We start from the raw sequence: 57,671 nt of genomic DNA on the forward strand, positions 1-57,671 counted from the left end.
AACGAGCCGGGCCTTTCAATCGAAGTGACGGTTTTTTGGTTTCTCCGGCCTGCGCAAGCCCCTTGGAGCATTTTCCGATAATGTTGAATCGCTACGCGATTCCATCATCTTGAAAATACTCTAAGTTTCTTTCGTGAAGCGTTTCCGGATAGATCCGAAACGTTCTAGCCTCTTTCCGATGGCAAGGGGAAAGATCGCCTGTGCATGATGGGGATGGCATCATGCACAGGAAGCGGGGAAAATGCCGCGCCGCAACGGGGACTCTCGATGAATTCCCTCCATCGAGAGTCTTGATCAATTGTCGAGAAAGCTGCGCAGCTTGCGGGAGCGGGAAGGATGTTTGAGCTTGCGCAGCGCCTTGGCCTCGATCTGGCGGATACGTTCGCGCGTGACCGAGAATTGCTGACCGACTTCCTCGAGCGTGTGATCGGTATTCATGCCGATGCCGAAACGCATGCGCAGCACGCGTTCCTCGCGCGGCGTGAGCGAGGCCAGCACGCGCGTCGTCGTTTCGCGCAGATTGCTCTGGATCGCCGCGTCGATCGGCAGGATCGCATTCTTGTCCTCGATGAAATCGCCGAGATGTGAATCCTCCTCGTCGCCGATTGGGGTTTCGAGGGAAATCGGCTCCTTGGCGATTTTCAGCACCTTGCGCACTTTTTCGAGCGGCATGGCGAGCTTTTCCGCGAGTTCCTCGGGCGTCGGCTCGCGGCCGATCTCATGCAGCATCTGGCGCGAGGTGCGCACGATCTTGTTGATCGTCTCGATCATATGCACCGGAATACGGATGGTGCGGGCCTGATCGGCGATGGAACGTGTGATCGCTTGCCTGATCCACCAGGTGGCGTAGGTCGAGAATTTATAGCCGCGCCGGTATTCGAATTTATCGACCGCCTTCATCAGGCCGATATTGCCTTCCTGGATGAGATCGAGGAACTGCAGGCCGCGATTGGTATATTTCTTGGCGATCGAGATCACGAGACGCAAATTGGCCTCGACCATTTCCTTCTTGGCCTGACGCGCCTCGCGCTCGCCCTTCTGGACCATATGGACGATCTTGCGGAATTCCTGGATTTCGAGACCGGTCTCGGTCGCGAGCCCATGAATGTCGCCGAGCAGATCCTTGATCTGATCCTTGGCCTGAGCGACGAAATCCTTCCACCCGCGCGAGCCGAGTTTGGACACGCGCAGCAGCCATTTCGGATCGAGCTCGGAATTCTGATAATTCCTCAGAAAATCCTCGCGCGCCACGCCATAGCCTTCGGCAAGGCGCAAAAGCCGTGTTTCCTGGCCGATCAGACGCTTATTGATGTCGTAGAGCTGTTCGACCAGAGCCTCGATGCGGTTCTGGTTGAGCGACAGGCTTTTCACATCGGCGACGATTTCTTTCTTGAGCGTCTTGTATTTACGCTCCTGCGCCGGTGTCAGCGTCTCGTTCTTCAGCTTGTTCTCGACATTCTGGTCCTGCAGCCGCCGCAATTTCTTATAGGCATCGGCCACCCGGTCGAAGGTTTCGAGTACCTTGGGTTTCAGTTCGGTTTCCATCGCCGAGAGCGACACGGAATTTTCCATGTCGTCTTCTTCGTCGAACATTTCCTCCATCGGAGGCGCGTCCATATCTCCATCGCCGCGTGCGGGCCGCAGGCGCCCCGGCGGGTTGAGTGGCGCCGTCGAGGGCGCCTCGGCTTCAGGCTCTTCCGTATCGGGTGCATCTTCGTCGGTCAGCCGTTCACCGCTGAGGCCTTCCTCGCCCATGGCTTCATCGGCCATATCTCCGAGGTCGAGCTTGGAACCGCCGCGGCCTTCCGGCCCGGCATAGGTAGCTTCAAGGTCGATGATCTCGCGCAGAAGAACCTTGCTGTCGTTGAGTTCGTCCCGCCAGATAATGATCGCCTGGAAGGTGAGCGGGCTTTCGCAAAGACCGGCGATCATCGCCTCGCGGCCGGCCTCGATCCGCTTGGCGATGGCGATTTCGCCCTCACGCGAGAGCAGTTCGACGGAGCCCATTTCGCGCAGATACATGCGCACCGGATCATCCGTCCGGTCGGACGGCTCGGAGGAACGCACAGCCACGGCCTTGCTCTGGGAGGCCTCGACGAGATCACCGCCTTCGCTCTCCTCCTCCTCGCCGGCGTCCTCGCTTTCCTCGCCTTCCTGCTCCTCGCTCTCGATGACATTGATGCCCATTTCGTTGAGCATCGCCAGAATATCCTCGATCTGCTCGGAATTGACTTCTTCCGAGGGCAGAACGGCATTGAGCTCGCTATAGGTCACAAAGCCACGCTTTTTGGCGAGCTTGATCATCCTTTTGACGGAGGCATCGGAAAGGTCGAGCAAGGGGCTGTCGGCGACCTCGCTGCCATTCCCTTCACCATCGGTCTTTTCATTATCCTTTTTCGCCATCAAGGCCTCCGAAGATGAATGACCATCGTCATACCAGACCCAAACAAACGCTCCTTCTCAACGCGGAACCACGTTGAGAAGGAGCGCTACGAAAGTTCTCGCGGCGGATGAGCCGGGACGCTCATCCGAAAGAGAGTGCGAAAGGGTTTGAAGGAATGTCTTCATTCGCCCCCAGAATTTCGCCACTGGAACAGTTCGCGGTGCGGAACTGCCCGATTTCGTCAGCCTGTCCGGAAATCTCCGAACCGCCGACCTCAAAAACTGGCGCATTTCCATTTGGAATGCGGTCGATCCGGTACGGATCGACAATGCGCCAAGTGGACCACCTCAGCTCTGTTTCTTCTCGCAAAGTCCCGGCAGCATGAATCTGCTCTGGAAAAGCAAAATCAAACGTGGCTTTGGCCACACAAAAGCAATAGAGCGGAGCCACAATTGTTCCGTCCACAATCGTAAAACCGCAAACCGTTTGGAACGGGTGACCGCCACCTGTTCTCAATCTTTGCCTCAGTCTTTGGCCTTCGATTCTTCCATGCCGTCCTTGCTCATAGACCTATGGAACTCATGGACCTATGGAAATTGGACGCATGGAAATTCGCAGACCCCGAAAAGATCATAATAAGTTCAAGATAAGTTTAACGATTGGTCCGGCAAACCGGGAATGGACAGACGACGCTTGCCGCAAGGCGAGAGGGCATCCTTTGATCTTTCTCATGCTTATTTAAGGCGGCCGACGAGCAGGATCAAATTAGGCTCCGAAAGTCTCGATAATGGCTTCACTTCGTTCCATTGTCGGTGGGGAGAACTGGCCGGGCGTGCCGGATTTCATCAGAAGATGAAATTCTATAGGACGAATGCGGAATCCCGCTCCGTCGGTATCGGGCGCCGTACCAAGCGAAACTTCCATCCATGCTGTCTATTTGGCAGGTTTGGTAATGAAAACCAAGGGGGAAAAGCCAAAAGAACCGTCCTGTGCAAGCATATCCGGCTGCGGAGAATGATTTCTGCGGCTGCCATGCTCCCGAGTTCTGTGGAATCCTAGAAAAAACGCGGCCATTTCTTGACAGTGCATTTCAAACTTTCGATTCGAAGGTTGTCGGGAAACGGACAGGAAAGTGGATGCATAGACGACGAAACATTCTATATGCGTATTGAAACATAAGGAAACAATAGGCCGGCCCTCTCGATGGCAGTTTCCGTTTCTCAAAGGGAGTGATGCGTCGTTATTGCCACTGCAATAAGCACGGGTCGTGCCGGGAAGGGTCCTTTATAAGGTCCCGGCGGTATGGCCGGATGCCGTTCCAAAGCCGTCGATTACTGCTTCCGTTCCGTCAATCGTTTGAAGATCCGACTGAATTTCCGCAAGGCGATTGAAATTGACGTCGCTCGGATCGGCCGCTACGGCGGCCTCCGCGGCGCGCAATTCGTGACGCAGCGCGCCGGCGCGCTGGTGCAGCGTGATGGTCTGGCGCAACAGCGCTTCGGCATCACTATCGGCGGCTCCCGGTTTCAAATACCAATGGCTGGCGGCGGGTGTCGCCTTTTCAAGGCGCGTGAGCAAGGCAGCATGGCCCTGAGCGACGAGCCTTTGCTGCAAGAGATCTGATGACGGCGGCGAATTGACTTCCGTGCCAGCTTCGGCCTGGCTCCAGATCGATTCGATCAAAACGGACCGCAAGCTGGCAGCTTCGCTATTGATGAAATCGAGGGCCGCCAATTCTTCGAGATGACGGTCGATCAGAATGGGATGGCGTAAAAGCAGAAGCAGGATCTGCGCTTCGCGCGGGGGCAGGGCTTTTTCGCGCGGCTGAAACAGGGCGGAGCGGGAAAGGCTCTCGCTGATTCGCAGTGGGGCCCGGTAATCCATGACCGCCGGGCCGCGCCCCGCGCGGCGGCTGCCATTGCCGCTCCTTGGGCCGCCCCTTGGACTGTCGGGATTGAGGCCGGGCGCGAAATCGCGCCTCTGCCGGCTTGCGCCATGTCTCGCGTCGCCGCTCATGCCCTGGCCGAAATCAGGCGCTGTAAAGGCGCCAAAACGATTTGCGAGACGTGTGACGAATTCGCCGCGATAATAGCGCTGCAGCGTCTGATCAGGGATTTGCCGGGCGAGCGCATCGAGCCGATTTTCAAGCGCCGCGCGCCGTTCCGGCGTCGTGAAACTTTCACCCTCGGTCTCGCGCTGCCACAAGAGATCGACGAGTGGCAGTGCGGCCTCCAGCACCGCGCGGATCGCCGGAGCGCCGCCGGACCTCGCAAGGTCATCGGGATCCTGGCCTTCCGGCAGCAGCGCGAAACGCAGGCTGTGACCATTGCCCAGCAGAGGCAAGGCGACATCGGCCGCGCGATAGGCTGCTTTGCGGCCCGCCCTGTCGCCGTCGAAACAAAGGATTGGCTCCTCCGCCATCCGCCACAACAGGGCGCATTGCTCTTGCGTCAGTGCGGTGCCAAGCGGCGCAACGGTTTGTGGAAAGCCTGTCGCATGCATGGCGATTACATCGACATAGCCTTCGACGGCGATGATTGTGCCGGAATCATGCGCCGCCTTGCGGGCGCGGTGCAGATTGTAGAGACCGGAGCCTTTGTGGAACAAGGGAGTTTCCGGTGAATTGAGGTATTTCGCCGGAACATCGGATGAAAGCGCCCGGCCGCCGAAGGCGATCACCCGGCCGGACCGGTCGGCGATGGGGAAGATCACGCGATCGCGAAACCGGTCATAGGGGACGGCGATATCCTCGCCATGCACCAGAAGGCCCGCATCGATCATTGCCTCGCGCGTTGCACCCTTGGCTGCGAGATGATCGCGCAGCGCAAATTTGTCGGACGTCGCATAGCCGATCCGGAAAGTGGCGATGAGATCGGCGCTAAGCCCGCGCCTCGCGAGATAATCGCGTGCCCCGGCTCCCTCCTGCGATTGAAGCCTATGTTCGAAATAGGCCGTGGCCCATTCGAGAATTTCATGCAGCGAGGCGCGCTTGCGCTCCTGCTCTTCGGTTTCGGCGGAGACGCGCGGCAGGGCGAGGCCCGCGTCAGTGGCGAGACGTTCGACGGCTTCGGGGAAGGAGAGGCCTTCGGTCAGCATCAGAAAATCGAAAATATTGCCGTGCTGGCCGGAAGAGAAGCAATGAAAGAACCCCTTCTGGTCGTTGACCGTGAAAGAGGGCGTGCGCTCCTGATTGAAGGGGGAAAGCCCCTTCCATTCGCGCCCGGCCTTTTGCAGCTTGACGCGCCGCCGCACCACTTCCGAGATCGGTAGCCGGTGTTTGATCTCTTCGAGAAAGGCAGGGGGAAAGCGCATGACTTTCTATCGAGATTCCGGTAGCGACGGTAAAGAGTGAAAGAATGATTTAGGGCTTCACCCCCGAGATTCACAGGCTTTATGCCGGTTGAGGCTTCGCTCTTCTCTTTCGTCGAAACGTCCGTGATCTTCCGTTTGATCCGGCTTTGCCCTGGCTCCGGTCAGATCTTGACGGGTACTGCGTCGCGCTGCTTGCCGCCGATGGCGCCGGCGACGCAGGCGATGAAGGCGCCGATGGCCATCGAAAAGAATGTGTAGAGAAGGAAGCCCGATGTGGCCTTGCGGGCCGCTTCCGCTGTTTCCTTGACCTTTTCCCTGGCGTCATTCAAGCGCGCGAGGACATCGTCGACACGGCGTTCCGCCTCGGCCCGTCCAAGACCCGTATTCGCGGTCACGATTTCGACCAGATAGGAGCGATCGTCGTGGCTGATAGCGCCGAAGGCGCTCATGGCGAGAATACGCCCGGCTTCGACCTTTGCCGTGCCGTCATGCGTTTGCATCGATGGTTGTGCCGGGCGCATCAAAACATCGGAAAAATAGGTGATGGCCTGTGAAGGGTCGAATTCTTGTGCCACAGGTTGCAGGACACCTTGTGCTGCCGAGCTCGTAAGTTCGGTGGCTGCCCGGCTCACATGGCTGATGAGGGAGAGCCCTCCGATAGCAATGATGCTTACGAGGAAGAGAGATGTGAGCGCCCAAGTCACGAAACCGGAAGCGGTATCGCGAAACCCGATTTCCCTCGCATCCATTCCGGTTATGCTCGGGCGCAATCTTCCCGCGAGATAGCCGCCGACGAAAGCCGAGACCCACTGAGTGACAATCAGCCAGATAGCGGTCATGACGGTGAATGTCATCGGCGATGGATTGTCCATCGAGAAAGGTGAAACCGCCATCAAACCAAGCCCGGAGCCGAGTACCGTCAGCATGGTCGCCACAGCCGTCGCGACGATTGTGCCGGCAATGACTGCGGCCCAGCTGATACCCGACCGCGTTGACAATTTGAAACTGCGGCGTGGGTCGATATCCGTCGATGGAAGGACTGTGTAGGGCATAGTGTCATTCCGGGTCGATATCAGTGCCAGAAGAACAGAAACGGAATAATGATCGGGATCGGAGCACCGGGAAGCCAGAGAAGAATGGGCATAGGCGGTGTCTTCGCGGGCAGTGCCTTCGCTATTGGAACAATGGCTACGCATACGATGGGTGCCGCGCGACGAAACGCATTGTTCCAGATGCGGGAGATGAGGCTGCTTTCGTCGCCGGCATATGCCTGGAGCATTCTGCAATGACGTTGAATCGCTTTACGATTCCATTGTTTTGAAATGCCCTGATGTTTTGAGTAGAGCGTTTCCGGATGGAATCGGAACGTTCATGAGGGCTGATACAAGTCCCGCGCTTATGAAACATGCGACCGTTTAACCAGAAGGAGCGGAATTGGTTCCCGCAAGCGTTGCGGCTGCATCGCTTTGGAATGTTACCGCAACGTTCCCTTAAAAAATGAGGGCGTTTTCAATAATTGCAGATCGCGCGGAGAATCCGCGCGGCAGAATATGCACAATGAACGTGATGTCATGATGCGGGTGTGATTGTGGCTGTCGAGCTCAATCGAAGCGGAAAGCGGAGAGAGCCGTATTCAGGACGATTTCCGAATAGACTTTCTTCCCCGGCTCCTGAGAGGCTCCGGCGGCGACCATTAACGGCAACAGATGTTCCTCGCGCGGATGGGAGAGGCGGGCGGCCGGGGCTTCGGCCCAACTCTTGAGCTGTTGCGCGCGTTCGGGGGCTGTCGCCGTGACGGCTTGCGTCAACCATTCATCGAACAGCTGCGAAGGTTCCGTGAAACGCGGGTCGCCATAGCCCTGCATATTGTGAAAACTCATGCCGGAGCCCAGAATCAGCACGCCTTCATCACGCAGGGGGGCAAGCGCTGCTCCCGCCGAAAGATGCTGCGCGGGATCGAACCGCCGTTCGATGGAAAGTTCCACTACTGGTATATCGGCTTCGGGAAAGGCGACCTTGAGCGGAATGAAGACGCCGTGATCGAGATCACGCGTTGCATCCGTCGCGCCGTGGAGTCCGCTGGCGTTGAGAAGCGCAGCCGCTTTTTCGGCAAGCGCCGGATCGCCCGGTGCGGGATAGGTCAGTTCATAAGTATGCGGCGGAAAGTTGTAATAATCATAAAGAAGGCCTGGCTTCGCCTTGTCCGAGGCGGCAAAGCCCACCGTTTCCCAATGGCCGGAGACGATGAGAATCGCGCGCGGTTTTTCGGGCAGGCTGTCGGGCAGAGCGCGTAGGAAATCGGCCATTTTGGTCCAGATGCCTCTGGGATCGTCCATGAAAAAACAGGGACCTCCGCCGTGCGGAATGAAGAAGCTCGGCTGACGAAGGTATCGGCTCATGGCGGTGGTTCCAGTTTCGTGAAGGGCCGTTCTGCGATTGCAGCGGAAACAATTCCGCTGTCACTCAAAAGTCATTCGCAGCGCCGATAGTCTATAGGACTCTGGTTGCCTTGACGGGTGGATCTCAGGAATTTGAAAATGATACGGGTTCAGTGCATGGCGTCATCGCTATATGCTGCCGCATAGAGCCGGGTCTCGACGATTATGCAAGAGCATTTTCCTTTCCGACTATATCGCTTGGCGATGTGAAAGTATTGAAAATGCTGTATCTTTTGTTGATGGTGCGGTTCGGGAACGGCCGAACACGCACTGAAGGGCATCATGCGACCCCGCGCATCCCCTCTTTACCCATTGCCTAGTCCCGAGGAAATCAGCGGTAACCTCTCCGCTTCCGTTGTGGCGCTGAAATGTTTTCCTCTTTATCAGAACATTGTTTCAATATTCGTCAATTCACAAGCCCGCGAATTATCCGGTCCGAAAGGAGAGTCAGTGCATGACCCAAGCGCTTTTTGTCGTCAATGCGGGCAGTTCCAGTATCAAATTCAAGATCTACGGCGTCGCGGCCCAGGATCATGAACATGAGGATCTGGATCTGATCATGGGCGGCCAAGTCGACGGGATTGGCAGCGAACCGCGCCTTAAGGTCAAGGATCAGGCGGGAGCGGTCCTTGTCGATGACAAATTTCCGGTCGAACAATTGTCCACGCTCTCACAGGCGCAAACCGTGATCGCCGATTGGGTGACGCCGCGCATCAAGGGATTCGTCATCATCGGCATTGGCCATCGCGTCGTTCATGGCGGATCGGTCTATTCCAAGCCGGTCCTCGTCGATGACGAGGTCATGCATACATTGGAGTCCTTCATTCCTCTGGCGCCGCTGCATCAACTCGGCAATCTCGATCCGATCCGTATTCTGCGTGAACGGCGTCCCGATCTGCCGCAGGTTGCCTGTTTCGATACTGCTTTTCATCACGGTCATCCGGAACTGTCGGATCGCTTCGCCTTGCCGCGTGAGCTATACGAAGAAGGCGTGCGGCGTTACGGTTTCCATGGCCTCTCTTATGAATATGTGCATGGAAAAATGGAGCAGATTGATCCCGGTGTGGCACAGGGACGGCTCATCATCGCGCATCTTGGCTCCGGTGCCTCGATCTGCTGCCTGTTCGGCGGCCGCAGTATCGAGACGACGATGGGGTTTACAGCGCTCGATGGCCTACCGATGGGCACGCGTTCAGGGACGCTCGATCCGGGTGTCGTTCTGCATCTGATCGAGCAGAAGGGCATGAAACCGGAGGAAGTCGGCAATATGCTTTATAAACAGAGCGGTCTGCTCGGGCTTTCGGGTATCAGCAATGATGTGCGTGAATTGCTGGCGAGCGACCGGCAGGAAGCGAATATGGCGATCGACTTCTTCTGCCAGCGGGTCGCGCAGTCGATGGCGAGTCTGGCCGTGACGATCAATGGGCTCGACGGTCTCGTGTTTACCGCCGGTATCGGCGAGAATGCGCCGGAGGTCCGCCGCCGTGTGATCAAACACCTGAACTGGTCTGGCCTGTTCATCGACGATATGGCGAATGAGGCCAGGCTTCCTGGTCCGCAAGGCATGCGGATCGAAGGCGCGCATAGCCGTGTGCCGATCTATGTCATTCCCACCGACGAAGAGAAGATGATCGGCCTGCATACATTGCGGCTGCTGCGCCTCTTGAAGAAACATTAGGGCGTTTCGGAGAGATCCGAAACGCCCTACTCAACAATCCGGCTATTTGGCGAGTTTCTGGCGCCGTGCCATGGCGACGAGTACGGCGACAGCACAGGAAGCGAGGCGCGCACGCACATTATCGGCGCGGCTCGTCAGGATGATCGGCACGCGGGCGCCGAGGACGATGCCGGCGGCATCGGCATTGGCGAGAAAGGTCAATTGTTTGGCCAGCATATTGCCGGCTTCGAGATCGGGCACCAGCAGGATGTCGGCATCGCCGGCGACCGGCGAGATGATGCCTTTGGTTGCCGCCGCCTCCTTGCTGATGGCATTGTCGAGCGCCAGCGGGCCATCGAGCACGCCGCCGGTGATCTGACCGCGATCGGCCATCTTGCACAGGGCGGCGGCGTCGATTGTCGTCGGGATTTTCGGATTGATCGTCTCGACGGCGGAGAGGATGGCGACTTTCGGCTTTTCCACGCCGAGGATTTGCGCGAGTTCGATCGCGTTCTGACAGATGTCGCGCTTGGTTTCGAGATCGGGCACGATATTGATTGCGGCGTCGGTCACGAACAGGGCCTTCGGATAGGTCGGCACATCCATGATGAAGACATGGCTGATACGCCGTTCTGTCCTGAGGCCGGTGTCGCGTTTGACGACCTCACCCATCAATTCGTCCGTATGCAGGCTGCCTTTCATGAGTAGTTCGCAGGAGCCTTCACGCACCAGTTGCACGGAGCGTGCGGCGGCCGCATGGCTGTGCGGCACGTCGACGATTTCCCATTTGCCGAGATCGATCGAGGCCTTTGCGGCGACTTCATGGATCTTGGCGGTCGGGCCGACGAGGACCGGCTTGATGAGTCCTTCCTCGGCGGCTTCTATCGCACCTTCAAGGGCCGTCGTCTCGCATGGATGCGCGACAGCCGTACTGATGGGCTCGATCGCCTTGCAGCTGGCGATCAGCGCCTCGTATTTCTTGTGCGAATTATGGAGGGTTTCCTCGTTGCTGCTTTGTGTCATCGTTTACCCCACGCCAAGAATATTGAGACCGCCATCGACATACAATGTTTCGCCGGTAATGAGCCGCGCCGCATCGGTTGCGAGCGCAGCCGTTGCGAGGCCGACGTCCTCGATCGTCACGAGCCGTCCCGCCGGCGCGCGTTCGGTTGCCTCATCGATCAGCTTGTCGAAATGGGCGATGCCCGATGCCGCGCGGGTCTTGACCGGTCCGGGCGAGACCGCATGAACGCGAATGTTTTTTGGACCGAGTTCGACGGCGAGATAGCGCGTCACCGCTTCCAGCGCCGCCTTGACCGGCCCCATAATATTGTAATTCTCGATGACCTTGTTGGCGCCGTAATAGGTCATGGTGAAAAGAGTGCCGCCATCCTTCATCAGAGGTTCGGCGAGATGCGCCATACGAATGAACGAATGGCAGGAAATATCCATGGCCATGAGAAAGCCATCGCGCGAGCAATCGGTGACGCGGCCGTGCAGATCCGCCAGCGGCGCATAGGCCATGGCATGGAGCACGAAATCGAGCTTGCCGAATTGTTTCTCCACCGCCTCGAAGACCGCTTCGAGCTGCCCTTCGGTGCTGACATCGAGCGGCAGGAAAAGCGCCGCGTCGAGTTCCTTCGCCAGCGGTTCGACATAGGGTTTGGCCTTGTCGTTCAGATAAGTGATGGCGAGCTCCGCGCCGAGAAACCGGAACGCCTGGGCGCAGCCATAGGCGATCGAATGTTCATTCGCTATGCCCGTCACGAGCCCTTTCTTGCCATCGAGCCGGGTGATTGCGGGATTGAACATTTTGCCTCCAATCGTGATGGGAACGGTGTAACCGGGTTTGGAAAGGGTCAGTGGGCAAGATCGCCATGGGCAAGATCGCGACGGGAACGCGGGGAGGTCCCCGCGTTTCGTCAGAGTCCGGAGGCCCTACAGTGGATCAATGCAATGATCCAGGAGGATCGGGCTGGCCCCGTAAGCAGGGCTGTAGGGACTTGCCGGATGAAGGCCTTCGGCCGCATCGCACTTCGTCCACACTCGGGGAGGGCGGAACGCAAGGGTCGCGAGGCGGCCGTTGTTATAACATTCTGGAATCTTGCCTCCTGAATCAGGCGCTGGCCTGATCTTGCTGTTTTTGATCGTTTTGGTTCAGGTTCAGGTTCGTGCGTTGCGGTGCATTCGCCGACTCAGGCATGTTGCCGATGATTGTTTTGATCTCGAACAGGCGCTTTTGCGCTTCTTCCGGGATGTCGCCACCCATAAGCGCGAAGTGATGGATGGCGTCGAACAAATCAGCGCGCTCCTCGCGGCTACCGGGAAGCAGTTTGGGCAGCGCGGCGATTGCGCGCGTCTCGTTGAGGCCGAGAATGCCATATTGATTGCGCACGATTTCCTTGAAGTCCGGGAAGGTCAGCGGCGTTTTCGGCAGGAGTTTGCGCACTTCCTTGAGAGCGGTGAGTGCCCTTTCATCGACGCTGCGGATTGGCTGCCGAATATAGAGTGCGGCGCGCACGAAGGCTTCGATTTCGCCGCCTTCATCGAATTGCGCCTCGAGCGTGGCCCGTTTAGCGCTGGCGATGGCTTCGCGCGTGATCGAACGGCCGAGCTGCCGCGGCGAAGTTTGCCGATCGGCGCCAAGCCCGACGAGAGTCTGCAGGATCGGCGAACCGTAAAGATTGAGAAAAACATTCTCCTGGGCGATTTCGCGCCAGCGGCCATAGGTTTCGAGTGTGCTGACGACGCCTTCGGAGACTTCTTTCTCCAGTATGACGAAAGGATTGTTTGCGGAGACCGGCCGCCTGTCTTTGCGGACCTGTTTGGCGAGACTTTCGACCGGCCGCAACAGGACGTTGTTGTCGGAAAACAAACGGAAACGCAGACGGTTCGGATGCATCTGGCGCAGCCATTCCGCGCTTTCCTGCGTCGCGAGGGCACGCACGATCGGGGAAAGGAAAGTGCGGTAAAGACCCTGGTTGATATCCGATATGCGGCTCGCCGTCGCGAAGCGCCGCTCGTCCTGCAGGTCGTTGCAACCGAGCGCACTGATATCGTCGAGCGTGCGCGGCTGCAGGGTCAGGAGATAGCGGCCTTCGACCAGTTCCGGATTGGCAGTATCGGCGCCGACATCGGTGATGATCGCTTCATAAAGGCCGGGCGGCAGCAGATCGATGAGATCCATCGCATTGGTGAATTCGCCATGCTCCTTCGTCGCCACCTTGCCGGAGACGAAAATGCCGAGATGGCCGATATCCTTGTGCAGGGAGTAGACGATGGTCTGACCGCTTTCCGCGATCGCCTCCGTCTCGCTGTAGAGGTCGAGAATCCAGTCGAGCGCCTGCTGCGGCGGGGTAATATCGTCGCCGAAGGAGCAGAAGACGATGATCGGCGATCTGATATTGCGCAGATCAACGCGGATGCCGTCGGAGGTTAGAAGCTCGCCGCAGCTCAGCCGGTTGCCGACGAAGAGCTGATCGGCGATGAACTGCATTTCCTGCGCATTGAGGGTGATGGGATTACCCCACCAGGACTCGAAATCGAGAAAACGCGGGGCTTCCGTATCCACCCTGGAATAGACGTTATAGGCCTTTTTCCAATAGGTATTGGCGGGATTCATGCTTTCGAAATTGGCGACGAGGGCAGCGCCGTCAAAAATGCCTTTGCCGAGATCGCCCGAGAGTGCCGTCATCCAGGTGCCACCGAGAAGACCGCCGAGGTAACGCAGCGGATTGCGCCCATGTACGCCCGCCCAATAGGAGAGCGGGGCACCGGCAAGCAGCAGCGGGCCGGGGAGATCGGGATTGAGCGCTGACATCATGGCCACTTGCCAGCCGGCCTGGCAATTGCCGATCAGGGTCGGCTTGCGGTCGGCCTGCGGATGCAGCTCGATGACTTTCTTGACGAAGATCGCCTCGGCGCGGCAGACATCCTCGATGGTCTGTCCCGGCACGGCTTCCGGCAGGAAGCCGACGAAATAGCAGGGGTGCCCGGCTTTCAGGATTTCGCCGATTTCACTGTCCTGCTTCATGCCGCCGATGCCCGGTCCATGACCAGCGCGTGGGTCGAAGACGATGAATGGCCGCTTGGCCGGATCGATCGTAACGCTCTTTGGCGGGAGAATGCGGACGAGACCGTAATTGACGGGCCGCTCGAAGGTCCGGCCATCGAGAATCACTTCAGCGTCGAAGGTCAGGACATGCGGGACCGGGTTCTTGCAGCGTTCGAGATATTGATTGCCGCGCTGGCGCAGAATGTCGAGGAAGAGGATCGAGCGCTGGCAGGTATCGACCCAATAATCCCGCAGGAAGTTCAGGCCGGAGACATTGAACCAGGCATCGCGCAGAGCGGAAGAATCAGTGGGAAAGACCGAAGGCGCAGAATGAAAAAGGGAAATCGGCTGGCTGACCGGAGTTCGCGGCTCATTCGATCGAGGATTTGCGAAAAGGCTGGCAAAAGGATTGAAAAGATTTAATTTTCGGGTTTCCCCTTGTGTCTCGTTCGTCATGGGTTGCTCCTTGGCAGGCAGATCGATCGGAACGGGAAGCAGATTGGCAGTTGAAACAGCGGCGTCTCTGATTGCTGGGGAATTGCAAGGCTTGAATGGATGGGTTCTGTGAAGGGGTTATGTCAACTTCACGAAAATCCTTCGCGGGCTGCCCTCGTACCGTCTCATTGATGGCACCCTGCTAAAGATCTCAACCCCTCGGATTTCACACCATTTTGTAATTCATATCGGTGTGAAAACGGCAGCACAGTCGTTGCGCGGATCAAATCCCCTGGAGCGTTTTGGAGAGATCCAGAAACGCTCCATTAAAAACAAAGCATTTCCAAACCTATAGAATCGCAAAGCGATTCAACATTGGCGGAAAATGTTCCAGAGAACCATTCCCTTCGCCGGGGCTCATCTGGATTATCCAAGCCATTGTAATAAAAGGCAAACACGCATTTATCCATGTCTGTGCTTGCCTCTTGCCCACCGGCTTTTCCGTTCGTCCTTTCCCTCATGAAGGGAGGCAAGCAAATCGGTAAAATGGCTCTTCGGGAGGGATATTCGTATCCAGACTGCTCCAGAGCGACGGTGGCTCGTTGCAGGTCCGGCAGGCATGAGAGTGCGTTTGTACGTCTCGCGTGGAAGGAAAGTCAGGGAAATCAAGCGTTCTGGTCGATCGGGCCAGAGCGTTCCAATTGAAAAGACGAAGGTGATTATCTTGCCTTAAATGGCAAATTTATAATGTCTTGTATGACAAAATCCGATCTCTATGTCCATTGAGGATCATTGTCTTGCGTGAGAATTTGCGGGCAGGCCCGATCGGCGTGGATGAATTGTTTGGCTCCCTCTTTGCCCCTGCAACTCTTGCATGTTTGGCAAGACCGAGGAGGCCGGAACCGCCTCGCGGCTGCGTAATCAAGCCGTTCGGCGATGCTTTGGATCTGTTTTTGCGTGATGCGCCAATGCCGGCATTTGTGAGCAGAAAGAGAAGAAGGTCTAAAGGAGGGGGCGCCTACAGTACGGAATCGAAAAGTGTTTGCCCTTTCCAAGACAATTCGGCGCGTGTGTGAAAATGAGCAGCACTCACGTATGAGTTTGATTGATCGAGTGATGCGCGCGGGAGCCACGCACCACGAACGCGAAACCGTGCTTCTGATCGCCGTGCCTCTTGAGAGTCCAATCGATTTGGTGAAATCTTTATACAAAGCCAATATTGTAAAAGGCACTCACCGCTCGATGGAGCGGATCGGAAGAACCCGGTCTCTCCAGTAGAAATCGAAGCGAAATCGCAGGATCGAACTGAAAGAACGAAGATGCGCTCACCCCTATTCGTATCCATGCTTTCATTGATGGTGGCCGGCACCATCGCTACGGCTGCACTCGCCGCGCCATCCTTACGCGATGAAGTCAAGGATCAATTTGCCCCGATCCCGGCCGCGCCGCCGGCCTTGCCGAACAATCCCGCGACACCGGCCAAATTGGCTCTCGGCAAGATGCTCTATTTCGATCCGCGTCTGTCCGCCAGCCAGAATCTCAGCTGCGCGACCTGCCACAACCTGTCTCTGGGTGGTGCTGACGGCAGGCCGAAATCGCTCGGCGAACATTGGCAGACGGGTGCACGCAATGCGCCGACGGTGTTGAATTCGGTCTTCAATTTCGTCCAATTCTGGGATGGACGCGCCGCCGATCTTGCCGAGCAGGCTGGCGGCCCCATCCTCAATCCCGTGGAGATGGGATCGACGAAGCCGCTCACGGTCGAAACCCTGAAGTCGATTCCTGATTATGTAACTGCTTTCAAGACTGCCTTCCCGGGCGTTGCCGATCCGATCACCTATGACAATGTCGGAAAGGCCATCGCCGTTTTCGAGGCGACCCTGATCACGCCGCAATCCCCCTTCGACCGCTGGCTCGCGGGCGATGACAAGGCCCTGAGCGACAAACAGAAAGCCGGCTTGCGCCTGTTCGTCGACAAGGGCTGTTCCGGTTGCCATAATGGCGTCAATATCGGCGGCGCGATGTATGCGACATTCGGTGTCGTGAAGGCGCCTTCCGCCGAGGTGCGTCCGCCGGAAGATCTCGGCCGCGGCGCGATCACCAAATCCAAGGACGATGATTATTCTTTCAAGGTCCCGTCGCTGCGCAACATCGCTTTGACCGCACCCTATTTCCATAGCGGATCTGTCTGGACGCTCGGGGAAGCCGTCAAGATCATGGCCGAGACGCAACTCGGCACGACGCTGACTGACGCGGAAACCGCCAGCATTGTCGATTTCCTCAATTCCCTCACCGGCAAGCAGCCGACGGTCGATTTGCCGAATTTGCCTGCCAGTGCCGCGGCGACGCCGCGTCCCGCTCCCTGATGATGCTTCCGGCGGGCGGGCGAGAGGCTCGCCCGTCTTGCTGCGATAGGCTGGGCCCGCCTGGTTCTCCGCCTATTGAACTTCTTCCCTCACGATCCAGACGCGTGGTTTCATCAGCGTCTGTATCGGATGCACCGTCTCGGTTTCCAGCGGCCGTGTGATCCGCCATTTGACGCCCTGGGCTTCGATGATCGCTTCGCCCTCGTTGAGCACAGTGACGACGGTTCCCTCGAATTTGCTGCGGCGCGCGACAACGTCGAAGACCAGCCGATCATAGGGTTCGAGCACCGGTTCGGGATCGACGGGAGGATTTTCGAAGAAATCCAGCTCCAACCCCTTGGTGATTTTGGTGGCGAGGAAAAACACGTCCCATTTCCGCATGAGATACGCCCGGATATTAAGAGAAGGGATGGATGGGAAGGGCTCGCCGCGCCAAGCCGGAACCGGCCGCGATGATGGCCTTGCCTCTCGGATTGCCGCAATGCTCCGCTAGTTTCTAGCAAATCCGGGGCCTTGGAAGTCCGAGGCCTTGGAAATCCGAGGTATTGGACATTGGAGGTGGCGGCGAGTTTCCTGCGAGGGACCGGCGTTAATCCGCGCAGGATACGATGAATGTGTCGGGGGCGAGAGCGTACAGGCTTGCCGCTTCGGGACGTTCGGCGAAGCCTTCGATCTGATCCCCGGCGCGGCCGAAGCTGCGCACATTTTGATGGCCGTTGCTTCTGCACCAGGCTTGAGCGACGATCGCGCCGCAGGCAGACCCGTTGGCAAGGCAATGATCCATTCCATAGCCGTCATCGGACGGAACGACGATGAAGGTGCCGGGCGTCGCCACCGCCTTGGTGCGGAGCGCCGTGCCGAGGGCCAGGGCGAGCGTGCCGAAAGCCAGAACGGCGAGGGGAAAGGATGCATTGCGGCCGAGGCGTGCGTGACTGAGGAGAGCGACGGGCATGGGGCACCTGAAAGAGCTGGCGCCTGAAATTGCTCCGGTTGGCTCAAGATTCGGTTAATATTCAGGAGGCCGCTCCTCATGCCACCGGGCAATATCTGCCGGCACGCATTGATGCGTGACGGAACCGGTATGCCATTCGTGTATCCGATTATTCTTGCCTCTGCGTTTCCGGCTTGTTACTCGATTCTGCGATCGGGCCCGGGGCATTTTCCGCCGCCGATCTCTTCCCATCTCGATTTTTCAGGAAGCAGGTGCGACGATGGCCGAGCCGCGGCGAGCCCTTACGCAATTGGATGATGCGCTGATCAGCGTCGCGAACGCCCGTTTTCTGATCATCGAGGCGCCCTATTACGATCATATAGCCGCGCATCTGCGCGCCGGCGCTGAATCCGCTCTGACACGGGCGCAGGCACATTTCGATGTCGTCAGCGTCCCCGGCGCGCTCGAAATTCCCATCGCTTTGTCGATCGCGCTTGAATCCGCGCCGGGCTTCTATCAGGGTGCCGTCGCGCTCGGCTGCATCATTCGCGGCGAAACCTATCATTTCGAAATCGTCGCCAATGAGAGTGCCCGCGCCCTGACGCAGATTGCGGTGGACCACAAGCTTCCTTTCGGCAACGGCATTCTGACCGTCGAGAATGAAGCGCAGGCGATCGAACGCGCATCGGTCGATCATGGAGACAAGGGCGGCGATGCCGCCCGCGCCGCCCTGGCGCTCTACCGGTTCTCCCAGCAATTTGGTAAGCTTGCCGAGCAGGTCGCTTTACCGACGCAGCGTCCGGTTCTGACTTCGGGAGCGCGCTGATGGCCAATGGCGAACAACGTTCGGCCGCGCGTCTTGCCGCCGTGCAGGCGCTTTATCAGATGGAAATGACCGGCAAGGGACTGAACGAGATCTTTGCGGAATTCGAATCCTTCTGGATCGGCAATGAAATCGAGGGTGCCCGCTACAAGGAGGCGGAGGTCGAATTCTTTCGCGATATCCTGCGCGGCGTGCTGAAGGATCAGGAAACGATCGACCGCCAGCTCGACAAGACGCTCGCCGACGGCTGGCCGCTGCGGCGCGTCGATCCGGTCGTGCGCGCCATTTTGCGCGCCGGTGCCTATGAGCTGAAGAAGCGGCGAGACATTCCGGCGCGCGTGTGCATCAAGGAATATGTCGATGTCGCCGGCGCTTTCTTTGGCCGGGAGGAATCCGGCATGATCAATGCCGTCCTCGATGAAACAGCGCGGCAATATCGCGCTGAGGAATTTTTCGAGACGCGCTTGTAATTATCCGTTTTGCTTCAATGGGCGGGATGATGATGCCCTTGCGGCCGTACCGCCCCGTGATGTTTGAGCGCCCGGTGTGACGAATGGCTGCGTTGATGGTGCTTGCTGTGGTGGGTCGTATGGCCGTGCGGACGCATGGCGCCATGATGCGTGAGAGCCGGATTGTCGGAGGTGGCGGCGAATGTGGCCACCGAACCGCTGAAGCTCATGAGCAAGGCAAGGCCCGAAAACAGAAGACCGGACCTCAAAGATCGTTTCAACGGCACGAATCGCCTCCTTCTTTCTGCATCGGCGTGTTTGTGGCCGACAATGTGGCTGATCTCGTCTGAAGACGCCACCTGCCGGAAGTCGGGGCTTGCAACGCGCTGAATAATGTCTGAGGAGCGGGCGCGTATGTCGTTCGATCCGGGCACGATGGCATGATGGGTAGGGTTTGCCCGCTTCAGGGATCTCGCCCCGCTGAGCCGGCTTTCAAGCCGCTGCTCGTCGATCCCATTGATATGGAAGGCCGCGATCCGTGAGATCCGGTAAAAGATTATGCGCCTTTCCGAAGATGCGTTGATTGCGACCTATTTCTCCCCGCTTGCAGGGGAAGGCGCGCTCGGCCTTGGCGATGATGCGGCTTTCCTCACGCCGCAGCCGGGATATGATCTCGTCCTGACCAAGGATATGCTGGTTGCCGGCGTCCATTTCTTTCCCGATGATGCACCGCAGACTATTGCCCGCAAGCTGATGCGCGTGAATCTCTCCGATCTCGCCGCCAAAGGTGCCGAGCCCTGCGGTTTTCTCCTTGGCCTCGCTCTGCCGGAGGGTTGGACGAGCGATTGGCTCGGGGATTTCGCGCGCGGTTTGGGCGATGATGCCACCCAGTTTCATTTCCCCCTGCTTGGCGGTGATACGGTGCGCACGCCGGGACCGCTCACGCTCAGCCTCACCGCACTTGGGCGGGTTCCCTCAGGGGCCATGGTGCGCCGCCACGGCGCCAGGCCAGGCGACAGGCTTTATGTGACCGGGACAATCGGCGATGCGGCATTGGGCCTGTTGCTGCGGCTGCACCGGGCCGAGGATCTGGCCTGGACCGATGCGCTCCCCGCTGAAAAGTGCACGTCCCTGTTGCGGCGTTATCTCGTACCTGAACCCCGTTGCGGCCTCGCACCGGTGCTGCGCGCTCATGCGCGCGCGGCCATGGATATTTCCGACGGTCTTGCCGGCGATCTCGCCAAATTTCTGCAGACGGGCGTGCCCGGTGCTTCTGGTTCCACCACTGCTCGGGTCGATCTTGCCGCAATCCCGCTCTCCGAGGCGGCGCGCGCGGTTTTGTCGCTCGCCCCGGAACGGATCGACACAATTGTGACGGGCGGAGACGATTATGAAATTCTCTGCGCCGTCGCACCGGAGCAATGCGCCGATTTCGAGCGGGCCGCGCGCGATCATCAAGTGCCAGATTGTAAGGTGAATGTCACAGCAATCGGTATTGTGGAGACGGGGCAGGGCTTGCCGCGTTTTTTCTCCGCCGATGGGATGGTCCGTACCTTCCCGAAGGGTTCGTTCCAACATTTTTGAGCTGGTGGGGCGGCTGTCCTCCGGACATTTCGACAAAATGGAGGAAAAAAGTCGCAATTGCGGCAAACCGGGGATTCGGTAAGCTCGGTCCAAACCTATAGGCGGACATCTGATTCTCGCGTGATTGTCTCGCGATTGTCTCGGATGCCGGACAGACGGGAGGCGGGAAGCAAATGAATCCCTTATGGCTGATCATGCTCGGCGGACTTTTGTCCGTCGCCTATGGTGTCTCAACCTCCCGGCAGTTGCTTGAGCAGCCGGCGGGCAGCCTGCGCATGCAGGAGATCGCGGCGGCGATCGCTGAAGGCGCAAACGCCTATCTCAAGCGCCAATATACGGCGATTGCCCTCGTCGGCCTCGTCATCTTCATCGCGCTTGCCTTGCTGCTCTCGGTTCCGGTCGCTGTCGGTTTTCTCGTCGGCGCGATCCTTTCCGGGGCGGCCGGTTTCATCGGCATGAATGTCTCGGTGCGGGCCAATGTCCGCACCGCCCATGCGGCGTCCGAATCGCTTGGAGAGGGGCTCGACCTCTCGTTCAAGGCGGGAGCGGTGACCGGCATGCTGGTGGCGGGCCTCGCTCTGCTCGGTGTCACCAGCGTCTATTATGTGCTGACCGGTCCGCTCGGCCATGCGCGGGACAGCCGTGAGGTGATCGATGCTTTGGTGGCGCTGGGTTTCGGAGCGTCGCTGATCTCGATCTTCGCGCGCCTTGGCGGCGGCATTTTCACCAAGGGGGCCGATGTCGGCGCCGATCTCGTCGGCAAGGTCGAGGTCGGCATTCCGGAGGATGATCCGCGCAATCCCGCGACCATTGCCGATAATGTCGGCGACAATGTCGGCGATTGCGCTGGCATGGCGGCTGATCTTTTTGAGACCTATGTCGTGACCGTCGTCGCGACCATGGTGCTCGGATCGATCTTTTTCGGCGGCACAGCGGTGCTTTCGAGCGCCATGCTTTATCCTTTGGCAATCTGCGCGATCTGCATCGTCACCTCGTTGCTCGGCACCCGTTTCGTCAAGCTCGGGCTTGATGAGGCGGTCATGACGGCGCTCTATAAGGGCCTTATCGCCACCGGCCTCTTCACCATTCCCGGGCTTGCCATCGCGACCTGGCTTACCATCGGTTTCGGGGGCATCGGCACAGTTCAGGGCCGGGAGCTTACCGGGCTCCACCTGTTCTTCTGCGGACTCATTGGCCTTGCCGTCACCGGCGCTTTGGTGGTCATTACTGAATATTACACAGGCACCGGCAAGCGGCCGGTCGTGTCGATCGCCCAGGCTTCCGTCACGGGACATGGCACCAATGTGATCCAGGGTCTTGCCGTCTCGCTCGAATCGACCGCCTTGCCGGCCTTGGTGATCGCCGCCGGCATCATCGCTACCTATCAGCTCGCGGGCCTTTACGGCACGGCGATTGCCGTGACCACCATGTTGGGGCTTGCCGGCATGATCGTCGCGCTGGATGCTTTCGGGCCGGTCACTGACAATGCCGGCGGCATTGCCGAAATGGCCGGCCTGCCGAAGGAAGTGCGTCGGGCGACCGATGCGCTCGATGCGGTCGGCAATACCACCAAGGCTGTTACCAAAGGTTATGCGATTGGTTCGGCGGGGCTCGGCGCCCTGGTACTCTTCGCCGCCTATAGTTACGATCTGCGCTATTTCGCTGCGCATGGCGATGCTTTTCCCTATTTCCGCAATGTCGGCACGGTCTCTTTTGACCTGTCGAACCCCTATGTGGTCGCCGGTCTCATCCTCGGCGGCCTCGTGCCCTATCTCTTCGGCGGCATCGCCATGACGGCGGTCGGCCGCGCGGCGGGCTCGGTGGTTGAGGAAGTGCGCCGCCAGTTCCGTGAAAAGGCTGGCATTATGGAAGGCACGGAACGGCCCGATTATGGCCGCGCGGTCGATATGCTGACGAAGGCGGCGATCCGCGAAATGGTCGTGCCCTCGCTGCTGCCGGTGCTGGCGCCGGTCGTGGTCTATTTCGTGGTCCTCGCCGTCTCTGGGTCCAAGGCCTCGGCCTTCGCCGCGCTCGGTGCCCTCCTGCTCGGCGTCATCGTCAATGGCCTGTTCGTCGCAATCTCGATGACATCGGGTGGTGGCGCCTGGGACAATGCGAAGAAAAGTTTCGAGGATGGTTTTCTCGATAAGGACGGCGTCACCCATTACAAGGGCAGCGACGCACACAAGGCTTCGGTAACTGGCGACACGGTAGGCGACCCCTATAAGGATACCGCGGGTCCCGCCATCAATCCGGCGATCAAGATCACCAATATCGTCGCTCTGCTCCTCCTCGCTATCCTCGCCCATTGGTGAGATTGAGCGTAAGGACTCGCGAAAGAGGTTTACAGATTGCGTGATCGAGGGATGTCTCGACATCCCTCTTTATGGGAGTGCCGACTTTCTGAATGTCGGTTAATGTCATGTTTCAACTATGCTTTGTCGTATGGGCGGTGGATTCGTTCATACGACTAATGTTGTTTTGTGTCTTGAGAGTCTCTCGCATCGAGCAGGAGTATGCCTCGGGTGTGGTCAGTAATGGTTCTGAGTGTGAGGGATACATTTGTAGTTTTGTGCGTTAACACCTGATACTTTAACGGAGTTATGAGGATGTTAAACATACGGAAATCTATTTTTGCTGATAAGGCCGCGGTTCACGCGACGAAACCACGGGCACACTCTCATTTCTTGCTAACGACGGGTATTCTGGCGCTTCTTGCGATTCCAGGCGCCGCCTTGGCTCAAAACATTCGGGGTGCGGCTACGGGGCCGACGACGGCCCCCGGTTTCGATCATCCCGGGCAATATATTCATCTGAAGGATGTCAAACCGGCGGACAATATGTATCCGGTCATGGAGCATCCGGATCAGGATAGCGCCGCAAGAGGCAAGCTCGCTGCCCTGCAACAGAAGATTGGCAAGAAGCCCAATATTTTTATTTTCCTGATGGACGATACCGGCTGGATGGATCCGGGTTTCAATGGTGGCGGGGTCGCGTTTGGCAATGCGACGCCGAATATGGACAAGCTGGCCAATGAAGGGCTGCTTCTGACGTCATCCTACTCGACGCCATCCTGTTCCCCCACGCGGGCCACCATTCACACCGGACAGAACCCGCTTCACCACGGCATTCTGCGTCCGACGATGTATGGTGAATCTGGTGGTCTTGATGGAGCAATCACCCTGCCTGCGCTGCTCAAGAAGCAGGGCTACGTCACTATGGGGGTCGGCAAATGGCATATGGGCGAAAATCAAGGCTCATTGCCCCAGAATGTGGGTTATGATGATTATGTCGGCTTCCTCGGCGTGTCGGATATGTATACGGAATGGCGCGATATCTATTTCAATCCCGAGGTCGCATTATCACCATCACGCTTCAAAATGATGGAGAAGGAAGACTTCGAGCACAGCGAGGTCCATTGCACGGCCGCCGACAAGACCAAATGTGAGCCCGGCAAACTGATCGACCTTGATTATATCAAGGATCTTGACCAGCATTGGCTCTCTGTGAGCCTCGGCTTCCTCGACAAGATGAAGGACAGCAAAAAGCCTTTCTATCTCTATCACGCCACGCGTGGATGCCATTTCGACAATTATCCACCGGATAAATATGCCGGAAAGTCGATGGCCCGGACCGTGTTCAGCGACTGTATGGTGGAGATGGATGACGTCTTCGGCAAGATCGTCGACAAGCTGCAGGAAATTGGCGAACTCGACAATACGCTGATTCTCTTCCTTGGCGGCGACAATGGTCCTGAATGCGAAGTTCCTCCCCATGGGCGCACGCCGTTCCGCGGCTGCAAAGGCTCGGATTGGGAAGGGGGTGTGCGTTCGTCGACCTTCGTTTATTGGAAAGGCATGATCAAGCCGCGTCGTTCCGATGGCCTGTTCGACTTTGCCGATATCTTGCCGACAGTGGCTGATATCGCGGGTATTCCCGGCGCCAAGCTTGCCGATGAATTCCCCAAGACGACCTATATTGACGGTGTCGATCAAGCCTCCTTCCTGGTTGCCGACGAGGGTCTTTCGGCGCGCCGCAGCCGTCCCTATACGTTGAATCAATATTTCGCTGGCATACGCGTGGATGAGTTCAAATATATTTGGACGGGCGAAATACAGAATGCCATCGTTCAAAAAGGTGACATCGGCGGATTTAGCGGGTCGCTCTTCACGGATACGGGCGGTGCAATTCTCTTCAACCTTTACACCAACCCTCAGGAAGACGTGAGCATCGGCATTCGTCACATCCCCATGATGATGCCCGTCATGCAAGCCGGCGCGGATTATATGCAGGAACTGGTTAAATATCCGCCTCAGTTCAAGATCGGTTTTCTTAGCAATAATCCGCCAGTCTACAACATGCTGCCAAAGGTCCAGCAATTGTTAAAGGAGAATATGGAGAAACGCGGTGTCGGCAGGGGGAACCCGTAGCCGGAACCCGTCCCCTAGAGCATTTTCCGATAATGTTGAATCGCGACGCGATTCCATCATTTTGAAAATACTCTAATTTTCTTTCGCGGAGCGTTTCCGGATATATCTGAAACGCTCTAGCGTCAGAGAACCAAGGCCGCGCTGGCATCTGATGAGGCCAGCGCGGCCTTTCTATTTCAGGTTTTGACCGTTGTCGGGCAAGCTCCAGGAAGCCGGAAATAGCAGGCTATAATTGGGGTCTTATCAAGCATCGCAGAAGGAAGATCCTGCCTTACCGATTTGCTTGTCAGGCTGCTTCCGCCCGGGCGAGCCGGTGGTGGAGGAAGAAGCGGATCATTTCCCGGCTGGCGTCGGGACCGCGCGGCTCGGTAAAGGAACCACCGGAACCGCCTGACCACGCATGGCCAGCACCGTGCAGGATCCATTGTTCCAGCATAGGCTGTCCTATTTTGTCCGTCTCGACAATATGAGTATAGGCGAGGCCGCTTGCCGTTTTGGCTTCGTGGACTTTCTTCGCCAGATTGGCATGCGCCTTGGCCTGTGCGATGACATAAGTTCCATTGATGGGATGGACGGTTGTATCCGCATCGCCGTGAAACACGATGGTCGGCATGGCGATGATGCCGCCCGCGCGATCCGTGCCTTCGTCATGCGTCGGATGACCGCCCTGCCGCATGGCGGTAAGGGCGGAAACCATGTCGCGGGCCGCGCCGCAGGCGAGGCCCGAATGGACGCCGATGGCGGCATAAAGATCGGGATAGACACGCCCCATGATGGCAGCCGCTGCGCCGCCGGCGGAAAGCCCGGCGACGTAGACGCGTGTGGCATCGATCACATGTGTTTCCATGATCTGCCGGGTGATACCGGCAATCAGCGATGCCTCGCCATGGTCACGCAACTGGTTGCCGTGGTTGAACCAGTTCCAGCATTTGGTGATGTTGGCCGATTGCGGCTGCGCTGGATAGGCGACGAGGAAGCTCTGCTCTTCCGCCACCTCGTTCATATGCGTACCGGTTGCGAAATCATCCGGTGATTGCGAGCATCCATGCAGCATAATGACGAGCGGCACCGCCTTGCCGCTGTAATGGCTGGGGATGTAAAGTTTGTATGTGCGGCTTCCCGCGACATTGGCGAATGTATGGGCCTCGAACAGCCCGTGCTTGTGGACGGGGATATGTGCTGGCCGCGTTGAAAAATCGTGCGTCGGATGTTCCTTTGGCTCTCTATGTGTGGCGGCTATGGCCGCATTGGGGCGTGGCAAATCCCGGGCCATCGGCGATGGTATTGTGGGGTTGCCGATGGCTGATGGCGTCCGGCTCGGGGCTGGCGTTTCAACGGATGTGGGTGGGACGGGGGCGGAGGAAACCCGTGCTTCCGGCGGCTTCCGCAGGGCGGCCATCTCCGGTGCTGATGCCGCTGTAACAGGAGAGACCACTTTCGTGCGTATCTCCGTGGATTCTCGCTTCAGCTCGTTTATTCCCTGCGGCTCGGCCTGCTCGGGCTCTGATCCTTCGAAAGGGGAGGATGGGGAGGCGCTGAGCAAAGCCTTGCCGATGATGCCAAAAGCCGTCTTGAGCTTTCCCTTGAGCGCGAAATCCGCGGCTTCCTTGAGATCGGAGGCAGTGGGAAGAGGCATTGACGAACTCCTGTAATCGGTCATCGGTGCGGTGGAATCCGGATAATGGCGCTCCGTTTTCCACCAAAAGGAGGCACCTTTTGGCGAGAAAGCGCAGACAAGGAAGCGGTGTCGATGGAATATGAGGATATCAATCCGCTTCAATGACTTTGGTCGAGGCGAGTCGCGAAATAGGCGATTGTCCGCGAATAGACATCGGCTTTGTTCCATTCCTTGATGACCGGAAAATTCGGTTCACCCGGCGCCCAGCCCGCGCCGCGTTTCCAGCCATGCTGGGCGAGGAAATTGGCGGTTGAGGCGAGAACATCCGGGACGTCATGAATCAGATCGCGTCGGCCATTGCCGTTGAAATCGACGGCATATTTAAAATAGGAAGATGGCATGAACTGGGTCTGACCAATTTCTCCGGCCCAGGCACCATGCATTGCCGAGGCTGGAAGATCGCCGCGCTGGACGACGCGCAATCCGTAGAGAAGCTCCTCCTGAAACATGGGCGACCGGCGGCAATCGAACGCGAGCGTGGCCAGAGCGCGAAAGGTTGGCGTATTGCCGTTGACGGCGCCGAAATCGGTCTCGAGTCCCCAGATCGCGACGATGATCGGCGCCGGCACACCGAATTGTTCCTCGATCCGGTTGAAGGTGCCGGCATATTGTTTGATGAGGGTCGCGCCCTTGCGCAGGCGGTAGCTGTTCACCATCCGGCTGGAGAATTGCTCGAAACTCTGCTTGAAAACGTGCTGTCCATGATCCTTGGACACGATTTTCGGGTCATAAGCGACATTATCGAGCGCGCTAGATATGGCTGCTGCGGAAATACCCTCAGCCGAGGCCGTGTGTCGCATGTCTTCCATAAAGGCGTCGAAGCCGCGCGGATCGCGGCATGTGGCGGCCTCCGCCGGGGCGGCGCCGAACATGAGACCGACGAGAGCCGCCAGTCCACCGAGTATTGCCGCTCCATGAAGCGAATGTTTTTTTAAAGATCCCGATTTGCCCTCCGGCGAGCCGGAAAAAGCCGTGATCGCTTTGGCGCGGCGCGGCAACCGGGCGACAGGGTTCATGACCGGGTTCAGGGCGGACATCAGGTGAACTCCTTAAAAGCTGGGCCTAAAATAAGGGCTACGGCGGAACCAAGAATCGACGCGTCTCCCGATCGTCGCTCTGAGATCTTGTCTCATATACCATCATTCCGAGAGAATGAGGTGATACACTCTTGCAAATCATCGGAAGGGAGCGATCGGCAAGAACGGAACCCGGAATTCAGATATACCAGGTCTCAATGATCATGCTGCGGTCATCATGATCTGGCGAGGCCTGCTCGGCGTTCGTGTCAGATTCTCGGATTCCCATGAAAGTTGCGTGAATTATCTTTGGCTTAAAATGGGTGAATGGTTGTCGTATGTCTGAAAGATTTAGAACGTTTCGGATCTATCCGGAAACGCTCCGCTAAAAATTACAGTATTTTCAATATCATGGTGCTGTAAAACGATCCGGCATCCCCGAAAAATGCTCTAGCCATTTGCCAAGTAAGGGAGAATGAATTGTATCAGTCTCTGATGCATTCCGTCTCGGTTTGATGCGCCCCTTTGGAATTTTCTTTCGGAGGCTTCCCCTTTGTGGGGGAGGGGCTTTGGCTGAGCGCCATGCATTGGTGTCGGGAGTGTTGCATTGGGAGCGTCAGAGGGCACTCTTACAAATTTGCGCATGACATGAGCGGTTGTTCAATGCGCGTGATTGGATGCCCCATCCTCCTCTTATCGTTCGCTTTGTATCAATTCCCTTTTGCCGTTTCCCCGGCATCCTCCCTCGGCATGGTTGAGGCGTCTGAGATTATTTTCCACTCATAGAAGGAGATAAGCGGGAGCAAAGGGAGTTTTTCATTGCCCGGGGGCAGCGTTGTGCGTTACGTGTCAGTGCAAGGATAAACAAACAAGAGTTCGGCGGCCTTGTTACGATATCCCGCCTTGATGGAGCGGCTTGATAATGGCCCCCAATCCCTCGCCTTTTACGCTCGGTCATCATATTTCCGTCGCGATTTCGGCGGTGAAGTCGTTAGGCTCTCGCAGGAAAAATGGCGACGAATGCGGACAGTCCTCAGGCGGCGCTATTGATCCGTGTCAGTTTGAATTCGCGTGTCATTTCATGCAAGGCTTCAACGAACATATCCTGCAGAAAGGTGGCGGCGCCTGGATCCTCCTTCAGGAATTCCTGGAACGACAGACGGGAAATGAACAGAGCGCTCGTCATCTCGTTGGCGATGGCGGTCGCTGGCCGGTAAATCGGCAGGAATAGGGCTTTGATGCCGACGATTGTACCAGGTCCGACACAGGTTGGAATGTCATCGGCTGACTTGCGGATAAGATTCAGGGAACCGGTTCTGATGAGATAGCTGCCATGTGAGGCGTCGCCTTCACGAAACAGAAGGTCACGTGGCAGAAACAGACGTGACTCGGTGCATTTTGCAAGCCTGCGTAGACGCGTGTAATCGAATCCGGAAAAAACCGGGACATTGGCGAGATCATCGATCTCGTTGGCAAATTCCATCGCTTGTGTCACTCCCCTGCGTGCTGGAAACACGGCCGAGGTGGATGTTCGTGTTTCGTGCGATGGAGTGATTGTCTGCGTTTTCCTTCCTTCCAGCAAGCGCTGAATCGCCGCCGAAGGCCGCTCCCGCCGCGTGCCGTAAGCCTCACGCAACGCCCGCATCAGTCTCACGCAAGTTCGACCAAACTTAGGACAAGACCCGGGACGGCGCCGACGATTGCAGGGCTGATTGCTTGCCGCAATCGGCTGGAATGATTACCGCCGGAGACGGAGGTTACAGATTACAGGCAAGGGTGGTTAAGGCACGAGTTTGTATCCGCCGGTTTCTGTAATCAGCAATTGGGCTTTGGTGGGGTCTTCCTCGATCTTCTGGCGTAGCCGGTAGATATGCGTTTCCAGCGTATGCGTCGTGACATTGGCATTGTAGCCCCAGACTTCACGCAGAAGCACGTCGCGTGTGACGACATTCTGGCCGGCCCGATAGAGGAAGCGAAGGATGGCGGTTTCCTTCTCGGTCAGGCGCAGCTTGGTGCCTTTGTCGTTGATGAGATGTTTGGCGCCCGGCTGGAATGTATAATGACCGATGCGGAACATCGCTTCGTCGCTGCTTTCATGCTGGCGCAGATGCGCGCGGATGCGGGCGAGCAGGACGGCAAAGCGGAACGGCTTGGTGACGTAATCATTGGCCCCGGCATCGAGACCCTGGACCGTATCGCCCTCCGAATCATGGCCGGTGAGCATGATGATGGGATTTTTGAAGCCTTCCTGCCGCATCTCCTTGACGGCGTCGCGTCCGTCCTTGTCGGGCAGGCCGACATCCATGAGCACGACGTCCGGTGTTTCATGCTGAATGAGCGTCAGGGCCTGCTGCGCGCTCGCGGCTTCCAGAATGGCAAATTCCGGGTGAAGAGCGAATTGTTCGGCGAGCGCTGCGCGAAGATCGTTGTCATCATCGACGATGAGGATCTTGAGAACCTGCGACATGAAGAAAGTCCTTGACGAGAGTGTTCTTGGTTCGGGCGCTCAGGAGGATCGGGCGTGAGCCGAAGGGTTCGAGAGCCGGCTGAAGTGTTTCGGATGGAGCCGGAAAGGTCCGCTAAAACAATCGGAGCCTTTTCCGCTTCGCGGGAATCGTCAGAAACTTTGAAAAGCTTGAAAATTCATTCATTTTTTAAGTGGGTGCCGTTCGAATCCATCCCAGGCTTGGCTGCGTCCTGTCGGAAAGTGGATTAGAATTTCTGGAAATTTTGTGTATTTACAGGTAATTAGATGGTCGTTCATGAGCGCGGCCGATCAAACGATGCCCGGGAACAGGCGGCCATCTCGTTGAACCGCTTCCTTAGGCATCTTTCTGATCCTTCTCTTTCTTAAAAGCAGCGCCGATGCGGAATGCCGCCTTGCGCCTGGGGGGTGAGCGCTGGCCCCATCGTGCCAGCCGGCGCTTTCCCTCGGAGGAAAGCAGCCGCAAAATCTGCGCTTTTCGTCCCAATCTTGTCGAAAATACCATTGATCAGATGTGGTGGAAGAAAATTTCCAGCCGATTCGATGAGGAGGAAACGAAAATGATGGCAAATCCTGATGAGCGATAGGCGCTGAAGTTAGGCGATTGGGTTTAGTCGTTGCCCGGGAAATCTGTCCAGACCATGATCTGCTCTGGAACGAAGCCAATTTTCAAACCTGCGTGTCCTCTGCCAGATGTAGACCCGCCGCACGCTAAAAATTAAGAAGATGTCTGCCTTTTCGCCAGGGTTTCGCTCGGCATTCGAGCGATAATGGATAAACCCCTGTCACAAGCCCAAAAGGCCTCATGTTTCCTCCACGATTTCCTGCCCGTTGTTATGGAATGGGTAAAGCCGTGCTTGATCTCTCATCCAAACCTTTGCGGCGGTCATTCATGCCGAAAAAGAGACCTATCTCAGCCTTGTCCCGGATTGTGGCGAGGCCGGTGCCGGGTGGCGACCGGTGGAAGGGACGGCTGCATGCAGGATTTCTGGTTCTGCCCTGTGCCCTTGGCCGCGCTGGCGTCGTGACGGATAAGCGCGAAGGCGATCATGCCTCGCCGCGAGGGGATTTTTCTCTGCTCGGGGGCTTTTTTCGTTCCGACCGTTTGCGTCGGCCAGCTTGCAGGCTGGCGCTGCGGCCATTACGGCGGGAAATGGGCTGGTGCGATGACGCAGATAGCTTTCTCTACAATCGCCCCATGATCCTTTCGTTGGCGGAGTTCTCCGTCGGCCCGCTCGCAGGCGGTCCACGCCACGAGGTGATGTGGCGCAAGGATTCTCTCTACGACATCGTATTCCAGCTCGATCACAACCAAAACCCGCGCATGCGCGGTCGCGGCAGCGCGATCTTTCTCCATTGCGCGCGTCCGGATCCTGCGCGTCCAGGGCAATTTGCTCCGACTGAAGGATGTGTCGCGCTGCCTTTGCCGGTCTTGCGTAAATTGCTGCCGCTGCTTGCCCCGCATTGCCGGTTGCGGATTGGCTGATCCGGCTGGCCTGTTTCAGCGATGGCCGAACAGGGCGCTGCCGATGCGCACATGAGTCGCGCCGAGCTGGATAGCCAGTTCGTAATCGGCGCTCATTCCCATGGAAAGATCAGCCAGCCCGTTGCGTTCGGCAAGTTTGTTCAGAAGTGCGAAATGCGGCGAGGCCTGATCGTCGACCGGGGGAATGCACATCAGGCCGGAAATCGTAAGGCCATAATCTTTCCGGCACTGGGTGATGAAACGGTCCGCTTCCTGCGGCAAGACACCGGCCTTTTGCGGCTCCGCGCCAGTGTTCACCTGTATATAAAGACGGGGATGGCGTCCGCTTTTTTGAATTTCCTCGGCGATGGCGCGGGCGATCTTCTCGCGGTCGACCGTCTCGATACAATCGAAGAAGCCGACGGCCTCCCGCGCCTTGTTGGATTGCAGCGGGCCGATCAGATGCAATTCGACTCCGGGATAGGCGGCACGGAGAGCCGGCCATTTCTCCATCGCCTCCTGCACCCGGTTTTCGCCGAAGAGGCGTTCGCCAGCCGCGAGAATCGGTGTGATGGCCTCGGCGGGAAAGGTTTTTGAGACGCAGACGAGTTTGACGGAAGCGGGATCACGCCCCGCATCGCGCGCCGCGCGATCAATGGTTGCATGGATTTCGGCGAGCCTTGCGAGGCTTTCCGGCTCCGCGGGAACGATCATGGCCTAGAGCCTCCAGCCGTGATGGCGGCGCGATCCTTGACCGGCCCTGCCAATAATGCTGTTTACCCCCAAAGGCAGTTTCATTTTCAACAGATTGACTCTCAGCATGGACCAGGAGCGCTACAACGCCCGCGAAGCGGAACCCAAATGGCAGAAGATTTGGGAAGACGCGGCTCTGTTTCAGACCGGCAACGGCGATTCGCGCCCCAAATATTATGTGCTTGAAATGTTCCCCTATCCGTCGGGGCGCATCCATATGGGCCATGTCCGCAATTATACCATGGGCGATGTGATCGCCAGATACAAAAGGGCGAAGGGTTTCGGCGTTCTGCATCCGATGGGCTGGGATGCTTTCGGCATGCCGGCGGAAAATGCCGCGATGCAGAACAAGAGCCATCCCGCCGAATGGACCTATGCCAATATTGCGACCATGCGGGCGCAGCTGAAGAGCATGGGTCTGTCGCTCGACTGGTCGCGCGAGATCGCCACCTGCGACGTCGCTTATTATAGGCATGAACAACGGCTGTTTCTCGATCTTCTCGATCATGGCTTCGCCTATCGCAAACAGTCCAAGGTGAATTGGGATCCGGTCGATTGCACGGTGCTCGCCAATGAGCAGGTGATCGATGGGCGCGGCTGGCGCTCGGGCGCTCTCGTCGAGCAACGGGAACTGACGCAATGGTTCCTGAAGATCGGCGCTTTTGCCGATGATTTGCTCTCGGGGCTCGATACGCTTACCCGCTGGCCGGAGAAAGTGCGCCTGATGCAGGCGAACTGGATCGGAAGGTCGGAAGGGCTTCTGGTGCGTTTCGCTTTGGCACCGGTGCAAACGTCCCAAGAATCCGATAGCGTATCCGATGCTGTATCGGAGGTCGAAGTCTATACGACGCGGCCGGACACTCTGTTTGGCGCGAAATTCATCGCCATTGCCGCCGATCATCCGCTCGCCGCCGCCTGCGCTGAAAACAATCCAGAACTCGCCGATTTCATCGCCGAATGTCGGCGCATGGGCACCTCCGTGGCGGTTCTCGAGACGGCCGAGAAAAAGGGCTACGACACGGGGCTCAGGGTTCACCATCCCTTCGATGAAAATTGGCTGTTGCCGGTCTATGTCGCCAATTTCGTGCTGATGGATTACGGCACCGGCGCGATTTTCGGCTGCCCGGCGCATGACCAGCGCGACCTCGATTTCGCCAATGCCTATGGGCTCGGCAACCAGCCGGTGGTCTGCCCGCCGGATCAGGATCCGGCGACTTTCGTCATCACCGACAAGGCTTATGACGGCGACGGCACCCTCATCCATTCCCGTTTTCTCGACGGCATGACGATTCCGGCGGCGAAGGAGGCAGTGGCGAAAAGGCTGGAGGAGCAGACGCTCGGCAATGCGCCGCAGGCGCAGCGCAAGATCAATTTCCGCCTGCGCGACTGGGGCATTTCGCGCCAGCGCTATTGGGGCTGTCCGATCCCGATCATCCATTGTGAGGATTGCGGCATCGTGCCGGTGCCGCGCGCCGATCTCCCGGTCGTTCTGCCGAAGGATGTGAGCTTCGATGAGCCGGGTAATCCGCTCGACCGGCATCCCACCTGGAAATATGTCGCCTGCCCGCAATGCGGAAAGGCGGCGCGGCGCGAGACGGATACGATGGATACTTTCGTCGATTCGTCCTGGTATTTCACCCGTTTCACCGATCCGTGGAACGCGGGGGATCCCACGACGCCGGAGGCGATCGCTCATTGGCTGCCGGTCGATCAATATATCGGCGGGATCGAACATGCGATCCTGCATCTCCTCTATGCCCGTTTCTTCACCCGCGCGATGCAGGCGACTGGCCAGATGGGCGAGGTGAGAGAGCCTTTCGCCGGGCTCTTCACCCAGGGCATGGTGGTGCATGAGACCTATCGCGACAAGGCGGGCGCCTGGGTGAATCCGGGGCAATTGCGGTTCGAGACGCAGGGCAATGAGCGTCGCGCCTTTCTGCTCGACAGCGGCGAGGAAGTCGCGATCGGCCCGATCGAGAAAATGTCGAAATCGAAACGCAACACGGTCGATCCGGACGAGATCATCTCGACCTATGGCGCCGATACGGCGCGCTGGTTCGTGTTGACCGGGTCGCCGCCGGAGCGCGACGTGATCTGGACCGAGGAAGGCGTGCAGGGGGCTTCCAAATTCGTCCAGCGCCTGTGGCGTCTCGTCGGCGAGCTGATGCAGGCGGCTGGGAGCGAGGAACCTGCCGAACCGGCGGTTTTCGGTCCGGCGGCATCGGCCATCCGCAAGGCTTCGCACGGCGCGCTGATCAAGGTCGAGAGTGATATCGAACGGTTGCATTTCAACACAGCGATCGCCACCATTCATGACCTTGCCAACAAGCTTTCAGCATCGATCGGCGCGATCGAATCGGAGGAGATCGGCGCGGATGTCCGCTTCGCCTGCCGTGAGGCGGCCTCGATCCTCATCCGCCTGTTCGCGCCGATGATGCCGCATCTTGCGGAGGAATGCTGGGCGGCGGCCAGTTTTGCCGGTCTCGCCGCGCAAATGCCCTGGCCGGACGCCGATCCTTCTCTCGTCGTCGAGGACGAGATGACTTTGCCGGTGCAGGTCAATGGCCGTAAGCGCGCCGACCTCACCATTGCGCGCGAGGCGAGCGAAGCCGAAATTCAGGCGGCGGCGGCAGCGCTCGAAGCCGTCCAGAAGGCGCTGGAAGGCAAGCCGGTGAAGAAGATCATCGTGGTCCCGCGGAGGATCGTGAATGTCGTTGCATGAGGCATTTCGAAGCGTCCCGTGCCGCATCGGCCGGTTTCGGGTGGGGTATCGGCACGTTATCGCCTGCGTGAGCCAGCGTGTGCGCCTGATGCGTCCTTTGCAGGCGGCATTTTGCTGCCTCTGGCTCACGGGCTGCCTGCAGCCGGTCTACGGTCCGATGAGCGCCGGTGGCAGCAGCGTCGAAAGCGAAATGCAGGCGATTGCCGTCGATCCGATTTCCGATCGTTTTGGCCATTATCTCGGCAATGAACTGATCTTCGCGCTGAACGGCACTGGCTCGCATGTCCCGCCGAAATATCGTCTGCTGCTGACCGTGCACGAAAGCGCGACGACGGCGCTGATCGACACGGTGAGCGGGCGCGCGAGTGCCGCTACCAATGTCATCAATGCCGATTTCAAGCTGGTTCCCTATGGCGGCGGTGAGCCGATCGTCAAGGGCACGGCGACGGTTTCCGCGAGCTACGACCGCAACAGCCAGCGTTTCTCCAATCTGCGCGCCGCACGCGACGCCGAGATCCGCAATGCCAAGACGCTCGCCGATCAAATCCGCCTGCGCCTCGCAACCGCGCTCGCCGCTCGTGATGCGGTCAAGAGCTGAGTCGGCGGGTCCCAAGGAAAGCTCTGAAGCGGCTTTATGAGGTGAGATCGAAGAACGCGGTCCATTTGCCGCGGCGTCCCCTGGACCAGGACGGAAATGGCTTCGAACTCAAGGAATTGATCGATTCTCGCGGAGCTGTGAAACAGGCGATGGCGGCTCATGGCATGGTTTCCTCCGGCGAGACGCAGGGCTCTACTTGATCTGTAACCCACTGGAATATTGGAAATATTCTGTTCCGCAGTGATCTGTCTGCCGCATTTGCGTGGGGAATAGGGCGCCTCCGTCCAAAGGTCCGGAATCTTTCGGTGTCTTGAAAAGGCGCCATTTCGCCCGCAGATGCACGCTGCGAGGCCGCTTCGTGGCGTCAGCTCTGGGCGCGGATCCCCGTCGCGTCGTACCCATCTCCGTTGGTTGCGGATCCCCGCCGTTACTTTTCGCATGCCTGAAGATGGATGGTCTCGCTGTCTTGGCGTGGTTGCCCCCGCGCCGCCCCCAATTGCTAGGGAGTGTTCCTTGACCCTCAATCCTTTCGGCAAGAATGCCTTTGGAAAAAACCTTGTTCGGATCCTTCTTCTGGCCTGCGCCCTGACCGCTTTCGAAAAGCCCGTCCTCGCCGCCTCGATCCTCGAACTCAACGACAATAACCAGAATGGGCTTCTCGATGCGGATGAAGCGCGCGATGCCGCCGAGGATCAGTTCGACGATCTCGACAAGGATGACGACGACGTCCTTGATCGCGCGGAACTTGGCTTTCGCCTGAGTGATGCTGCTTTCGCGAGAGCCGATCTCAACCGTGATGGCACCTTGAGCGAGTTCGAGTTTCTGGCGCTGGTGAAGGAGCGATTCGAAAAGGCCGACACTGATCACGACAATTCGCTTTCCGAGGCGGAATTGCGCACCAAGGCCGGTCGGGCCTTCCTGATCCTGCTCCAGTAGCAGTTCCCGGTTGATTTGACGGATCGCGTGGTGCAGCGGATTTGCGGACGCCATGCGATCCTCGCCAAAGGCGTTGGAGGATGGTGCCGCGAATCGCCTGGCGATTCGGTCCTCCTGTTCGTTGAGGGATTGGTGAGGCGCATCGATGGTAGCGATCAAATCCCATGAAGCCGAAAGATTTCTCGCTCGGCTGCCCTCCCATATGGTCCTGTATCTGGTCTTCGGCACCGACAATGGACTCGTGGCCGAACGGACCAGAATGATTCTCGCGCGTTCGGTCGAGGATCCCAAGGACCCCTTTCAATTCCTGCGGATTGCGGGTGACGATCTCGCCGCCGATCCGCAACGCTTGGCGGATGAGGCCCATACGGTGGCTCTCTTTGGCGGCCGCCGCGCTATCCTGATCAGCGCACAGGGAAAGGCCCTCGTCCCGGCGGTCGAGCCGGTGCTGGCGACGCCTCCGGTCGATTGCACCATCATCATCGAAGCCGGCGCCCTCAAAAAGGATGCGCCTCTGCGCAAGCTCTGCGAGCGCGATAAAAACGCTGCGGCGATCGAATGTTATCCCGATAATCAACGGGAACTTGGCCAATTGATCGAGACCGAAGTGGCGGCGGCAAGGCTTTCCATTACCCGTGAAGCCAGCGAGGAATTGCAGGGCCTGCTTGGCGCGGACCGGCTCACGACGCGTGGTGAACTCGAGAAACTGCTGCTCTATGCGCATGGCGACGGGGAAATCACGCGCGCCCATGTCGAGGCGATTGTCACCGATGCGTCGGGCCTTTTCGCCGATACGGCGGTCAATGCGGCCTTTAGCGGCGATGCTCTCGGCGCTGAAAAGACCGCGCGCCGTGTTTTCGAGGAGATTGGCGACGCCAATATGGTGCTCGGCATGGCCCTGCGCCAGGCCATGAGCCTGCATCGTGGCCGCCTGGACAAGAATGAAGGAATGGCGGCGCGGGGGCCGTCAGGTTATGGCGGCTCATCTTGGCGCGCGGCGGCGACGGAACAATTGCTCACCCGATGGAGCGCGGAAAGGCTTGCCGACGCTATCGCCCTGCTTGGTGAGGCGATCGGGCAGGCGCGGCGCGAGCCCAGGCTTGCCGAGGCGATCGCCCTGCGCGCGCTCTGGAGCGTCGCCTTGCTGGCCGCCGGGCGTAAACCACGCTGACGGCGCGTCGTGCGCTTTCAACCTTTGCAGGATGAGAGACCGGCTATTTCGAAACAGCTCCAACAGGATAGGCCAAACCCGATCAGATAGGGAGCAGTTTCCCCCGCTGCAATGCCAAGTTTGCGCTGCCTTAGGGTTGCGCATGAAAAAGGCTTATGTTACGTGACCGTCGCTCAGGGGGGATAGAGCTTCGTCACAATGATGTGTTCCCCCAAGCGGCTGCGCGCGGCTGAAGCCGCGATCGATCTTACTTTTTAAGTAAAATCGAGGCTGCCACGACTTTTGAACGGGAGCAGATCTGTAAAGATTTTGCTTAGCTCTGCCTCTGTCGATCCGGGCCCGGTGGCGTTTCGATGCGACGGGTCTCAAGGGTCCATAGTGGGATCGGCGCTTCGGCTGGCGTTGCGGCTGGTTGCAGCGCTTGGCGGCTGGGAAATTTGGCAGCCAAAGAATTTTGGGGCCGGGCGGTTCGGCCCGAGGGGATGAGCCAGTGGCGGTAGAAGAAACAATCGTTTCGGGAATGGCAGGGCGCTACGCGCATGCGCTGTTCTCCCTCGCGAAAGAAAGCGGCCAGATCGATCAGGTCGCCGATGAATTGCAGCAGGTCAGGAGCGCCTATCGCGAGAGCGAGGATCTGCAGAAATTCATCCAGAGCCCGGTCTTTTCCGCTGAGACACAGGTCAGGGTTCTGACCGCTGTGCTTGAGTCTTTGGGCATCAAGGGGCTCACCGCGAATTTCTTCAAGCTGATCGCTTCCAAGCGCCGCCTGTTCGGCGCACCGAAGATGATCGAGGGCTTCAATCACCTGCGCGATGTCGAATATGGCATCGTCCGCGCGACGGTGACCTCCGCCGCTGCCCTCAAGGATGAGCAGATCGAAGCCCTGAAAGGGTCGCTTGCCGCGTTGAGCGGCGGCAAGAGTGTCGAGATCACGGCCAAGGTCGATCCGGCACTCATTGGTGGCTTGGTCGTGCAATTGGGATCGCGCATGATCGACGGCTCCCTCAAGACGAAATTGAACGCGATTCGCACACGTATGAAAGAGGTCGGTTGATGGATATCCGCGCCGCTGAAATCTCCGCGATTCTCAAGAAGGAGATCGCCAACTTCGGAAGCGAAGCCGAAGTTACCGAAGTCGGCCAGGTTCTGTCCGTCGGCGACGGTATTGCACGCGTCTATGGCCTCGACAATGTCGAAGCCGGCGAGATGGTCGATTTCGAATCGGGCGTCCGGGGTGTGGCTCTCAACCTCGAAGCCGATAATGTCGGCGTCGTCATTTTCGGTTCCGACCGTACCGTTGCCGAAGGTCAGACCGTCAAGCGTTCGCGCGAAATCGTGAGTGTTCCGGTCGGTCCGGAATTGCTTGGCCGCGTCGTCGACGCTCTTGGCAACCCCATCGACGGCAAGGGGCCGATCAACGCGAAGCAGTTTGCGCTCGCCGATATCAAGGCGCCGGGCATCATTCCGCGTAAATCCGTCCATGAACCGATGGCGACTGGCATCAAGGCGATCGATGCGCTGATTCCGATCGGCCGCGGCCAGCGTGAATTGATCATCGGCGACCGCCAGACCGGCAAGACCGCTGTCGCACTGGATGCGATGCTCAATCAGAAAGCCGCCAATCTCGGCACTGACGAGAAGGCCAAGCTCTATTGCGTTTATGTCGCGATCGGCCAGAAGCGTTCGACCGTCGCGCAATTCGTGAAGGTTCTGGAAGAATCGGGCGCGTTGCCCTATTCGATCGTCGTCGCGGCCACTGCATCCGATCCGGCGCCGATGCAATTCCTCGCCCCCTTCACCGGCTGCGCCATGGGCGAATATTTCCGCGACAATGGCCTTCATGCGCTCATCACCTATGATGATCTGTCGAAGCAGGCCGTTGCCTATCGTCAGATGTCGCTGCTGCTGCGCCGTCCGCCGGGACGTGAAGCCTATCCGGGTGACGTCTTCTATCTCCATTCCCGTCTGCTCGAGCGCGCTGCCAAGCTGTCCGATGAAAAGGGCGCGGGTTCGCTCACCGCTCTGCCGGTCATCGAGACGCAGGCCAACGACGTCTCCGCCTATATTCCGACCAATGTGATTTCGATCACCGACGGTCAGATCTTCCTCGAAACCGATCTTTTCTATCAGGGCATCCGTCCTGCGGTGAACGTCGGTATTTCGGTTTCCCGCGTCGGTTCCGCCGCGCAGACCAAATCGATGAAGAAGGTCGCCGGCAAGATCAAGGGTGAGCTTGCTCAATATCGCGAACTGGCCGCCTTCGCCCAATTCGGCTCCGATCTCGACGCGACGACGCAGAAGCTTCTCGCCCGTGGTTCTCGCCTGACCGAATTGCTGAAGCAGCCGCAATTCTCTCCGCTCAAGATCGAAGAGCAGGTTTGCGTGATTTATGCCGGTGTCAACGGCTATCTCGACGCTCTCCCGGTCAATCGTATCCGCGCCTATGAGGACGGGCTTCTTGCTCTGCTGCGTTCGACGCATGCCGATCTTCTGGAAGCTATCCGCTCCTCCAAGGATCTCTCGGACGATTCCGCCGCGAAGCTGAAGTCGCTCGTCGAAAGCTACAGCAAGAATTTCGCGTGAAGGCGATTGCCCGTCTGATCCTCACGGTTCCAGACGGGCGCGCTGGCAATGTGTCATTCCGCGCCATCCGGTGCGGAAAGGCGCACGATCGGCCTGGGTTGCAGGATGACCCGGGTTCCATACGACTCTGATCAGGCGGTAGTGCAATGCCCTCGTTGAAGGACCTGCGAAATCGGATCGCTTCCGTCAAGGCGACGCAGAAGATCACCAAGGCCATGCAGATGGTCGCGGCGGCGAAGCTGCGGCGTGCCCAGCTTGCGGCCGAGGCTGCGCGTCCTTATGCGGAACGCATGGACCAGGTTCTTGCAAGTCTCGCCAACATTGTTGGCGGTGGCCAGGATGCGCCGAAACTTCTCGTCGGCAATGGCCGTGACCAGGTGCATCTCCTGGTCGTCTGCACGGCGGAACGCGGTCTTTGCGGGGCCTTCAATTCCTCCATCGCCCGCCTCGCGCGCGATACAGCCAACAGCCTTCTCGCGGAAGGCAAGGACGTCAAGATCCTCTGCGTTGGCAAGAAGGGGCATGACCTTCTCAAGCGCCAGTTTGGTGAAAAGATCATCGAACTCATTGATCTTCGTAGCGTCAAGACGATTGGTTTCGTCAACGCCGACGTGATCGGGCGCAAGATTCTCAATCTCTTCAAAGATGGTGAATTCGACGTCTGCACCATCTTCTTCTCCAAATTCCGCACGGTCCTCCACCAGATTCCGACCGCGCAGCAGCTCATTCCGCTGACGGTGGCGAAGGACGAGACGGCGCCGGCCGCTCCGCCCTCCCTCTATGACTACGAGCCGAGCGAGGAACAGATTCTCGCAACGCTTCTGCCGCGCAACATCTCTATCCAGATCCTGCGGGCCCTGCTCGAAAATGCCGCATCCGAACAAGGGGCGCGGATGAGCGCGATGGATAGTGCCTCGCGCAACGCCGGCGAAATGATCAAGAAACAGACGATGCAATATAACCGCTCGCGTCAGGCGATGATCACGAAGGAACTGATCGAGATCATCTCCGGCGCCGAAGCGCTCTGATTTTTCGAGGATTGAAGGGTCGAACCATGGCTGACGCAGCTCTCAACCGTCCGACAGGGCACATTACCCAGATCATCGGCGCCGTCATCGACGTGAAGTTCGATGGTCATCTGCCGCCAATCCTCAACGCGCTCGAAACCGAGAACCAGGGCAACCGTCTGGTGTTGGAAGTGGCGCAGCATCTTGGTGAAAACGAAGTGCGCTGCATTGCCATGGACGTGACCAACGGTCTCGTGCGCGGCCAGAAGGTTTCTGACACCGGTTCGCCGATCATGGTGCCCGTCGGTGAGGAATGCCTCGGCCGCATCCTGAACGTCATCGGCGAGCCGGTTGACGAATTGGGTCCGGTTGGCACCACCGCCCGCCGCGCCATTCATCAGCCCGCGCCGCCCTATGATGAACAATCCACGGAAGCTCAGATCCTCGTGACGGGCATCAAGGTTGTCGATCTTCTGGCTCCCTATTCAAAGGGCGGTAAGGTCGGCCTTTTCGGTGGCGCCGGCGTCGGCAAGACCGTGCTCATCATGGAACTGATCAATAATATCGCCAAGGCGCACGGTGGTTATTCGGTCTTCGCCGGTGTCGGCGAGCGTACCCGCGAGGGTAATGACCTCTACCACGAAATGATCGAATCCAAGGTCAATGTCGATCCGCATGAACATGGCGGTTCGGCCAAGGGTTCGAAATGCGCGCTGGTCTATGGCCAGATGAACGAGCCTCCGGGCGCTCGTGCCCGTGTCGCTCTCTCCGGCCTCACCATTGCCGAAGACTTCCGCGACAAGGGGCAGGACGTTCTCTTCTTCGTCGACAATATCTTCCGCTTCACCCAGGCAGGTTCGGAAGTGTCGGCGCTCCTCGGCCGTATTCCTTCGGCGGTGGGTTATCAGCCGACGCTCGCCACCGACATGGGCGCACTGCAGGAACGTATCACCACCACCACCAAGGGTTCGATTACCTCCGTCCAGGCCATTTACGTGCCGGCCGACGACTTGACCGACCCGGCGCCTGCGACTTCCTTCGCCCATCTCGACGCCACGACGGTGCTTTCGCGCTCGATCGCTGAAAAGGGCATTTATCCGGCCGTGGATCCGCTGGATTCCACCTCGCGCAATCTTTCCCCGCTGGTCGTCGGCGAGGAACATTATAATGTCGCGCGTCAGGTCCAGCAGACGCTGCAGCGCTACAAGTCCTTGCAGGACATCATCGCCATTCTTGGCATGGATGAACTTTCCGAAGAAGACAAGCTGACGGTTGCCCGCGCCCGCCGCATCGAGCGTTTCCTCTCGCAGCCGTTCCATGTGGCGGAAGTCTTCACCGGCTCGCCCGGCAAGTTGGTGGCTCTTGCCGATACGATCAAGGGCTTCAAGGGTTTGATCGAAGGCAAATACGATCATCTTCCGGAAGCCGCGTTCTACATGGTCGGTTCGATCGAGGAAGCGATCGAAAAGGCTCAGAAACTCGCCGCCGGCGCCTGATCTTTCTCAGCCGGGCTTTCTGCAAGGAAGGCCCGGCAAGAATGAAGATGTGAAGTAAGGCTGATTTCAATAGAAGCCAGCCGCGGCGGCCGCCGGTCCTGTGGATAGGGCGGGCGGTAAGCCGTTTCGGGCATTATTGATGATGTCTGGTAGCGCTAAGATTTTTGACGATCTGAATGATGCAGGATTATCCATCCTGCCTTGGATCATCGACTGGTTTTCGGGAGCAGAGCATGGCCGCTTTCCATTTCGAACTCGTATCGCCCGAGCGGCTGGTCTTTTCCGGTAAAGTTGCTTCCGTGGTCGTGCCTGGCATCATGGGCGAATTCACGGCACTTGCCGGACAGGCTCCCTTCATGACGACGTTGCGCCCCGGCCTGATCACCCTCGAAGAAGAGGGTAACAAAGGGAAGCAGCAATTCTATGTGCTGGAAGGTTTCGCTGACGTTGGAGAAGCGGGGCTGACCATTCTTGCCGATGTCGCGTTGCCGGTCAGTGAAGTCGATGAAGCGCGTTTCACCGCGGATCTGGCTCAGGCTGAAACCGATATCACTGATGCCCCGGATGATGATTTCCGGCTGCTCGCGATCGAACGGCGTGACCAGCTCGCCTATCTGAAGACCCTGCTGCGCCCCTGAGGCTTTCTCGGGGTTTAGCTCCTGGCTTTTTCTGAGAGGGCAGGAGCGCTTGCCGGCGCGTCTTATCGTAGAGGATGGCGGGAACTCCCGCCTTTCTCCGATACTCGGCCTTCAAGGCGAGGCATTTATTGGTTTCCGGATTATACCCTTGCGGATGCATTCTTGCGACGATGAAGGGCTCTGTAATTTTCCTCGACGTCAATTCAATTGGAAGCCCTTGTGAAAACCAGGACGTTTCCCGCGTGAAGACTAAGGACGCGGGATCGATCGGCGCATCGGCTATGGCTTCGTCATAGCAACCGGTTCTGGACCAGGCCGCCGATCCATGCAAAGACGATCAATGATCGTCCCTTTCACCGCCACGCTGTTGATTGCGCAATGCGGTTCCTATTCCTTTCACAGGACATGTCATGGATAAATTCACGACTTTGACCGGTGTCGCGGCGCCGCTCAAGATCACCAATGTCGACACCGACATGATCATCCCGAAACAATATCTCAAGACCATCAAGCGCACGGGCCTTGGCGAGGGTCTCTTCTCCGATCTGCGCTTCAAGGAAGATGGGTCGGAAAATCCCGAATTCGTTTTGAACAAGCCGGCCTATCGTAACGCGTCGATCCTGATCGCCGGCGATAATTTCGGCTGTGGCTCATCGCGCGAGCACGCTCCCTGGGCTCTGCTCGATTTCGGTATCCGCTGCGTGATTTCGACGAGTTTCGCCGACATTTTCTATAATAATTGCTTCAAGAACGGCATTTTGCCGATCAAGGTGACGGCGGAGCAATTGGCGCTGTTGTTCGACGACGCCGAGCGCGGCTCCAATGCAACCTTGACCGTGGATCTTGAAAATCAGACGATCAAGGGGCCGGATGGCGGCGCGATCCATTTCGAGATCGATCCCTTCCGCAAACATTGCCTGCTGAACGGATTGGACGATATCGGCCTCACCATGGAGAAGGCGGACGCGATCTCTACCTATGAGGCGCGTCAGGCCAAGGAGCATGCCTGGCTCTGACAATAAGGCGCAATCAGTGGGACATAGGAAAGAGCAGAGAGAAATTTCTGCTCTTTTTTATTGACTGATGGCACCCGTCTTTAAAATTCGAAGCCGTTCTGGCGCGCCAGATAGGCTAGGTCCGTCTGCGGCCGTGCGCCAATATGCTGGATGACTTCCGCGGCTGCGAGAGCGCCGAGACGCGCACAGGCCGTATGGTCGAGCCCCTTGCTGAGACCGCTGAGAAAGCCAGCGGCGAAAAGATCTCCCGCCCCTGTCGTATCGACGACCTCTTCGACCGGAAAGGCGGGAACGGCGAGCACGTCGTTCTGACTGACGACAACCGATCCTTTTTCCGATCGGGTCACGATGCCGAGAACCTTTTCCTGGCGCAGCGCCGCTATGGCTGTGTTGAAATCACTCGTCTGATAGAGGGCGTGCAGCTCGGATTCATTGGCGAAGAGAATTTGCACGACGCCGTCCTGGATGAGCGCCATGAACTCCGGCCGGTAACGGTCGACGCAGAATGTGTCCGACAAGGTCAGCGCCACCTTGCGGCCGGCTTCCTCGGCGATCTGCGCGGCTTTGAGAAAGGCTTGTTTGGCGGCTGGTGGATCCCAAAGATAGCCTTCGAGATAGGTGATGGCGGCGCTTTGCACGAGTTCGGGATCGACATCGGCCTCGGTGAGATTGCCGGAGGCGCCGAGAAAAGTGTTCATCGTCCGCTGGCCGTCGGGTGTGACCAGGACGAGGCAAAGGGCACTTGCCGGCCCATCGACGGCGAAAGGTGTCTCAAAGACGACCTTGGCGGCGCGAATGTCGTGGGCGAACTGGTTGCCGAGCGAATCGGCCTTGAGCTTGCCGACAAAACCTGTTTTGCAGCCAAGGCCTGCCGCGCCGATGATCGTATTAGCCGCGGAGCCACCGGAGATGACCGTGACCTGTCCCATGGCTTCGTAAAGGCTGGCCGCGCGCGCTTCGTCGATGAGCGCCATGGAGCCTTTGTTCAGAGCCTGTTTTGCGAGAAAATCATCATCGACCTTGGCGAGGCAATCGACAATGGCATTGCCAAAGCCAAGAACGTCCAATGCGGGAGCGGCCATTTTTTCATCCGATCAGGAGCTGTCAAAACGCTCCCGCTCTCGCATCGACGCTGTCTCGGGTCAAGCCGGGTCTCGGTTCAGGCAAAACCCGGCAAGACATATTCAAGCGCCTCATGAAGCATGAATGCCTAAAAAGAACGGCATTTGGAGAGAGTTTCAGCCGGTTGGGCGATAGCCGCGCCGAGGCTGGAACGGTCTACAGCCAGCGGCGGCGCGCGCGCTGCTCTTCCTCTGGCAATTGCTTGAAGTCACGATTGTATTTCGTGTTCGAATAAATGCGCCAGCCGAACAGGGCGGCAAGAAACACCAACAATGCCCGCATGGGTCCAATCCTTTCAAGAGCGACTCGGCGCGAATAATTAGCCGCCGGAGCGCTTCATTGTCCGATATGGCTGCCGGCCTTCAAACGCCATGGAATCTTTTTGAGCGAGAAGTATCGCCAAGCGATACCAACGCCTTGAGAAAAATCCAATTGAAAGGGGAGCCGCTGCCACGATGCGAGCGTACTCTCGTCCGAGCCATTGCGACATAAATGTTTATCAAAGCCTTTCGGTTCCCGCCAAGCTTGGCCCGATAGAAAAAACCGGCGCCAAGGCACCGGTTTCGCTCAAGGGGAATGACCAAGGGGAATGACAATGACCGCACGGTATCCCGGCTTGTGGATGCATGCTTTTAAGCGCGCCTCAAAGGCCTTCGAAAAGGGCGGTCGATAGGTAGCGCTCGGCAAAAGACGGGATGATCAATACGATATTCTTGCCCTCTGCTTCCGGCCTGAGGCCAATCTCGACAGCGGCTGCGACGGCTGCGCCGGAAGAAATGCCGACAGGAATACCTTCGAGACGCGCGACGAGGCGGGCGGTCTCGAAAGCGGTCTGGTTGCCGACGGTGATGACTTCATCGATCAACGGCCGTTCGAGAACCGACGGGACGAATCCGGCGCCAATGCCCTGGATCTTGTGCGGACCGGGCTGGCCGCCGGAGAGGACAGGCGAATCCTCGGGTTCAACGGCGATGATCTTGAGGCTCGGCTTGCGCGGTTTCAGAACCTGGGCGACGCCGGTGATCGTACCGCCCGTGCCGACGCCGGCGACAAAATAATCGATTCCGCCATTTGTATCGTTCCAGATTTCCTCTGCCGTGGTGAGACGGTGGATTTCGGGATTTGCGGGATTGTCGAACTGGCGCGGAATGATGGCATCGGGATTGGCCGCTGCAAGTTCTTCGGCCTTGGCGATTGCGCCCTTCATACCTTGCGGCGCCGGGGTAAGCACCAATTCAGCACCCAGCAGGGCGAGCATTTTGCGCCGTTCGAGCGACATCGATTCCGGCATGACGAGAATGAGCTTGTAGCCATGCGCGGCAGCGACGAAGGCGAGCGCAATGCCGGTATTGCCGGAAGTGGGTTCGATGAGGACCGTCTTGCCGGGGGTGATCTTGCCGGCGGCTTCGAGCGAGGCGATCATATGGACGCCGATGCGATCCTTCACGCTCGAGATCGGGTTGAAGAATTCCAGCTTGGCGAGAAGGTTCGCCTTGACGCCTTTCTCCTTGGCGATCTTCTGCAGCCGCACCAGCGGCGTATTGCCGATCGTCTCGGTAATGGAATCGTAGATGCGTCCTCGACCCGGGATTTGTGCGGGGGCTTCGGGTTGTTTCACCGCGGGTTCTGCCATTGTATCGCTCCGAAGAATAAGCCGTGGCCAAGCTGGGGCTCAGGCGTGCTGCCGCTTTGGGCGGCCCCCCTGCCGGGCCTGAATACGGCGTTGCGTGCCCGCTGTTTGGAGGGCACGAAAAAGCTCCACCGATTGGTGTGGCGGGATTTCGTTCCGCCGTCCGAAGAAGAGATTCCCGCGGCGAGAATGAAACCAAAATAAAAAGTCTAGTAGTTTTGTCAAGAAAAGACCGGCGCTGGGAGGTTCGGCGTCGGTCGTTGTTCAGATCGTGTAATCGAAGGAATCATAGGACAATTGGCTGAGGATCTGATCCATGCTGCGCGCGGGTTCCGCGCATCCGGCGGTGCCGACCTGCCGGGCCGGAACGCCGGCCACCGTCGTATTCGAGGGGACGGGTTGCAGGACCACGGAACCGGCGGCGATGCGTGAACAGGAGCCGATCTCTATATTGCCGAGAATTTTGGCTCCGGCACCGATCATCACCCCGCGACGGATTTTCGGGTGCCGGTCGCCGCGCTCCTTGCCGGTGCCCCCCAGTGTGACATTCTGCAGGATCGAGACGTCGTCGTCGATCGTCGCCGTCGCGCCGACCACGAGGCCCGTCGCGTGATCGAGAAAAATGCCCTTGCCGAAGCGCGCGGCGGGGTTGATATCGGTCTGGAAGACGTCGGAGGAGCGGCTCTGGATGTAGAGCGCGAAATCCTGCCGTTGATGATGCCACAGCCAATGCGCCAGCCGGTGCGTCTGGATTGCGTGGAAACCCTTGAAATAGAGAAAAGGCTCGATCAGCCGCAGGCAGGCGGGATCACGGTCGAGGACGGCGAGAATATCGGCCCGGAAGGCCTCGCCGATGGAGGGATCATCCGCGGTCGCTTGACCGAAGATCTCGGCGATGAGATAGGCCGGCACCGTGTCATTGCCCAGCCGTGCGGCGATGCGATGCGCGACGGCGCTCTCGAAACTCGTCCGGTTGAGGATGGAACTCACGAAAAGGGGAGCGAGGGCACGCTCCCGGGCAAAGGCGTCTTCCGCTTCCTGGCGCAGACGATCCCACAGCGGATCATAGAGCCCCGGACGATTCGGATCCCGGCTGGAAGGGTTTGAATCGGAAATGAGGGTCATGTGTTTCATGGATTGGCGATTCGGGTTTCGGACAGCCTTGCCCATGGAGACCGCCTGTGGAGCAGCCGGTTGGACAAAGCCGAAGACGCACGGCGACAAGCACTGGCGACATGCATGGAACATGAAAGTTCAGGCATGCTCCAGCGGCGGGTCCCCGTTTCGGTCGCCTTCGCTGTCGGCCAGTCGCTCGACATGACCTATAGTAGTCTATAAAATTACTAGAGAAAAGCCCTCTTCCAATACCGTTCTACGAGATTGATTATTTATGCATTTTCAGTCGGGAGGGCGTTCTTGCTCGCCGTTTCGTAAATGCCAAGAAGATATTCGCCATAACTGCTTTTTGCGGAGCGAACGGCGAGTTCGCGGAATTCTTCCAGGGAAATATAGCCCATATGCAGGGCGATCTCCTCGATACAGGCGACGCGTGTCCCTTGCCTCTGTTCCAGAATCTGAATGAAATGGCTGGCTTCCACCAGCGAGGCGTGGGTTCCCGTATCAAGCCAGGCGAAGCCGCGTCCCAGCATTTCGACATAGAGGTCGCCACGTTCCATATAGGCGCGGTTGACGTCGGTGATCTCGAGCTCGCCGCGGGGTGAAGGCTTGATCTTTGCCGCAATGTCGACGACGTCGTTCGGATAAAAATAGAGGCCCGTCACTGCGACATTGGAACAGAAGGTTTTGGGCTTTTCGACAATGTCGAGCGCACGCCCGTCGCGGCCGAGTGTCACGACGCCATATTGCTCGGGATTGGTCACCTGATAGCCGAACACCGTCGCATTGGCCTCGCGCATCCGGGCTTTCACCAGCAGTTCCGGCAGGCCGTGTCCATGGAAGATATTGTCGCCGAGAATGAGCGCCACCCGGTCTGAACCGATGAAGTCGCGGCCGATGATGAAGGCTTCGGCGAGGCCCCGCGGGGCCTCCTGCACGGCATAAGTGAATGAGAGGCCGAGTTCCTTGCCGTCGCCCAGGAGCCGCTCCATCAGCGGCGTATCCTGGGGCGTCGATATGATGAGGAATTCCCGAATACCCGCCAGCATGAGCGTGGCGAGCGGATAATAGATCATCGGCTTGTCGAAGACGGGGAGCAATTGCTTCGAAACGACGCGGGTGATCGGATAAAGGCGTGTGCCGCTGCCACCCGCGAGGATGATCCCTTTCATTCAAAGTTTCCTTCGATTCGTGCGATGCAGGGGATGGATTGATCCCCTGCTTTACTTGATGCACAAAACCGCGTCGATAGAAGTTCACTCCGGAAGGATGCGGCTTTCGCCGCAGGCTCCGGACCTCCGGGCGGCACCCAACTCGGGTGTTCGTACCCGGCGCTCATTCTTTTTCTGGAGCAGATGGGATTGGACAAGGGCCATGGAAGCGCAAGGTGGTCCGCCGCCGATTGCCTCTTGCCGGAAAAGGATGTGGCGATCGAGGATGGGCATATTCATGCGCTCTCCGATGAACCCTGGATGGGCATTCGTCCTTGCACGGCACTGCGTCCGGGCGGCTTCGTCGCCATTGTCTATCGTTTGAGCCAATGGGACGATCCCGTCCGTCCGGTCTTCCGTTTCTGGCGGGGCGACGGGACTTTCGTCGAGCGCATGGCACCAGGACCTGTGGCTGGCGCAGGGCTCTGGCGCGGACGCATTCCGCTTGGGACGCGGCGTATCAGCGTGAGTCCGGTGGCGCGGGTGGGCCGTTTCGATTTCCGGATCGAATCGATCGAAAGCCTGTCCTTCACGGCGCAGCTGCGCTCGGGATGGGGGAAGGCGCACCGGCCAGCGCGTGCAGCGCTTCTCACTCGGCTCATCGGCATGATCGACGAGTCTGATCTCAACCTCGCCTGGGCGACGGAATTTCATCCGTTCGAAGATTATGCGGCCTGGAAAGCCGCGCGCGAACGCGTGATCGATCTTGCAGGCATCGATGCGCCGCGAACCGATTGGGAGAAAGGGCCGCTCGTCACTCTGCTTCTCGGCGGGGCTCAGGCGCAGCCGAATGTCCAAAAGGCTCGGGAGGTGCGAGAGTCGACCATAGATACGGTCGCGGCGCAGCTCTATCCGCGCTGGTGCTTGTTGGTGCATGCGGAAGCCGATACATCGCGTGCCGATGCGGAGCCGCGTTGCCGTTTTTTGAACGACCGGGATTGGATGGAGATGCTGGCGGGTGATGGACCTGAGACTGGCTGGCTCTGCGCTTTGTCACCCGGTGACCGGCTGTCGCCCGGCTCTCTTGCAAGCTTGGCCGAGCGCTTGCCGACTCTGCCACAGGCCAGTCTCGTCTATGGGGACGAAGAGCATATTGGACCCGATGGGAGAATTTTGCCCATTCTGAAGCCGGACTGGAGCCCGCGCCTGCAGGCGGCGCGGCCCTATCTCGGGCGGGCGGTCTTCGTTGCCGCCGCTGCGTGGCGGCAATGGTCGCTTGAAGAGCGTCTCGGTTTCGTGCGGAACGCTGTGCCGCCATCACGCTGGCTCGCCAGCCTGCGGGCAGCGGAAGTTCTGCATATCCGGCGCTTTCTTCTGGCTTCGACACGGGCGGAAGCGCCTGATTTGAAGGACAATCGTCGTGAGCGAAGGAAAGAGGGAGCAACTGGCGGCCGGGCGCTTCCAGCCGAGCCTTCCGTCTGTTTCATCATTCCCACGCGAGACCGGGCGGATCTGCTCGATCGCTGCATCACCAGCATCCGCGAACAGACCGCCTACAAGCATTACGAAATCCTCATCCTCGACAATGACAGCGTCAAAGCCGAAACGACGCACCTGTTCGATCGTCTGCGCAGCCTCGCGAATGTGTCGATCGTGAAGACGCCGGGTCCTTTCAATTATGCGCGCATCTGTAATCTCGGCGCGGCGCGGACGCGGGCGGACATTCTGGTCTTTCTCAATAATGATACGGAAGCGCTCTCATCCGGCTGGCTCGCCGCTTTGGTGCGGCAGGCCATTTGTCCCGATGTCGGCGCGGTCGGCGCGAAGCTGCTCTTCGCCTCGCGGCGGATCCAGCATATTGGCGTCGCGGTGGGCATGGGCAATTCGGCCTGCCATTTCGGGGCGCAGGAAGCCGAGGACGCACCGGGATGGCTCGGCCGCCACAGGGTTTTGCACGAGGTTTCGGCTGTCACGGGGGCCTGTCTCGCGGTGGAACGCCGGAAATTCGTAGCCATTGGCGGATTCGACGAGGCGCATCTCGCCGTCGAGCTCAATGATATCGATCTTTGCCTGCGGCTCGGCGAGCACGGCTGGCAAAGCCTCGTCGAGCCCGCCGCCGTGTTGTTGCATCATGAATCGGCGACACGTGGCGGGGCCACCTTTCGCCCCTTGAGCGTCAATGGAGAGCAGCGGGATTATTTTCAGCGGCGCTGGCGCAAGGTGATGCGGGATGATCCCTATTTTCATCCGGCCCTGGCGCATTTCCGGCTGGTGCCGGCGCTGGGGTAGCTGACATCCGGGCTCACCCATCCACCTCGGCGGCGTTCGAATCGGCTTGTGCATCGGTGCGTGGCGATGCGTTTGCGCTTGCATGACCGGTGCGGGCAGCGGGCAGATGATCAAGCAGCACGAGGCCGGGTTCGGCGCGGTTGCGCGTATGCCAGGGGCTGAAGGCCTTGTCCTCGAAGGTCGCGGTGGCGTGACGGGCTTCGAGATTATCCTTTTCCCTTTGAAAACGCGGCCGGTTCTCCCGCGTCTCATCGCTGCCGCGCGAGGCGGATTCGTGATGGATCAGCGTCGCGAAAGGGGTGTAGACGATACGATAGCCATGCTCGACGGCGCGCAGGCAATAATCGATGTCATTATAGGCGATCGCGAAGGCCTCCTCGTCGAAGAGGCCCGTCTTCTCGATGCAGGCGCGTGTGATCAGCATGCAGGCGCCGGTGACGGCGGATAATGATTGCCGCACCATGAGACGGCCCATGGGCCCGGCGAATGTGGCGGGTTTGCCGCCGAACCAATGGCCGGCATAATTGCCAAGTCCGACGATGACGCCCGCATGTTGCAGCGTTTGATCGGGATAGAGCAGGCGCGCGCCGACGATGCCGGTATCGGGATAATGCAGGCAGGCGGCCATTTCCGTCAGCCAGTCAGGTTCGATGATCTCGATATCATTATTGAGAAGCAGGATGGGATCGCCGCTCGCCAAAGCGATTCCCTTATTAACCGAACGGGCGAAATTGAACGGCTCCTCATGAATATGGGCCTTGATCGTAACGCCAGGACGGGACGGTGGATGCGCGTAGAGGTCGAGGACGCGGGGATCCGTGGAGCCATTGTCGATGATGAGGATTTCGAGTTCCGGATAATCGGTTTCATGAACCAATTGCCGTAACAGGCGGGCAATCAAATCGTAGCTGTCGCGGCTCGGAATGATGATCGAGATTTTCGGGCGGTCCTGATCGATCTTGTCGAACCGGATGCGGTGGAGGTCCGGCAGCAACGCCGGCTCTACCGGCGGTGCGATGCCTGTCGCCGCATCGGAGAAATGCTCGGCCAGGGTTTTGCGTGCGCTTGCCGTCGCCTTGTCGGCGAAGGTCGCTGAGAAACTGCGTCCGTCGCGCCGCCAGATATAGGCGGGATAGGGCAGGTGCAGAATCGCGTCGGAGGGTATGTCCTTGAGGTAGCGCAGGAGCAGGTCGTAATCCTGCGATCCTTCGAAACCCTGCCGGAAACCGCCGAGCGCGGCCACGCGGTCGCGCCGGTAGAGCGACAAATGATTGATGTAATTGACGCCGGAGAGAAGGACGCAATCATAGGCGGGTTTCAGGAAATAGCCGACCGGCTTGAGCGCCGCATTGGCGATGACTTCGTCGGTGTAGAGGAATTGCGCCTCAGGATGTGCCGCCAGCGTTTCGGCGATTGCCGCAACCGCATGGGCCGAGAGCGCGTCGTCGTGATCAAGCGGCGCGACCCATCGGCCGCGTGCCGCTGCGAGCGCGGCATTGGTGGCTCGCGCTATTCCGCCATTGCAATCCTGATGGAGAATTGTCACGCTAGGCTCGTTTTTGTTTCTGTCGAGCCAGGTGAGAGTTTTGGGGTCTGTGGAGCCGTCGTCGCTCAGGATCAGTTCGGAAAGACCCGGCGTCTGGATGCGGAATGAAGCAAGCAGCGCGTCGAGATAGCGTGGCGGCGTATTATAGACCGGTACTAGGAAAGAAATGAGCGGATTCCTCGGCGGCGGGGCGACCGGGCGCGCCGCATGATGCGACGCGGCGCCTTTCAGGACCTTGCGGTAATGATCGCCAATACCGAAAAACCGCCGGTTCGACTGGGGAACCTGCGTCGTTTCGTCCTGGAAAGCCGGATCCGCGCCGATATATTGGCGATAAAAAACTTTTACATCACCCTCTTCCCGTTGAGCCGCGGCATTCTCCGAAAGGGCCTGGAGCGGTGCGATCTGTCTTGATGCGCGCACAGACAGGCGAAAGCGCATCGGCCGCGCTGCGGGGTCGATGCGCAGGGCTCGGACTTTCGGCAAGGCATGCAGGGCGATGAGCGCGACGAAATGGTGGCACTTGGGCATTGCGAGGCTTTCCGCCTCATCGAAACCCTTGCCATGATCGAAATAGAGAACCGGTTCCAAATCTTCAGGCAAATCCGTGGCGATCGCCTCGATCTCGACCATGAGATAGCGGGGACGCAGCCAGCGGCAGGAAATCAGAAAATTCGGATCCTCGTCGATGCTTTCCCAATCGTTGGGCCCGGACGCCAGCCGTTTGACGCCAGAGAGCGGCCGATAGGGAAAGGAACGGACAGAGAGGCGCAGAGGAAGACGCAAAGAGACGATCCTTGGTGGCGCGTTCAATCGAACAGAGGGGGCCGAACAGAGGGAGCAAAACGAAGCTCCGATTTCTACCGTTTGGGATTTATTGAAATGTTAGGGAAAATGATGCATAGGCATGGCAATTCAGTGTCGTCTTATCTGTATCGTCCCTGGCCTCGCTCTCGGGGCGATGATGCCGCTACCTGAGCCGGGCGTGCTGCCGGCCCTTTTGAGGAAGGCTTTCGGCGCTGTTCTCGGTGCTGCCTTTGAATAGAGCATTTCAGGTGAAGGTGAGAGTTGCCGTCTTGGCCGCGGTCCTGCGACGAGCGGCTTTATTAAAGCCATAATGATTTGAATTGAAGATATCCGATTGTCCCAGGGGGAGCGGTTCAGGGAGCGGCCTTTGTTGGAAATTTCCCTCCTCCCTTCCCGGCAAAGTTTTCATTGCCTGTTTAGGGCTGGTTCAAGGCCGGTTCATGAAGAGCGTTCATTAAAAGCTTTGCGCCGGAGCGCATGGAATTTGGCAAGATCAGGATGAAGCATCCATCGTCACTGCCGACAGGCGCGATCAGCAGGGCCGCCGGTGGCATCGCCCGGAAATGGAGCCGATCCGTTCCATGATTCAATTCAACGACGTCTTCAAATTCTACAAGACCAATAATCACAAGAAGGTCGTGCTGGATCACGTATCGACGGTGTTCGAAAGCGGCTGGTCCTATGGTCTTCTCGGCGTCAACGGCGCCGGTAAATCGACGACCCTGCGCATTCTCGCCGGGACGGAATTGCCGAATTCCGGCAAGGTGCGCCGTTCCGTGCGGGTCTCGTGGCCGCTTGGTTTCGCCGGTGGTTTCCATCCGCTGATGACCGGACGCGACAATGTGCATTTCGTCGCCCGCATCTATGGCCATGACGTGCGGCAGGTGTCGAATTTCGTCGAGGATTTTTCCGAACTTGGCGATTATCTCGACGTGCCGGTCAAGACCTATTCCTCCGGCATGATGGCGCGCCTGGCTTTCGGCTTGTCAATGGCCATTGAATTCGATTGCTATCTTGTCGATGAGATCACGGCTGTGGGCGATGCGCGGTTCCAGGCCCGCTGCCATGAGGCTTTCGCGCGCCGCCGCGCCAATGCCGATCTCATCATCGTGTCCCATTCCATGGGGACCATCAAGGATTATTGCCAGCGCGGTGCCGTTCTCGTCGACGGCCGGCTGACCATGTTCGATTCCGTCGATCAGGCCATTGAAATGTATAACAGGATGAATCGATGACGGATCGTCTGCCGCTTCGCGCAATGGCTGTCTGGGGCTATCCGGCTGGATTTGCTTTCCCGTCCGGCTGCGCCTGTGCCACAATGGGACCGGGCTTGGATATGGACTTGGGCATTGCGTGGGCCGGGACATTGCGAAAGTCGGAATGTTTTGAAAAAGGGCATGGCATATGAGTGAGATCGGCGGCGACGTCCGTCTCTCGCCGCGGGAACGCTCGCAGCTGGTCGCGCAGGCCCTTGCGGAAGCGGCGCGGCGTGCCCGCTTTTCCTCGCGTGGCCGCCGTGCACTGAGGCAGGGTGGCTATCAGGCACGCAGCCGGCAACGCTTCTGGCGGGTGTGTTTTCTGGCCACATTCGCCGCTATCGTCGTGATTCCGACTTTGGTGGCGTCGGTCTATTATGCTTTTATCGCTTCCGACCAATATGTTTCGGAATCCCGGTTCACCTTGCGGACCGGTACGCCGCCAAAAATCGACAGCCTCAGCGCGATGACCGGCATTCCTTCCATGCTCATCGTTCAGGATACGCTGATCGTCACCGACTTTCTTTATAGCCGGGCGCTTCTGGAGAAACTCGAGAAGAGCATCCAGCTGCGCGAGATGTTTGCCCGGCCGGAGATCGACGGATGGGCGCGGTTTGATCCGGACAAGCCGATCGAGAAATTCGTCAAATATTGGAAATCCATGATCGATGTCTCGATCAAAATGCCGGCCGGCATCGTGGTCGTCACCGTGCGCGCCTTCTCGCCGCAGGATTCCCTCAAGATCGCCAATGCGCTGCTCGAGGCGAGTGAAAGCCTCGTCAATGACATGAACGAGCGCATGCAGCATGATGCCGTGGGCCTCAGTCTGCAGGAACAGAAACGCGCGAGCGACCGGCTCCTTGAGACGCGGGTCGCGCTTGAGCGCGCGCGCAATACCGAGGGCATGCTGAACGCCGAAGAAACACATAAATCGATCAACGAACTCATCACTGGTGTCCAAAGCGGTCTGTTGAAGCTGCAGCAGCAATATGACAGCCAGATCCGTTTCGTGGCCAAGACGGCGCCGCAGATGCGGACGCTGCAGCAGAGGATCGACGCCGCCAAGGAGCAGATTACCGCTCTCAAGGCACAACTGACCCAGAATGATGAGGCGCAGCGCACCAAAACCCTTTCCAGCACGATGTCGACGCTCGACTATCTCGAACTCGAACGCAAGATCGCCGAGAGAATCTATGAGGGGGCGACGACCGCGGTGGAGAAAGCCCGCCTGACGAGCGAGAGCAAGCTCATGTATCTCAACATTTACGTGACGCCGGTTCTGGCCGAGGAGGCGCGCTATCCTCATCGCGTCGTAAATACGCTTCTGGTGTTTTTGAGCACTCTGGCCATATGGGGCGCGGTCTGGGGCTTGCTCTCCATGGCGCGCAACCATAAGGCGTGACATTCGAGACGGGTCGCAAACGGGATGCTCTTCAATGTCGAAACGGATGGCGGAACCTCAATCACGGGCTATCTCGTCCCGGATACTTTCGCGGTCAATCCGTCGATCCGCGTGCGGGACCAGGGCTCCGAGCTTCTAACCTTCGAGGCGAATGAAACGCGCCACGCGCTGGTCGAGGCCGGCCGCCACGCGACAGGTCAATGCGGTTTCCGCATTGATGAAACCATGGTGCCGGGCCTTGGCGGTCTGAGCGGATTGAGCCTGCATGATGCCGATTCCGATCTCCTGATCTATCGGCGCAGCAATGGCGGCGCGCTCATTCCCCAGAAGGTTTTTCGTCTCGAAACGCATCTCGTGCCGCTGTGGCGCCTTGATGCGGTCTTCGAGGATAAGTTTCAGTTCTTCTATCCCCGCGCAGACCATTACGGCCGCGAGACGGCGACGCAATTGTTCCTTTTGACAGGCGGGGAATCCTGCCTGATCTCGGGACGGCTGCTTTACAAGAATTATGAAATGTATGTGGTCGACAAGTTCAAATGTTTCGCGATTCTGCGCGACCCTTACGATGAACTTGCCGAAAGAATGCTGTTTTTGAGCCAGATGGGCAGCAATCTGCATCATCTTCTTGGCGAGCGCGACCGGATGATCTTCGAGCCGGTGATCGCCGCGCTCAACGACACAACCCATCTGGAAGAAACCTCGATGCGGCGTTTCTTCAAGCGCCTTTCTTCCGAGGTCGTCGCCATTCTGTCCAATCCGCTGGTCCGTCAGCTGACGGCACAGACGCCGGACGCCATGCCGCCGCCTGGCTGCCTTGCTTCCGCCCTTGATATTCTCTCCACTTTCGAGGGGCTCGGCCTGCGTTCGGACGATGCCCATTCGCGCGGGATTATTGCCGAGGGGCTCGGTCTCGACGAAGCGGTTCT

At 58.6% G+C, this 57,671-nt stretch carries 46 protein-coding genes (1 of these 46 only partly in view); 24 read left to right on the top strand and 22 right to left on the bottom strand.

The genetic code is table 11. The features are described from left to right. Window positions 1-294: 294 nt before the first annotated feature. From rpoD to DL88_RS07100, 5 genes are all read right to left on the bottom strand, one after another. On the bottom strand, window positions 295-2,403 hold the full coding sequence (rpoD, locus tag DL88_RS07075; protein WP_034994005.1) for an RNA polymerase sigma factor RpoD: 2,109 nt from the start codon (window positions 2,401-2,403) through the stop codon (window positions 295-297). Between the two features lie 121 nt (window positions 2,404-2,524). After that, complete coding sequence (locus DL88_RS07080; RefSeq protein ID WP_156970978.1) at window positions 2,525-2,833, bottom strand: hypothetical protein; 309 nt, start codon at window positions 2,831-2,833, stop codon at window positions 2,525-2,527. A gap of 834 nt (window positions 2,834-3,667) precedes the next feature. Beyond that, a complete protein-coding gene (dnaG, locus tag DL88_RS07085) occupies window positions 3,668-5,695 on the bottom strand; it encodes a DNA primase (protein ID WP_034994010.1) in 2,028 nt (675 codons plus the stop codon). Window positions 5,696-5,856: 161 nt separating this feature from the next. Then, entirely contained in the window at window positions 5,857-6,747 is an 891-nt protein-coding gene (locus DL88_RS07090) for a hypothetical protein (protein WP_051955694.1), read from the bottom strand. Between the two features lie 549 nt (window positions 6,748-7,296). After that, the gene (locus tag DL88_RS07100) at window positions 7,297-8,094 is read right to left on the bottom strand and encodes a DODA-type extradiol aromatic ring-opening family dioxygenase (RefSeq protein ID WP_034994014.1); all 798 of its coding nucleotides are present in this window, start codon (window positions 8,092-8,094) and stop codon (window positions 7,297-7,299) included. 493 nt (window positions 8,095-8,587) lie between these two features. Here DL88_RS07100 and DL88_RS07105 point away from each other — a divergent pair, with 493 nt between their 5' ends. Further along, a complete protein-coding gene (locus DL88_RS07105) occupies window positions 8,588-9,811 on the top strand; it encodes an acetate/propionate family kinase (protein WP_034994017.1) in 1,224 nt (407 codons plus the stop codon). A 42-nt stretch (window positions 9,812-9,853) separates the two neighbouring features. Here the strand turns inward: DL88_RS07105 and DL88_RS07110 are convergent, their stop codons facing one another. The 3 genes from DL88_RS07110 to DL88_RS07120 form a co-directional block, all read right to left on the bottom strand. Beyond that, window positions 9,854-10,813, bottom strand: a complete 960-nt coding sequence (locus tag DL88_RS07110; protein WP_034994020.1) for a bifunctional enoyl-CoA hydratase/phosphate acetyltransferase — start codon at window positions 10,811-10,813, stop codon at window positions 9,854-9,856. Window positions 10,814-10,816: 3 nt separating this feature from the next. Continuing rightward, window positions 10,817-11,602 (bottom strand): enoyl-ACP reductase FabI, encoded by a 786-nt coding sequence (fabI, locus tag DL88_RS07115; RefSeq protein WP_034994023.1) that lies wholly within the window; start codon window positions 11,600-11,602, stop codon window positions 10,817-10,819. 304 nt (window positions 11,603-11,906) lie between these two features. After that, a complete protein-coding gene (locus DL88_RS07120) occupies window positions 11,907-14,300 on the bottom strand; it encodes a DUF3141 domain-containing protein (protein ID WP_084705029.1) in 2,394 nt (797 codons plus the stop codon). 1,298 nt (window positions 14,301-15,598) lie between these two features. On the opposite strand from DL88_RS07120, the gene DL88_RS07125 reads away from it, so the two are divergent. Beyond that, window positions 15,599-16,645 (top strand): cytochrome-c peroxidase, encoded by a 1,047-nt coding sequence (locus DL88_RS07125; protein ID WP_034994025.1) that lies wholly within the window; start codon window positions 15,599-15,601, stop codon window positions 16,643-16,645. A gap of 72 nt (window positions 16,646-16,717) precedes the next feature. Here DL88_RS07125 and DL88_RS07130 read toward each other — a convergent pair whose 3' ends face one another. Together DL88_RS07130 and DL88_RS07135 are read right to left on the bottom strand one after the other, a co-directional pair. Further along, the gene (locus DL88_RS07130; protein WP_245270676.1) at window positions 16,718-17,011 is read right to left on the bottom strand and encodes a hypothetical protein; all 294 of its coding nucleotides are present in this window, start codon (window positions 17,009-17,011) and stop codon (window positions 16,718-16,720) included. A gap of 223 nt (window positions 17,012-17,234) precedes the next feature. Beyond that, window positions 17,235-17,597 (bottom strand): hypothetical protein, encoded by a 363-nt coding sequence (locus DL88_RS07135; RefSeq protein WP_034994030.1) that lies wholly within the window; start codon window positions 17,595-17,597, stop codon window positions 17,235-17,237. Window positions 17,598-17,856: 259 nt separating this feature from the next. On the opposite strand from DL88_RS07135, the gene ribH reads away from it, so the two are divergent. Together ribH and nusB are read left to right on the top strand one after the other, a co-directional pair. Next, the gene (gene ribH, locus DL88_RS07140) at window positions 17,857-18,402 is read left to right on the top strand and encodes a 6,7-dimethyl-8-ribityllumazine synthase (protein ID WP_034994032.1); all 546 of its coding nucleotides are present in this window, start codon (window positions 17,857-17,859) and stop codon (window positions 18,400-18,402) included. Beyond that, entirely contained in the window at window positions 18,402-18,869 is a 468-nt protein-coding gene (nusB, locus tag DL88_RS07145) for a transcription antitermination factor NusB (protein WP_034994034.1), read from the top strand. The genes ribH and nusB overlap by 1 nt, the downstream gene beginning before the upstream one ends. A gap of 14 nt (window positions 18,870-18,883) precedes the next feature. On the opposite strand, the gene DL88_RS20205 is transcribed toward nusB, so the two are convergent. Continuing rightward, window positions 18,884-19,135: a hypothetical protein gene (locus tag DL88_RS20205; RefSeq protein ID WP_156970979.1), complete on the bottom strand. Its 252-nt coding sequence runs from the start codon at window positions 19,133-19,135 to the stop codon at window positions 18,884-18,886. A gap of 268 nt (window positions 19,136-19,403) precedes the next feature. Between DL88_RS20205 and thiL the strand changes: the two genes are divergently transcribed. The 3 genes from thiL (at window position 19,404) to DL88_RS07165 (ending at window position 24,862) form a co-directional block, all read left to right on the top strand. Beyond that, the gene (thiL, locus tag DL88_RS07155) at window positions 19,404-20,432 is read left to right on the top strand and encodes a thiamine-phosphate kinase (RefSeq protein ID WP_034994039.1); all 1,029 of its coding nucleotides are present in this window, start codon (window positions 19,404-19,406) and stop codon (window positions 20,430-20,432) included. 173 nt (window positions 20,433-20,605) lie between these two features. Continuing rightward, window positions 20,606-22,747, top strand: coding sequence for a sodium-translocating pyrophosphatase (locus DL88_RS07160; RefSeq protein ID WP_034994041.1), 2,142 nt, complete (start codon window positions 20,606-20,608; stop codon window positions 22,745-22,747). A 420-nt stretch (window positions 22,748-23,167) separates the two neighbouring features. Next, entirely contained in the window at window positions 23,168-24,862 is a 1,695-nt protein-coding gene (locus DL88_RS07165) for a sulfatase-like hydrolase/transferase (RefSeq protein ID WP_210165283.1), read from the top strand. Window positions 24,863-25,148: 286 nt separating this feature from the next. Here DL88_RS07165 and DL88_RS07170 read toward each other — a convergent pair whose 3' ends face one another. The 4 genes from DL88_RS07170 to DL88_RS07185 form a co-directional block, all read right to left on the bottom strand. Then, window positions 25,149-26,498 carry an extracellular catalytic domain type 1 short-chain-length polyhydroxyalkanoate depolymerase gene (locus DL88_RS07170; protein WP_245270677.1) on the bottom strand — a complete coding sequence of 450 codons (1,350 nt, stop codon included), beginning with the start codon at window positions 26,496-26,498 and terminating at the stop codon, window positions 25,149-25,151. A 140-nt stretch (window positions 26,499-26,638) separates the two neighbouring features. Beyond that, window positions 26,639-27,412: a lytic murein transglycosylase gene (locus DL88_RS07175; protein ID WP_051955721.1), complete on the bottom strand. Its 774-nt coding sequence runs from the start codon at window positions 27,410-27,412 to the stop codon at window positions 26,639-26,641. A gap of 1,177 nt (window positions 27,413-28,589) precedes the next feature. After that, window positions 28,590-29,039, bottom strand: a complete 450-nt coding sequence (locus DL88_RS07180) for a Crp/Fnr family transcriptional regulator (protein ID WP_034994045.1) — start codon at window positions 29,037-29,039, stop codon at window positions 28,590-28,592. 297 nt (window positions 29,040-29,336) lie between these two features. Continuing rightward, window positions 29,337-30,023, bottom strand: a complete 687-nt coding sequence (locus tag DL88_RS07185) for a response regulator transcription factor (protein ID WP_034994049.1) — start codon at window positions 30,021-30,023, stop codon at window positions 29,337-29,339. A gap of 910 nt (window positions 30,024-30,933) precedes the next feature. On the opposite strand from DL88_RS07185, the gene DL88_RS07195 reads away from it, so the two are divergent. After that, window positions 30,934-31,527, top strand: coding sequence for a L,D-transpeptidase family protein (locus DL88_RS07195; RefSeq protein WP_051955722.1), 594 nt, complete (start codon window positions 30,934-30,936; stop codon window positions 31,525-31,527). A 15-nt stretch (window positions 31,528-31,542) separates the two neighbouring features. On the opposite strand, the gene DL88_RS07200 is transcribed toward DL88_RS07195, so the two are convergent. Next, window positions 31,543-32,220, bottom strand: a complete 678-nt coding sequence (locus DL88_RS07200; protein ID WP_034994054.1) for a YggS family pyridoxal phosphate-dependent enzyme — start codon at window positions 32,218-32,220, stop codon at window positions 31,543-31,545. Between the two features lie 106 nt (window positions 32,221-32,326). On the opposite strand from DL88_RS07200, the gene leuS reads away from it, so the two are divergent. The 11 genes from leuS (at window position 32,327) to leuD (ending at window position 44,426) form a co-directional block, all read left to right on the top strand. Then, window positions 32,327-34,981 (top strand): leucine--tRNA ligase, encoded by a 2,655-nt coding sequence (gene leuS, locus DL88_RS07205; protein ID WP_034994285.1) that lies wholly within the window; start codon window positions 32,327-32,329, stop codon window positions 34,979-34,981. Continuing rightward, window positions 34,968-35,579 (top strand): LPS assembly lipoprotein LptE, encoded by a 612-nt coding sequence (lptE, locus tag DL88_RS07210; RefSeq protein WP_084705033.1) that lies wholly within the window; start codon window positions 34,968-34,970, stop codon window positions 35,577-35,579. Before leuS ends, lptE begins: the two co-directional genes overlap by 14 nt. 65 nt (window positions 35,580-35,644) lie before the next feature. Next, window positions 35,645-35,779: a hypothetical protein gene (locus DL88_RS20925; protein WP_280949196.1), complete on the top strand. Its 135-nt coding sequence runs from the start codon at window positions 35,645-35,647 to the stop codon at window positions 35,777-35,779. A gap of 313 nt (window positions 35,780-36,092) precedes the next feature. Next, complete coding sequence (locus DL88_RS07215; RefSeq protein ID WP_051955695.1) at window positions 36,093-36,515, top strand: hypothetical protein; 423 nt, start codon at window positions 36,093-36,095, stop codon at window positions 36,513-36,515. Window positions 36,516-36,660: 145 nt separating this feature from the next. Further along, window positions 36,661-37,686 (top strand): DNA polymerase III subunit delta, encoded by a 1,026-nt coding sequence (gene holA / locus DL88_RS07220; protein ID WP_034994057.1) that lies wholly within the window; start codon window positions 36,661-36,663, stop codon window positions 37,684-37,686. 490 nt (window positions 37,687-38,176) lie between these two features. Beyond that, window positions 38,177-38,740, top strand: a complete 564-nt coding sequence (locus tag DL88_RS07225; protein WP_034994058.1) for a F0F1 ATP synthase subunit delta — start codon at window positions 38,177-38,179, stop codon at window positions 38,738-38,740. After that, window positions 38,740-40,269 carry a F0F1 ATP synthase subunit alpha gene (gene atpA, locus DL88_RS07230; protein ID WP_034994061.1) on the top strand — a complete coding sequence of 510 codons (1,530 nt, stop codon included), beginning with the start codon at window positions 38,740-38,742 and terminating at the stop codon, window positions 40,267-40,269. The genes DL88_RS07225 and atpA overlap by 1 nt, the downstream gene beginning before the upstream one ends. A 146-nt stretch (window positions 40,270-40,415) precedes the next feature. After that, a complete protein-coding gene (locus DL88_RS07235; protein ID WP_034994062.1) occupies window positions 40,416-41,297 on the top strand; it encodes a F0F1 ATP synthase subunit gamma in 882 nt (293 codons plus the stop codon). A 26-nt stretch (window positions 41,298-41,323) separates the two neighbouring features. Beyond that, complete coding sequence (gene atpD / locus DL88_RS07240) at window positions 41,324-42,772, top strand: F0F1 ATP synthase subunit beta (RefSeq protein WP_034994064.1); 1,449 nt, start codon at window positions 41,324-41,326, stop codon at window positions 42,770-42,772. Between the two features lie 233 nt (window positions 42,773-43,005). Further along, a complete protein-coding gene (locus DL88_RS07245) occupies window positions 43,006-43,410 on the top strand; it encodes a F0F1 ATP synthase subunit epsilon (protein WP_034994065.1) in 405 nt (134 codons plus the stop codon). A gap of 410 nt (window positions 43,411-43,820) precedes the next feature. Then, entirely contained in the window at window positions 43,821-44,426 is a 606-nt protein-coding gene (leuD, locus tag DL88_RS07250) for a 3-isopropylmalate dehydratase small subunit (protein WP_034994067.1), read from the top strand. 80 nt (window positions 44,427-44,506) lie between these two features. Here the strand turns inward: leuD and DL88_RS07255 are convergent, their stop codons facing one another. From DL88_RS07255 to rfbA, 5 genes are all read right to left on the bottom strand, one after another. Beyond that, window positions 44,507-45,508 (bottom strand): adenosine kinase, encoded by a 1,002-nt coding sequence (locus DL88_RS07255; protein WP_034994069.1) that lies wholly within the window; start codon window positions 45,506-45,508, stop codon window positions 44,507-44,509. A gap of 196 nt (window positions 45,509-45,704) precedes the next feature. Further along, a complete protein-coding gene (locus DL88_RS20930; RefSeq protein WP_280949197.1) occupies window positions 45,705-45,830 on the bottom strand; it encodes a hypothetical protein in 126 nt (41 codons plus the stop codon). 361 nt (window positions 45,831-46,191) lie between these two features. Beyond that, entirely contained in the window at window positions 46,192-47,181 is a 990-nt protein-coding gene (gene cysK / locus DL88_RS07260) for a cysteine synthase A (protein WP_034994071.1), read from the bottom strand. 261 nt (window positions 47,182-47,442) lie between these two features. Beyond that, entirely contained in the window at window positions 47,443-48,303 is an 861-nt protein-coding gene (gene cysE / locus DL88_RS07265) for a serine O-acetyltransferase (RefSeq protein WP_034994073.1), read from the bottom strand. Between the two features lie 263 nt (window positions 48,304-48,566). Further along, on the bottom strand, window positions 48,567-49,466 hold the full coding sequence (rfbA, locus tag DL88_RS07275) for a glucose-1-phosphate thymidylyltransferase RfbA (RefSeq protein WP_034994078.1): 900 nt from the start codon (window positions 49,464-49,466) through the stop codon (window positions 48,567-48,569). A gap of 183 nt (window positions 49,467-49,649) precedes the next feature. Here rfbA and DL88_RS07280 point away from each other — a divergent pair, with 183 nt between their 5' ends. Continuing rightward, a complete protein-coding gene (locus DL88_RS07280; protein WP_051955697.1) occupies window positions 49,650-51,734 on the top strand; it encodes a glycosyltransferase family 2 protein in 2,085 nt (694 codons plus the stop codon). Between the two features lie 13 nt (window positions 51,735-51,747). Here the strand turns inward: DL88_RS07280 and DL88_RS07285 are convergent, their stop codons facing one another. Further along, the gene (locus tag DL88_RS07285) at window positions 51,748-54,066 is read right to left on the bottom strand and encodes a glycosyltransferase family 2 protein (protein ID WP_245270678.1); all 2,319 of its coding nucleotides are present in this window, start codon (window positions 54,064-54,066) and stop codon (window positions 51,748-51,750) included. Window positions 54,067-54,187: 121 nt separating this feature from the next. On the opposite strand from DL88_RS07285, the gene DL88_RS20215 reads away from it, so the two are divergent. The 4 genes from DL88_RS20215 to DL88_RS07300 form a co-directional block, all read left to right on the top strand. Then, window positions 54,188-54,325 carry a hypothetical protein gene (locus DL88_RS20215; protein WP_156970982.1) on the top strand — a complete coding sequence of 46 codons (138 nt, stop codon included), beginning with the start codon at window positions 54,188-54,190 and terminating at the stop codon, window positions 54,323-54,325. A 343-nt stretch (window positions 54,326-54,668) separates the two neighbouring features. After that, the gene (locus DL88_RS07290; protein ID WP_034994079.1) at window positions 54,669-55,322 is read left to right on the top strand and encodes an ABC transporter ATP-binding protein; all 654 of its coding nucleotides are present in this window, start codon (window positions 54,669-54,671) and stop codon (window positions 55,320-55,322) included. A 169-nt stretch (window positions 55,323-55,491) separates the two neighbouring features. Next, entirely contained in the window at window positions 55,492-56,745 is a 1,254-nt protein-coding gene (locus DL88_RS07295) for a KpsE/RkpR family capsule polysaccharide export protein (protein ID WP_034994080.1), read from the top strand. A 24-nt stretch (window positions 56,746-56,769) separates the two neighbouring features. Then, window positions 56,770-57,671: the 5' portion of a hypothetical protein gene (locus DL88_RS07300; protein WP_034994081.1), read on the top strand. Its footprint extends 139 nt past the window's final position; the window shows 902 of its 1,041 coding nt (coding positions 1-902); it begins with the start codon at window positions 56,770-56,772; its stop codon lies beyond the right edge, outside the window.

Origin of the sequence: Beijerinckia mobilis (assembly GCF_000745425.1) — a bacterium.
In the GTDB taxonomy this organism is placed as follows: Bacteria; Pseudomonadota; Alphaproteobacteria; order Rhizobiales; family Beijerinckiaceae; genus Beijerinckia; species Beijerinckia mobilis.

What these genes read in the sequence shown, in the direction of transcription:
- holA (WP_034994057.1), top strand. Translation starts at nt 36,661, where the DNA reads ATGGTAGCGATCAAATCCCATGAAGCCGAAAGATTTCTCGCTCGGCTG.
- atpD (WP_034994064.1), top strand. Translation starts at nt 41,324, where the DNA reads ATGGCTGACGCAGCTCTCAACCGTCCGACAGGGCACATTACCCAGATC.
- DL88_RS20215 (WP_156970982.1), top strand. Translation starts at nt 54,188, where the DNA reads ATGGCAATTCAGTGTCGTCTTATCTGTATCGTCCCTGGCCTCGCTCTC.
- DL88_RS07090 (WP_051955694.1), bottom strand. Translation starts at nt 6,747, where the DNA reads ATGCCCTACACAGTCCTTCCATCGACGGATATCGACCCACGCCGCAGT.
- DL88_RS07180 (WP_034994045.1), bottom strand. Translation starts at nt 29,039, where the DNA reads ATGGAATTTGCCAACGAGATCGATGATCTCGCCAATGTCCCGGTTTTT.
- nusB (WP_034994034.1), top strand. Translation starts at nt 18,402, where the DNA reads ATGGCCAATGGCGAACAACGTTCGGCCGCGCGTCTTGCCGCCGTGCAG.
- DL88_RS07290 (WP_034994079.1), top strand. Translation starts at nt 54,669, where the DNA reads ATGATTCAATTCAACGACGTCTTCAAATTCTACAAGACCAATAATCAC.
- ribH (WP_034994032.1), top strand. Translation starts at nt 17,857, where the DNA reads ATGGCCGAGCCGCGGCGAGCCCTTACGCAATTGGATGATGCGCTGATC.
- dnaG (WP_034994010.1), bottom strand. Translation starts at nt 5,695, where the DNA reads ATGCGCTTTCCCCCTGCCTTTCTCGAAGAGATCAAACACCGGCTACCG.
- leuS (WP_034994285.1), top strand. Translation starts at nt 32,327, where the DNA reads ATGGACCAGGAGCGCTACAACGCCCGCGAAGCGGAACCCAAATGGCAG.
- DL88_RS07245 (WP_034994065.1), top strand. Translation starts at nt 43,006, where the DNA reads ATGGCCGCTTTCCATTTCGAACTCGTATCGCCCGAGCGGCTGGTCTTT.
- DL88_RS07110 (WP_034994020.1), bottom strand. Translation starts at nt 10,813, where the DNA reads ATGACACAAAGCAGCAACGAGGAAACCCTCCATAATTCGCACAAGAAA.
- rpoD (WP_034994005.1), bottom strand. Translation starts at nt 2,403, where the DNA reads ATGGCGAAAAAGGATAATGAAAAGACCGATGGTGAAGGGAATGGCAGC.
- DL88_RS07160 (WP_034994041.1), top strand. Translation starts at nt 20,606, where the DNA reads ATGAATCCCTTATGGCTGATCATGCTCGGCGGACTTTTGTCCGTCGCC.
- cysE (WP_034994073.1), bottom strand. Translation starts at nt 48,303, where the DNA reads ATGACCCTCATTTCCGATTCAAACCCTTCCAGCCGGGATCCGAATCGT.
- lptE (WP_084705033.1), top strand. Translation starts at nt 34,968, where the DNA reads ATGTCGTTGCATGAGGCATTTCGAAGCGTCCCGTGCCGCATCGGCCGG.
- fabI (WP_034994023.1), bottom strand. Translation starts at nt 11,602, where the DNA reads ATGTTCAATCCCGCAATCACCCGGCTCGATGGCAAGAAAGGGCTCGTG.
- DL88_RS07200 (WP_034994054.1), bottom strand. Translation starts at nt 32,220, where the DNA reads ATGATCGTTCCCGCGGAGCCGGAAAGCCTCGCAAGGCTCGCCGAAATC.
- leuD (WP_034994067.1), top strand. Translation starts at nt 43,821, where the DNA reads ATGGATAAATTCACGACTTTGACCGGTGTCGCGGCGCCGCTCAAGATC.
- DL88_RS07175 (WP_051955721.1), bottom strand. Translation starts at nt 27,412, where the DNA reads ATGTTCGGCGCCGCCCCGGCGGAGGCCGCCACATGCCGCGATCCGCGC.
- DL88_RS07255 (WP_034994069.1), bottom strand. Translation starts at nt 45,508, where the DNA reads ATGGCCGCTCCCGCATTGGACGTTCTTGGCTTTGGCAATGCCATTGTC.
- DL88_RS07295 (WP_034994080.1), top strand. Translation starts at nt 55,492, where the DNA reads ATGAGTGAGATCGGCGGCGACGTCCGTCTCTCGCCGCGGGAACGCTCG.
- atpA (WP_034994061.1), top strand. Translation starts at nt 38,740, where the DNA reads ATGGATATCCGCGCCGCTGAAATCTCCGCGATTCTCAAGAAGGAGATC.
- rfbA (WP_034994078.1), bottom strand. Translation starts at nt 49,466, where the DNA reads ATGAAAGGGATCATCCTCGCGGGTGGCAGCGGCACACGCCTTTATCCG.
- DL88_RS20930 (WP_280949197.1), bottom strand. Translation starts at nt 45,830, where the DNA reads ATGCGGGCATTGTTGGTGTTTCTTGCCGCCCTGTTCGGCTGGCGCATT.
- DL88_RS07120 (WP_084705029.1), bottom strand. Translation starts at nt 14,300, where the DNA reads ATGACGAACGAGACACAAGGGGAAACCCGAAAATTAAATCTTTTCAAT.
- DL88_RS07105 (WP_034994017.1), top strand. Translation starts at nt 8,588, where the DNA reads ATGACCCAAGCGCTTTTTGTCGTCAATGCGGGCAGTTCCAGTATCAAA.
- DL88_RS07125 (WP_034994025.1), top strand. Translation starts at nt 15,599, where the DNA reads ATGCGCTCACCCCTATTCGTATCCATGCTTTCATTGATGGTGGCCGGC.
- DL88_RS07235 (WP_034994062.1), top strand. Translation starts at nt 40,416, where the DNA reads ATGCCCTCGTTGAAGGACCTGCGAAATCGGATCGCTTCCGTCAAGGCG.
- cysK (WP_034994071.1), bottom strand. Translation starts at nt 47,181, where the DNA reads ATGGCAGAACCCGCGGTGAAACAACCCGAAGCCCCCGCACAAATCCCG.
- DL88_RS07280 (WP_051955697.1), top strand. Translation starts at nt 49,650, where the DNA reads ATGGGATTGGACAAGGGCCATGGAAGCGCAAGGTGGTCCGCCGCCGAT.
- DL88_RS07100 (WP_034994014.1), bottom strand. Translation starts at nt 8,094, where the DNA reads ATGAGCCGATACCTTCGTCAGCCGAGCTTCTTCATTCCGCACGGCGGA.
- DL88_RS07185 (WP_034994049.1), bottom strand. Translation starts at nt 30,023, where the DNA reads ATGTCGCAGGTTCTCAAGATCCTCATCGTCGATGATGACAACGATCTT.
- DL88_RS07195 (WP_051955722.1), top strand. Translation starts at nt 30,934, where the DNA reads ATGCCGAAAAAGAGACCTATCTCAGCCTTGTCCCGGATTGTGGCGAGG.
- DL88_RS07135 (WP_034994030.1), bottom strand. Translation starts at nt 17,597, where the DNA reads ATGCCCGTCGCTCTCCTCAGTCACGCACGCCTCGGCCGCAATGCATCC.
- DL88_RS07170 (WP_245270677.1), bottom strand. Translation starts at nt 26,498, where the DNA reads ATGCCTCTTCCCACTGCCTCCGATCTCAAGGAAGCCGCGGATTTCGCG.